The organism is Glycomyces algeriensis, assembly GCF_027622855.1.
Taxonomy (GTDB): domain Bacteria; phylum Actinomycetota; class Actinomycetes; order Mycobacteriales; family Micromonosporaceae; genus Glycomyces; species Glycomyces algeriensis.
Window position 1 is genome coordinate 390681 of record NZ_JAPZVR010000002.1, and the last position, 55500, is coordinate 446180.

At 70.5% G+C, this 55500-nt stretch carries 59 protein-coding genes and 1 pseudogene (1 of these 60 cut by a window edge); 18 read left to right on the forward strand and 42 right to left on the reverse strand.

All coding sequences use genetic code 11. The features are described 5' to 3' along the window. Positions 1–104: 104 nt before the first annotated feature. The 21 genes and pseudogenes from O2L52_RS05025 to O2L52_RS05125 form a co-directional block, all read right to left on the reverse strand. The gene (locus tag O2L52_RS05025; protein ID WP_270114235.1) at positions 105–902 is read right to left on the reverse strand and encodes a SigB/SigF/SigG family RNA polymerase sigma factor; all 798 of its coding nucleotides are present in this window, start codon (positions 900–902) and stop codon (positions 105–107) included. A 272-nt stretch (positions 903–1174) separates the two neighbouring features. Continuing rightward, positions 1175–2953 carry an acyl-CoA mutase large subunit family protein gene (locus O2L52_RS05030; protein ID WP_270114236.1) on the reverse strand — a complete coding sequence of 593 codons (1779 nt, stop codon included), beginning with the start codon at positions 2951–2953 and terminating at the stop codon, positions 1175–1177. Between the two features lie 296 nt (positions 2954–3249). After that, positions 3250–3651 (reverse strand): Rid family hydrolase, encoded by a 402-nt coding sequence (locus O2L52_RS05035; protein ID WP_270114237.1) that lies wholly within the window; start codon positions 3649–3651, stop codon positions 3250–3252. A 17-nt stretch (positions 3652–3668) separates the two neighbouring features. Continuing rightward, positions 3669–4400, reverse strand: coding sequence for a bifunctional 1-(5-phosphoribosyl)-5-((5-phosphoribosylamino)methylideneamino)imidazole-4-carboxamide isomerase/phosphoribosylanthranilate isomerase PriA (priA, locus tag O2L52_RS05040; protein ID WP_344469187.1), 732 nt, complete (start codon positions 4398–4400; stop codon positions 3669–3671). A gap of 7 nt (positions 4401–4407) precedes the next feature. Then, positions 4408–5028 (reverse strand): imidazole glycerol phosphate synthase subunit HisH, encoded by a 621-nt coding sequence (hisH, locus tag O2L52_RS05045; protein ID WP_270114239.1) that lies wholly within the window; start codon positions 5026–5028, stop codon positions 4408–4410. A gap of 9 nt (positions 5029–5037) precedes the next feature. Continuing rightward, positions 5038–5196 carry a hypothetical protein gene (locus tag O2L52_RS05050; RefSeq protein WP_270114240.1) on the reverse strand — a complete coding sequence of 53 codons (159 nt, stop codon included), beginning with the start codon at positions 5194–5196 and terminating at the stop codon, positions 5038–5040. Next, entirely contained in the window at positions 5193–5801 is a 609-nt protein-coding gene (gene hisB / locus O2L52_RS05055) for an imidazoleglycerol-phosphate dehydratase HisB (protein WP_270114241.1), read from the reverse strand. The genes O2L52_RS05050 and hisB overlap by 4 nt, the downstream gene beginning before the upstream one ends. Beyond that, a complete protein-coding gene (locus tag O2L52_RS05060) occupies positions 5798–6958 on the reverse strand; it encodes a histidinol-phosphate transaminase (RefSeq protein WP_270114242.1) in 1161 nt (386 codons plus the stop codon). The genes hisB and O2L52_RS05060 overlap by 4 nt, the downstream gene beginning before the upstream one ends. Next, positions 6955–8265: a histidinol dehydrogenase gene (gene hisD, locus O2L52_RS05065; protein WP_270114243.1), complete on the reverse strand. Its 1311-nt coding sequence runs from the start codon at positions 8263–8265 to the stop codon at positions 6955–6957. The genes O2L52_RS05060 and hisD overlap by 4 nt, the downstream gene beginning before the upstream one ends. 45 nt (positions 8266–8310) lie before the next feature. Beyond that, a complete protein-coding gene (locus tag O2L52_RS05070; RefSeq protein WP_270114244.1) occupies positions 8311–9084 on the reverse strand; it encodes a hypothetical protein in 774 nt (257 codons plus the stop codon). 73 nt (positions 9085–9157) lie between these two features. Continuing rightward, a complete protein-coding gene (locus tag O2L52_RS05075) occupies positions 9158–10258 on the reverse strand; it encodes a MinD/ParA family ATP-binding protein (RefSeq protein ID WP_270114245.1) in 1101 nt (366 codons plus the stop codon). 237 nt (positions 10259–10495) lie between these two features. Next, a complete protein-coding gene (locus tag O2L52_RS05080) occupies positions 10496–11446 on the reverse strand; it encodes an RluA family pseudouridine synthase (protein WP_270114246.1) in 951 nt (316 codons plus the stop codon). Then, positions 11443–12084: a signal peptidase II gene (lspA, locus tag O2L52_RS05085; protein ID WP_270114247.1), complete on the reverse strand. Its 642-nt coding sequence runs from the start codon at positions 12082–12084 to the stop codon at positions 11443–11445. Before lspA ends, O2L52_RS05080 begins: the two co-directional genes overlap by 4 nt. Next, positions 12057–12452, reverse strand: coding sequence for a TraR/DksA family transcriptional regulator (locus O2L52_RS05090; protein WP_344472596.1), 396 nt, complete (start codon positions 12450–12452; stop codon positions 12057–12059). The genes lspA and O2L52_RS05090 overlap by 28 nt, the downstream gene beginning before the upstream one ends. A 494-nt stretch (positions 12453–12946) precedes the next feature. After that, the gene (locus O2L52_RS05095) at positions 12947–13609 is read right to left on the reverse strand and encodes a hypothetical protein (RefSeq protein ID WP_270114249.1); all 663 of its coding nucleotides are present in this window, start codon (positions 13607–13609) and stop codon (positions 12947–12949) included. Positions 13610–13848: 239 nt separating this feature from the next. Next, positions 13849–14832, reverse strand: coding sequence for a DivIVA domain-containing protein (locus O2L52_RS05100; RefSeq protein ID WP_270114250.1), 984 nt, complete (start codon positions 14830–14832; stop codon positions 13849–13851). A gap of 82 nt (positions 14833–14914) precedes the next feature. Continuing rightward, positions 14915–15211 carry a YggT family protein gene (locus O2L52_RS05105; RefSeq protein ID WP_344472599.1) on the reverse strand — a complete coding sequence of 99 codons (297 nt, stop codon included), beginning with the start codon at positions 15209–15211 and terminating at the stop codon, positions 14915–14917. 19 nt (positions 15212–15230) lie between these two features. Continuing rightward, positions 15231–15872: a cell division protein SepF gene (locus O2L52_RS05110; RefSeq protein WP_270114252.1), complete on the reverse strand. Its 642-nt coding sequence runs from the start codon at positions 15870–15872 to the stop codon at positions 15231–15233. 140 nt (positions 15873–16012) lie between these two features. Beyond that, positions 16013–16720, reverse strand: coding sequence for a YggS family pyridoxal phosphate-dependent enzyme (locus tag O2L52_RS05115; RefSeq protein ID WP_270114253.1), 708 nt, complete (start codon positions 16718–16720; stop codon positions 16013–16015). Between the two features lie 304 nt (positions 16721–17024). Continuing rightward, positions 17025–17967: pseudogene (gene ftsZ, locus O2L52_RS05120) on the reverse strand (cell division protein FtsZ); the annotation flags it as partial. A 76-nt stretch (positions 17968–18043) separates the two neighbouring features. Further along, positions 18044–18724, reverse strand: a complete 681-nt coding sequence (locus O2L52_RS05125; RefSeq protein WP_270114255.1) for a cell division protein FtsQ/DivIB — start codon at positions 18722–18724, stop codon at positions 18044–18046. 151 nt (positions 18725–18875) lie between these two features. Between O2L52_RS05125 and O2L52_RS05130 the strand changes: the two genes are divergently transcribed. Beyond that, complete coding sequence (locus O2L52_RS05130; RefSeq protein WP_270114256.1) at positions 18876–19811, forward strand: siderophore-interacting protein; 936 nt, start codon at positions 18876–18878, stop codon at positions 19809–19811. A gap of 90 nt (positions 19812–19901) precedes the next feature. Here O2L52_RS05130 and murC read toward each other — a convergent pair whose 3' ends face one another. The 8 genes from murC to O2L52_RS05170 form a co-directional block, all read right to left on the reverse strand. Continuing rightward, positions 19902–21314, reverse strand: a complete 1413-nt coding sequence (gene murC / locus O2L52_RS05135) for a UDP-N-acetylmuramate--L-alanine ligase (protein WP_270114257.1) — start codon at positions 21312–21314, stop codon at positions 19902–19904. Further along, complete coding sequence (locus O2L52_RS05140; RefSeq protein WP_281846392.1) at positions 21311–22423, reverse strand: UDP-N-acetylglucosamine--N-acetylmuramyl-(pentapeptide) pyrophosphoryl-undecaprenol N-acetylglucosamine transferase; 1113 nt, start codon at positions 22421–22423, stop codon at positions 21311–21313. The genes murC and O2L52_RS05140 overlap by 4 nt, the downstream gene beginning before the upstream one ends. A 2-nt stretch (positions 22424–22425) precedes the next feature. Then, positions 22426–23718 (reverse strand): putative lipid II flippase FtsW, encoded by a 1293-nt coding sequence (gene ftsW / locus O2L52_RS05145; protein WP_270114259.1) that lies wholly within the window; start codon positions 23716–23718, stop codon positions 22426–22428. Next, positions 23715–25079 (reverse strand): UDP-N-acetylmuramoyl-L-alanine--D-glutamate ligase, encoded by a 1365-nt coding sequence (murD, locus tag O2L52_RS05150; RefSeq protein ID WP_270114260.1) that lies wholly within the window; start codon positions 25077–25079, stop codon positions 23715–23717. Before murD ends, ftsW begins: the two co-directional genes overlap by 4 nt. Positions 25080–25114: 35 nt before the next feature. Next, positions 25115–26248: a phospho-N-acetylmuramoyl-pentapeptide-transferase gene (gene mraY / locus O2L52_RS05155; protein WP_270114261.1), complete on the reverse strand. Its 1134-nt coding sequence runs from the start codon at positions 26246–26248 to the stop codon at positions 25115–25117. After that, entirely contained in the window at positions 26245–27615 is a 1371-nt protein-coding gene (locus O2L52_RS05160; RefSeq protein WP_344472350.1) for a UDP-N-acetylmuramoyl-tripeptide--D-alanyl-D-alanine ligase, read from the reverse strand. Before O2L52_RS05160 ends, mraY begins: the two co-directional genes overlap by 4 nt. A 45-nt stretch (positions 27616–27660) precedes the next feature. Further along, positions 27661–29163: a UDP-N-acetylmuramoyl-L-alanyl-D-glutamate--2,6-diaminopimelate ligase gene (locus tag O2L52_RS05165; RefSeq protein WP_270114262.1), complete on the reverse strand. Its 1503-nt coding sequence runs from the start codon at positions 29161–29163 to the stop codon at positions 27661–27663. Positions 29164–29228: 65 nt separating this feature from the next. Beyond that, positions 29229–29759 (reverse strand): MarR family winged helix-turn-helix transcriptional regulator, encoded by a 531-nt coding sequence (locus O2L52_RS05170; protein ID WP_270114263.1) that lies wholly within the window; start codon positions 29757–29759, stop codon positions 29229–29231. Positions 29760–30010: 251 nt separating this feature from the next. On the opposite strand from O2L52_RS05170, the gene O2L52_RS05175 reads away from it, so the two are divergent. Then, entirely contained in the window at positions 30011–31051 is a 1041-nt protein-coding gene (locus tag O2L52_RS05175) for a hypothetical protein (protein ID WP_270114264.1), read from the forward strand. Between the two features lie 89 nt (positions 31052–31140). Next, positions 31141–32352, forward strand: coding sequence for a L,D-transpeptidase (locus O2L52_RS05180; RefSeq protein ID WP_270114265.1), 1212 nt, complete (start codon positions 31141–31143; stop codon positions 32350–32352). Positions 32353–32401: 49 nt separating this feature from the next. Here O2L52_RS05180 and O2L52_RS05185 read toward each other — a convergent pair whose 3' ends face one another. Both O2L52_RS05185 and O2L52_RS05190 read right to left on the reverse strand, forming a co-directional pair. After that, a complete protein-coding gene (locus tag O2L52_RS05185; protein ID WP_270114266.1) occupies positions 32402–32746 on the reverse strand; it encodes a DUF3817 domain-containing protein in 345 nt (114 codons plus the stop codon). Further along, entirely contained in the window at positions 32743–33138 is a 396-nt protein-coding gene (locus O2L52_RS05190) for a hypothetical protein (protein WP_270114267.1), read from the reverse strand. The genes O2L52_RS05185 and O2L52_RS05190 overlap by 4 nt, the downstream gene beginning before the upstream one ends. A 66-nt stretch (positions 33139–33204) precedes the next feature. Between O2L52_RS05190 and O2L52_RS05195 the strand changes: the two genes are divergently transcribed. Then, positions 33205–34113, forward strand: coding sequence for an acyltransferase domain-containing protein (locus O2L52_RS05195; RefSeq protein ID WP_270114268.1), 909 nt, complete (start codon positions 33205–33207; stop codon positions 34111–34113). Positions 34114–34164: 51 nt separating this feature from the next. Here the strand turns inward: O2L52_RS05195 and O2L52_RS05200 are convergent, their stop codons facing one another. Continuing rightward, positions 34165–34659, reverse strand: a complete 495-nt coding sequence (locus O2L52_RS05200) for a cupin domain-containing protein (RefSeq protein WP_270114269.1) — start codon at positions 34657–34659, stop codon at positions 34165–34167. A 166-nt stretch (positions 34660–34825) separates the two neighbouring features. Here O2L52_RS05200 and O2L52_RS05205 point away from each other — a divergent pair, with 166 nt between their 5' ends. From O2L52_RS05205 to O2L52_RS05220, 4 genes are all read left to right on the forward strand, one after another. Next, a complete protein-coding gene (locus O2L52_RS05205) occupies positions 34826–35314 on the forward strand; it encodes an RrF2 family transcriptional regulator (protein ID WP_270114270.1) in 489 nt (162 codons plus the stop codon). Positions 35315–35323: 9 nt separating this feature from the next. Next, positions 35324–36217 (forward strand): TIGR01777 family oxidoreductase, encoded by an 894-nt coding sequence (locus O2L52_RS05210; RefSeq protein ID WP_270114271.1) that lies wholly within the window; start codon positions 35324–35326, stop codon positions 36215–36217. A gap of 314 nt (positions 36218–36531) precedes the next feature. Beyond that, positions 36532–36846 (forward strand): hypothetical protein, encoded by a 315-nt coding sequence (locus O2L52_RS05215; protein ID WP_270114272.1) that lies wholly within the window; start codon positions 36532–36534, stop codon positions 36844–36846. A gap of 6 nt (positions 36847–36852) precedes the next feature. Further along, a complete protein-coding gene (locus tag O2L52_RS05220) occupies positions 36853–37467 on the forward strand; it encodes a hypothetical protein (protein ID WP_270114273.1) in 615 nt (204 codons plus the stop codon). On the opposite strand, the gene O2L52_RS05225 is transcribed toward O2L52_RS05220, so the two are convergent. Continuing rightward, entirely contained in the window at positions 37415–38446 is a 1032-nt protein-coding gene (locus O2L52_RS05225) for an LLM class flavin-dependent oxidoreductase (protein ID WP_270114274.1), read from the reverse strand. The genes O2L52_RS05220 and O2L52_RS05225 overlap by 53 nt on opposite strands. 38 nt (positions 38447–38484) lie before the next feature. After that, a complete protein-coding gene (locus tag O2L52_RS05230; protein WP_344472608.1) occupies positions 38485–39846 on the reverse strand; it encodes a class II 3-deoxy-7-phosphoheptulonate synthase in 1362 nt (453 codons plus the stop codon). A 168-nt stretch (positions 39847–40014) separates the two neighbouring features. Between O2L52_RS05230 and O2L52_RS05235 the strand changes: the two genes are divergently transcribed. The 3 genes from O2L52_RS05235 to O2L52_RS05245 all read left to right on the forward strand — a co-directional run bounded on the left by O2L52_RS05235 (position 40015) and on the right by O2L52_RS05245 (position 42300). Next, positions 40015–40638, forward strand: a complete 624-nt coding sequence (locus tag O2L52_RS05235) for a cyclodeaminase/cyclohydrolase family protein (RefSeq protein WP_270114276.1) — start codon at positions 40015–40017, stop codon at positions 40636–40638. Then, positions 40635–41483 (forward strand): bifunctional 5,10-methylenetetrahydrofolate dehydrogenase/5,10-methenyltetrahydrofolate cyclohydrolase, encoded by an 849-nt coding sequence (locus O2L52_RS05240; protein WP_270114277.1) that lies wholly within the window; start codon positions 40635–40637, stop codon positions 41481–41483. Before O2L52_RS05235 ends, O2L52_RS05240 begins: the two co-directional genes overlap by 4 nt. A gap of 184 nt (positions 41484–41667) precedes the next feature. Next, positions 41668–42300: a hypothetical protein gene (locus O2L52_RS05245; protein WP_270114278.1), complete on the forward strand. Its 633-nt coding sequence runs from the start codon at positions 41668–41670 to the stop codon at positions 42298–42300. 1 nt (position 42301) lies between these two features. Here O2L52_RS05245 and O2L52_RS05250 read toward each other — a convergent pair whose 3' ends face one another. Further along, complete coding sequence (locus O2L52_RS05250; protein ID WP_270114279.1) at positions 42302–43063, reverse strand: hypothetical protein; 762 nt, start codon at positions 43061–43063, stop codon at positions 42302–42304. Positions 43064–43285: 222 nt separating this feature from the next. Between O2L52_RS05250 and O2L52_RS05255 the strand changes: the two genes are divergently transcribed. Both O2L52_RS05255 and O2L52_RS05260 read left to right on the forward strand, forming a co-directional pair. After that, positions 43286–43687 carry a hypothetical protein gene (locus O2L52_RS05255; RefSeq protein ID WP_270114280.1) on the forward strand — a complete coding sequence of 134 codons (402 nt, stop codon included), beginning with the start codon at positions 43286–43288 and terminating at the stop codon, positions 43685–43687. Between the two features lie 117 nt (positions 43688–43804). Then, positions 43805–44011 (forward strand): hypothetical protein, encoded by a 207-nt coding sequence (locus O2L52_RS05260; protein ID WP_270114281.1) that lies wholly within the window; start codon positions 43805–43807, stop codon positions 44009–44011. Positions 44012–44229: 218 nt separating this feature from the next. On the opposite strand, the gene O2L52_RS05265 is transcribed toward O2L52_RS05260, so the two are convergent. Continuing rightward, a complete protein-coding gene (locus O2L52_RS05265) occupies positions 44230–45255 on the reverse strand; it encodes a 6-phosphofructokinase (RefSeq protein WP_270114282.1) in 1026 nt (341 codons plus the stop codon). Positions 45256–45364: 109 nt separating this feature from the next. Further along, a complete protein-coding gene (locus tag O2L52_RS05270) occupies positions 45365–45919 on the reverse strand; it encodes a polyadenylate-specific 3'-exoribonuclease AS (protein WP_270114283.1) in 555 nt (184 codons plus the stop codon). Positions 45920–46249: 330 nt separating this feature from the next. Here O2L52_RS05270 and O2L52_RS05275 point away from each other — a divergent pair, with 330 nt between their 5' ends. Beyond that, positions 46250–46939: a Crp/Fnr family transcriptional regulator gene (locus tag O2L52_RS05275; RefSeq protein ID WP_030158415.1), complete on the forward strand. Its 690-nt coding sequence runs from the start codon at positions 46250–46252 to the stop codon at positions 46937–46939. Positions 46940–47032: 93 nt separating this feature from the next. Here the strand turns inward: O2L52_RS05275 and O2L52_RS05280 are convergent, their stop codons facing one another. Then, positions 47033–47710, reverse strand: a complete 678-nt coding sequence (locus O2L52_RS05280; RefSeq protein ID WP_270114284.1) for a lysophospholipid acyltransferase family protein — start codon at positions 47708–47710, stop codon at positions 47033–47035. Between the two features lie 217 nt (positions 47711–47927). On the opposite strand from O2L52_RS05280, the gene O2L52_RS05285 reads away from it, so the two are divergent. Together O2L52_RS05285 and O2L52_RS05290 are read left to right on the forward strand one after the other, a co-directional pair. After that, positions 47928–48698 carry an alpha/beta hydrolase gene (locus O2L52_RS05285; protein ID WP_270114285.1) on the forward strand — a complete coding sequence of 257 codons (771 nt, stop codon included), beginning with the start codon at positions 47928–47930 and terminating at the stop codon, positions 48696–48698. Continuing rightward, on the forward strand, positions 48691–49206 hold the full coding sequence (locus O2L52_RS05290) for a hypothetical protein (RefSeq protein WP_270114286.1): 516 nt from the start codon (positions 48691–48693) through the stop codon (positions 49204–49206). The genes O2L52_RS05285 and O2L52_RS05290 overlap by 8 nt, the downstream gene beginning before the upstream one ends. A gap of 379 nt (positions 49207–49585) precedes the next feature. On the opposite strand, the gene O2L52_RS05295 is transcribed toward O2L52_RS05290, so the two are convergent. After that, on the reverse strand, positions 49586–50218 hold the full coding sequence (locus O2L52_RS05295; RefSeq protein ID WP_270114287.1) for an alpha/beta fold hydrolase: 633 nt from the start codon (positions 50216–50218) through the stop codon (positions 49586–49588). Then, positions 50215–51564: a flavin-containing monooxygenase gene (locus O2L52_RS05300; protein WP_270114288.1), complete on the reverse strand. Its 1350-nt coding sequence runs from the start codon at positions 51562–51564 to the stop codon at positions 50215–50217. The genes O2L52_RS05295 and O2L52_RS05300 overlap by 4 nt, the downstream gene beginning before the upstream one ends. 155 nt (positions 51565–51719) lie before the next feature. Between O2L52_RS05300 and O2L52_RS05305 the strand changes: the two genes are divergently transcribed. Both O2L52_RS05305 and O2L52_RS05310 read left to right on the forward strand, forming a co-directional pair. After that, a complete protein-coding gene (locus tag O2L52_RS05305) occupies positions 51720–52844 on the forward strand; it encodes a cytochrome P450 (protein WP_270114289.1) in 1125 nt (374 codons plus the stop codon). 54 nt (positions 52845–52898) lie between these two features. Next, positions 52899–53390, forward strand: coding sequence for an NUDIX domain-containing protein (locus tag O2L52_RS05310; protein ID WP_270114290.1), 492 nt, complete (start codon positions 52899–52901; stop codon positions 53388–53390). Positions 53391–53655: 265 nt separating this feature from the next. Here O2L52_RS05310 and bioD read toward each other — a convergent pair whose 3' ends face one another. Both bioD and O2L52_RS05320 read right to left on the reverse strand, forming a co-directional pair. Next, positions 53656–54330: a dethiobiotin synthase gene (gene bioD, locus O2L52_RS05315; protein ID WP_270114291.1), complete on the reverse strand. Its 675-nt coding sequence runs from the start codon at positions 54328–54330 to the stop codon at positions 53656–53658. Positions 54331–54701: 371 nt separating this feature from the next. Then, a protein-coding gene (locus O2L52_RS05320) for an aminotransferase class I/II-fold pyridoxal phosphate-dependent enzyme (RefSeq protein WP_344472611.1) crosses the window boundary here: on the reverse strand, positions 54702–55500 show its 3' portion. 275 nt of this gene lie beyond the right edge of the window; 799 of the gene's 1074 nt are visible here — the last part of the coding sequence; the start codon falls outside the window, past its right edge — the gene reads right to left on this strand; its stop codon occupies positions 54702–54704.

The following is a 55500-nucleotide window of genomic DNA, read 5'->3' on the forward strand; positions in this document are numbered from 1 at the left end:
GCCGGGCACCGCATGGTCCCGAGGTGCAATCGCCCACAAGACGGGAAGCGGCGGGCCTCTCGGCCCGCCGCTCCGGCGTGGTGCTCCAATTGTGGGACGGCGCCTTAACGGGCGGCCTGGTCCAGTCCGTCGCGCAGATCCTCCAGCGTGCGGTGGAGGAGCCGGGAGACGTGCATCTGCGAGATGCCCACCTCTTCGGCGATCTGCGTCTGCGTCATGTCGCCGTAGTACCGCAACGCCAGGATCTTGCGCTCCCGCTGCGGGAGCTCCTGGATGAGCGGCACCAGCGACTCGTGGTTCTCCACGAGTTCGAGCGCGGCGTCCTCCTCGCCGACCGACTCGGCGAGCGTCGCGCGCTCCCCGTCGGCGTACGGCGGCTCGTCGAGCGAGACCGCCCGGTAGGCCTGCCGTGCCTCGTAGCCTTCCTGCACCTCGGCGACGGTGATGTCGAGATGCTCGGCCACTTCCTCGTCCGTCGGCGGCCGGCCGAGCCGCTGCGAGAGCTCGCCGCCGGCCTGGTTGAGCGAGATCCGCAGCTCCTGCAGCCGGCGCGGAACGCGCATCGGCCAGCTGGTGTCGCGGAAGTGCCGTCGCACCTCGCCCATCACCGTGGGCACCGCATAAGAGAGGAAGTCCGCCCCCTGGTCGGGGTCGAAGCGGTCCACGGCGTGGATGAGGCCCACGGAAGCGACCTGAACGAGGTCGTCCTTCGCGATGCCCTTGCCCGAGAACCGCTGCGCGATGTGCTCCGCCAGGGGTAGGTGGCCGGTGACCAGTTGATCCCGCACGTCTTGCCGACGCGGGTCGTCCTCGTCAAGGGAGGCCAGCTCCCGAAACAGCGGCGCCAGGTGCCCGTACTCGTCGGAACCCTTGCGCTTGCCTTCTGATCGTTTGTCCGCCATGCGATCGCCCTCCAGTCCTTATGGACATCGGTTGAAGCATGTTGCCCGTTCAGGGGGCCTGTCGCTTCTCATTGTAAGTCTCAGTGCGAGCCTGGGGCAAGAATAAAAGAGGTAAATTTCGGATTATAAGGCTCTTAAGGGACTTTAGGGACACTCATCCCATATTTCATTGTTACTGCGCGGTTGGGTACCCTGCCGCCAACAACCCGAAACCACCTCATGTGCCGATCGTCACCGGAAGCAGCAACACGGCCGGTCCGGCACCGGAACGGTCAGAGACCGGTGGTCTCGCGGTACTCGCCCCACTCCACCCGCAGCACCCCGCAGATCTCCCCCAGGGTCGCCTCCGCGCGGGCCGCCGCCAGGATCGGCTCGATGAGGTTCGCCGTGCCCTTCGCGGCCGCCTGGATCTCGGCCAGCGCGCGATCGACGGCGGCGTTGTCGCGTCCGGCGCGGCGGCGCGCGAGCACGGCGTTCTGCTCCCGTTCGACGTCGCCGGAGATGCGGAGGATCTCCAGGTCGGGGGTGACGGTGTCGTGGAGCTCGGTGACGCCGACGATGTGCTTGGTGCCGTCCTCGAGCTGCTGCTGGTAGGTGAAGGCGGCCTCGGCGATCTCGGCGTTGAACCAGCCGTCCTCGATGCCCTGCAGGATGCCGGAGGTGACGGGGCCGATCTCGTGGCGCGGGGCGCCCTCACTGGAGGCGTCGGAATTCATGGCGTCCAAGGCGGCCGTGGCCGGGTCCGCGCCGCGCCCGGCGGAGTCGGCCATGGGCGCAGTGCCGCCGAGGGCGAGGATCTGCAGGAAGATCTTCTCGGCTTCGGCTTCGATCTTGTCGGTGAGGGCCTCGACGTACCAGGAGCCGCCGAGCGGGTCGGCGACGTTGAGGACGCCGGTCTCGTCGCGAAGCACGGACTGGGTGCGCAGGGCGATCTCGGCGGACTGGTCGGTGGGGAGGGCGAGGGTCTCGTCTAGGGCGTTGGTGTGCAGGGAGTTCGTGCCGCCCATGATGGCCGCGAGGGCTTCGACGGCGGTGCGCACGACGTTGTTGTAGGGCTGCTGGGCGGTGAGGGAGACGCCGGCGGTCTGGGTGTGGAAGCGGAGCCACTGGGCGCGGTCGGTCTTGGCGCCGTACACGTCGCGGAGCCAGCGGGCCCAGATGCGGCGGGCGGCGCGGAACTTGGCGATCTCCTCGAAGAAGTCGATGTGCGCGTCGAAGAAGAAGGAGAGGCCGGGGGCGAAGCGGTCGACGTCGAGGCCGCGCGAGAGGCCGAGTTCCACATAGGAGAATCCGTCGGCGAGGGTGAACGCGAGTTCCTGCGCGGCAGTGGATCCGGCCTCGCGGATGTGGTACCCGGAGACCGAGAGCGGCTTGTAGCGCGGGATGTTCTCGGCGCAGTAGGCCATGAGGTCGCCGATGAGGCGCAGGTGCGGCTCGGGCGGGAACAGCCACTCCTTCTGGGCGATGTACTCCTTGTGGATGTCCGTCTGGAGCGTGCCGTCCAGTGTGGAGATGTCGACGCCCTGGCGCTCGGCGGCGGCGAGGTACATGCAGAAGATCGGGATCGCGGGCCCGGAGATGGTCATCGAGGTGGTGACGCCGCCGAGGTCGATGCCGGCGAAGAGGCGGTCCATGTCGGCGGTGGAGTCGATCGCGACGCCGCAGTGGCCGACCTCGCCGAGGGAGGCGGACTCGTCGGAGTCGCGGCCCATCAGGGTGGGCATGTCGAACGCGACGGAGAGGCCCCCGCCGCCCGCTTTGAGGAGCATCTTGTAGCGGGCGTTGGTCTGCTCGGCGTTGCCGAAACCGGCGAACTGGCGGATCGTCCAGGGGCGGCCGCGGTAGCCGGTGGGGTAGAGCCCGCGGGTGAAGGGGAACTCGCCGGGCCAGCCGATGCGTTCCATGCGGGGGTCGGCCACGCCTTCGGGCGGGCCGTAGACCGGTTCGGTCTCGAGCCCCGAGAGGGTCGTGAAGTCGGCCTCCCGTCGGGCGGCGGCCGCATAGCGCTTGGCCCAGCGCGCCCGGCCTTCGTCGATCTGGTCAGCGTCCACGGTGACACCCCATTTTCGGTCGTTCCTGCCGCGCCGGTCCCGCCGTCGCCGCCGGCTCGTGGCCTGCGAACGCCGATGCGACCGCTTCGGCGAGCCCCGGTCAGGCTCAAGGCCCATACTACTGAACGATCGTTCAGGCGCACAGGAGCGCGGCCCTCGGATCATCGCATGCGGACCGGGAGTGCCAGTGCAAATCGGGGACCCCGGGTTCCCCCGGTTTCGGCAAGGCTTTGGACCTTCCACGGGCGCTGCCCATGGCCCCGGAAGGGTGCGCCGCAAAGCGAAGCGCGGTCGCGTCAGTCGATGTCGCGCCAGGCGCGGAAGCCCTCGAGTTCCACGGCGACGATCTGGCCGGGGTGGAAGAGGCCGCTCACGATCACGACGGTGGCCGTGGGGCGGACGACGCCGAAGAACTCGCCGTGGACCCGGCCCACCGGGTCGGCGTGGACCGGGTCGGTGACGTACAGGCGGGAGCGCACCACGTCCGAGACGCCCGCACCGGCGTGGACCATCGCGTCCAGGGCCGTGCGGAAGGCCTCGCGGGCCTGCCCGGCGGCGTCGCCCTTCAGATGCGGACGCGCCTCGACGTCGGCAGTGCAGGCGCTGGTGAGGACCAAGGGCCCCACCGCGACCGCCCGCGAATAACCGTAGAGCTGCGCCCACGGCCCGGTCTCCGGTACACGTTCGACCAATGCCATGCGCGCCTCCCCTGTGGTTACAGTCCCTTCAACAGGTTCAACGCCTCAGCGACCGTGAAGTTACGCTCATACAGCGCCGTTCCGACAATGGCACCCTCGACGCCGATACCGGTCAGGCCGGCCAGCGCGCGCAGGTCGTCGAGCGAGGAGACGCCGCCCGAGGCGATCACGGGCTTGTCCGTGGCCTCGCAGACCGAGCGCAGCAGGTCCAGGTTCGGGCCCGAGAGCATCCCGTCGCTGTTCACGTCGGTGACGACGTACCGCTCGCACCCGGCGCGCTCGAGCCGCTCCAGGGTCTCGAAGAGCTCGCCGCCCTCGCGGGTCCAGCCGCGCGCCGCGAGGCGCCCGCCCTTGACGTCCAGGCCGATCGCGACCCGGTCGCCGTACTCGCCGCAGATGCGGTCGCACCACTCCGGGTTCTCCAGCGCGGCGGTGCCGATGTTGACGCGGCGGGCCCCGGAGTCCAAGGCGCGCTTCAGGGTCTCGTCGTCGCGGATGCCGCCGGAGATCTCCACCTGCATGTCCACTTTCGACACGACCTCGGCGAGCAGCCCGTGGTTCGTGCCGCGCCCGAAGGCCGCGTCGAGGTCGACCAGGTGCAGCCACTCGGAACCCTGGCGCTGCCACTCGAGGGCGGCCTCGATCGGGTCGCCGTACGCCTTGCCGGAGCCGGCGACGCCCTGCACGAGCTGGACGGCCTTGCCGCCGGTCACGTCAACGGCCGGAAGAAGCTGAAGTTCGGTCATCATTTGCCTTTCAGGAAGCCAGGTCCTTGATCCAGTTGGACAGCAGCGCGTACCCGGCGTCGCCGGACTTCTCGGGGTGGAACTGGGTGGCCGCCACCGAACCGCGCTCCACGGCGGCCACGAACGGCTCGTCGTGGGTGCAGATCGCGGCCAGCGCGCCCGGGGGCACGGCCTTGGCGGCGTAGGAGTGCACGAAGTAGAAGCGCTCCGCGGGGTCGATCCCCGCGAAGAGGCGCATGCCTGCGGCGGCTTCGACGGTGTTCCAGCCCATGTGCGGGATGCGCTGGGCCGCAAGGAGTTCGACGCGGCCTTCGAAGACGCCGACCCCGCGGGTCCGGACGCCGTGCTCGACGCCCTCCTCGAAGAGCACCTGCTCGCCGACGCAGACGCCGAGCACCGGCGCTCCGGCGGCGGCGCGCTCGCGGATCACCGCGTCGACGCCGTGCTTGAGGATGCCTTCCATGCAGGCCGCGTAGGCGCCCACGCCGGGCACGAAGAGCCCGTCGGCGCGGCGGGCCTTGTCGAGGTCGCTGGTGAGCTCGACGTCGGCCCCGGCGCGCTCCAGGGCGCGGAACGCCGAGCGGAGGTTGCCCGAGCCGTAGTCGAACAGGGCCACACTGGGTTTCGCCATGGGACTCCCCTAGCCGTAGATCAGGTAGACGCCGCCGAGGAACGCGGCCACGGCGACGACCGCGACGACGATCGCGGCGGCGTACTTCTCGTTCTTGCGCAGGCTCACCGAGCCGCCGAGGAGGATGCCGGCGACCGCCATGAGCAGGATCGGCCCGGCGTAGCTCACAGGACGCCCTTGGTGGAGGGGATGTCGGTGCCGTCGATGCGGGTGGCGTACTTCATGGCCCGCGCGAGGGCCTTGAACTGGGCCTCGATCACGTGGTGCGCGTCGGGCTTCTGGCCGGGGTTGGCGGCGCGGAGCACGGTGACGTGCAGGCAGATCCGGGCGTGGTACGCGAAGGACTCGAGGATGTGGCGGGTCATCGAGGTCGGGTAGTCCGTGCTGATCATCGGGGCGATGTCCATCGGCTCCTCGTGGACCATGTACGGGCGGCCCGAGAGGTCCACGACGGCGCGCGCGAGCACCTCGTCGAGCGGCACGGAGGCGTCGGCGAAGCGCACGACGCCGGCCTTGTCGCCCAGGGCCTCGGCGAAGGCCTGGCCGAGCGCGATGGCGGTGTCCTCCATCGTGTGGTGGGCGTCGATGTGGAGGTCGCCCTTGACGGCGATCTTGATGTCGAACCCGCCGTGCTTGCCCAGCTGGTGGAGCATGTGGTCGTAGAAGCCGACGCCGGTGGAGATGTCGACGGTCTTCTCGGTGCCGTCGAGGTCGACGTAGACGTCGACGCTGGTCTCACCGGTGGTGCGGACGATGTGCGCGGTGCGGCTCACGGTTGTTGCTCCTGCAGGTCGAACATATCGGGTCGCTGCTCCAGCGCCTGGTCGAAGGCGTCGAGCAGCGCGGTGGTCTCGTCCTCGGTCCCGGCGGTGATCCGCAGGCGGCCGGGGAGGCCGACGTCGCGGATGAGCACGCCCCGGTCGAGGATGGCGCGCCAGACGGCGGCGGCGTCGCGCAGGCCGCCGACGAGCACGAAGTTCGCGTCGGAGTCGGCGACGGGGAGCCCCTTCGCGCGCAGGTTCTTGACGATGCGGTCGCGCTGGTGCTTGAGCTCGTCCACCTCGGCCTGGAGCTGGGCGGCGCACGCGAGCGCGCCGCGCGCGGCGGCCTGCGTGATGCTCGAGAGGTGGTACGGCAGGCGCACCAGCAGCAGCTTCTCGACGAGCTCGGGGTCGGCGGCGAGGTAGCCGACGCGGGCCCCGGCGAACGCGAACGCCTTGCTCAGCGTGCGGGTGACGACGAGGCGCTTGCGCCCGGCCAGGCGGCCCAGCGCGGTCGAGCGCGGGTCGCGGGCGAACTCGGCGTAGGCCTCGTCGATGACCACGATGCCGCGGGCGGCCCCGTAGGCGGCGTCGATGACCTCGGGTTCGAGCGCGGTCCCGGTCGGGTTGTTCGGCGACACGAGGAACACCAGGTCCGGGTCGTGCGCGGCGATCGCGTCGCGCACGTACTCGGGGCTGAGCGTGTAGCCGTCCTCGCGTCCGGCGTCGATGAAGGCGGTGCCGGTGCCGCGGGCGAGCAGCGGGTGCATCGAGTAGGACGGCATGAAGCCGAGCACGGTGCGGCCCGGCCCGCCGAAGGCCTGGAGCAGCTGCTGCAGGATCTCGTTGGAGCCGTTGGCGGCCCACACGTGGTCGGCCGTGAGATCGTGCCCGAGGTAAGCGGCGAGGTCGGTGCGCAGCGCCACGGCGTCCCGGTCGGGGTAGCGGTTGAGGCCGCGCAGCTCCCGCCCGATGAACTCGGCGACCACGGCCGCCACCTCGTCGGGGATCGCGAACGCGTTCTCGTTGGTGTTCAGCTGCACCGGCACGTCGAGCTGCGGCGCACCGTACGGCGACTGCCCGCGCAGGTCCTCGCGGAGCAGGTTCTCGATCTCGCTCGCCCGCCCGTCGCCCGCCACCGCCCGAACCGGAGTGAAATCGGTACTCATCGGGCCTCGAATCTCGCGGACACGGCCTCGCCGTGCGAGGGCAGGTCCTCGGAGTTCGCGAAGGCCACCACGTCGTCGGCGACGACCTCGAGGGCCTCGCGCGTGTAGTCGATGAGGTGGACCGCGCGCAGGAACGTGTGCACGCTCAGCCCGGCCGAGTGGCGGGCGCAGCCGCCGGTCGGCAGCACGTGGTTCGAGCCGGCGCAGTAGTCGCCGAGGGAGACCGGCGAGTAGGCGCCGACGAAGATCGCCCCGGCGTTGCGGATGCGCAGGGCCACCTCGCGGGCGTCCGCGGTCTGGACCTCCAGGTGCTCGGCGGCGTAGGCGTCGGCCACGGCCACCGCCTCGTCGATGTCGGCGACGAGGATCGTCCCGGACTGCTCCCCCGCGAGGGCGGTCTGGATGCGCCCGGCGTGGCGGGTGTCGGGCACGCGCCGCGCGAGCTCGTCGTCCACCGCGTCGGCCAGGTCGGCCGAGTCGGTGATGAGGACCGAGGCGGCCGCCGGGTCGTGCTCGGCCTGGCTGATGAGGTCCACGGCCACGTGGACCGGATCGGCGGTGGCGTCCGCGATCACGGCGATCTCGGTGGTCCCGGCCTCGGCGTCGATGCCCACGAGGCCGCGCACGGCCCGCTTGGCGGCGGTGACGTAGATGTTCCCCGGGCCCGTGATCATGTCGACCGGCGCGCACTCGTCGGTGCCGTAGGCGAACATGCCGATGGCGGCCGGTCCGCCCACGCTGTACACCTCGTCGAGGCCGAGCATCCCGGCGACGGCGAGGATGCCCGGGTCGGGCAGGCCGCCGTTGTTCTTCTGGGCGGGGGACGCGAGCGCGATCGAGCCGACCCCGGCGATCTGGGCCGGGACGGCGTTCATGATCACGGAGGAGGCGAGCACAGCGAGGCCGCCGGGCGCGTACAGGCCCACGCGGCCCACCGGCAGGTACCGCTCGGTGACGGTGCCGCCGGGCGCGACCTCGGTGACGACCTCGGGGAGGCGCTGGGCCTCGTGCGCGGTGCGCACCCGGTCGATCGAGGTCTGGTAGGCGCGGCGCAGCTCGGGGTCGAGCTCCTCGACGGCGGTCTTGATCGCGCTGTCGGGGACGCGCAGGTGCTCAAGGCGCACATGGTCGAAGCGCTCGACGATCTCCACGACCGCGCTGGTGCCGCGATGCCTGATGTCGTCGATCAGCGGCTGGACCGAGCGCAGGGCCTCGTTGACGTCGAACGCCGCGCGCGGCATCAGCTCGCGCAGGGCGCGGGCCGAGTAGCCGGGTACTTCTCCTGAAAGGTCGATGCGTCTGAGCACGGTCCAAGCGTAGTTGCCCGGCTTTCCAGGTCAAAAGGCATACCGCTATTCGGGAGCGTCCGTTCGAAGACTGGGCCGACGTGACCAGCCCGCGCAGACGGTGTAAGTGAAGGTCGCGGCGAGGGCCATGACCGCCAGGGCCCCGAGCTGGAGCGAGTCCAGGGCCGTTGTGAGGTTGCCGACCTTCAGCGCCGCCCACGCCGCGGCGGGGTCGAGCTCGACGAACAGGACCGACGGCGGGCGCCACACGTGGGCGCCCACGGGGGCGCGCTCGACCGAGTCCCAGAACTGCTGCCACTCCTTCGCGCCGATCTTCCACGCCACCACCTGGCAGCCGATCGAGCCGATGACCAGGCCGAGCAGCAGCAGCGGGCCGCGCCGCTCGCGCATCGCGGCCCACGCGAAGGCCGCCGCGAGGATGCCCAGGACCAGGCCGATCCCGGCGAACGCCAGGTCGCCTTCGACGTAACCGCTCGGGTAGGTCTCGATCGAGGCCCAGCCGCCCTCGAGCACCTCGAACTCCACGCGCGGGGTGGCCACCTGCCACAGCATCGCGGCCGGGACGCCGAGCGCGGTGAGGACGACCGCGAGGAACCCGGCGGCGAGCAGGTCGCGGCCGATCGTCCGCTCCGACCGGGGGGACCTGCCGTAGACGTGCCCACCGTCGTCACGAGAAGCACTGCCGTCACGAGCGGCACTGCCGTCGCGGGAGGCACTGCCCTGGGAGTCGGCCGGTTCCGCCGGGGCGACGGCCGCCCCTTCCCTGCCCGCACTGTCGTCCGGACGGAGGTTCACGGTGCGCTCGGCGTCGTCAGTCACGCCTGGAATCCTGCCACAGCGGTGCCCGCGCCCGGCAGGGATGTACGGGAGCGAACGGTGCGGAACGCGTCGGTTACAAACCGTCGACAATGGTCGCGGCGGCCTCGAACCACGCCGCGCGCGTCTCCGGCCGCAGTGCCGAGAACTCGATCTTCGCGCCCGGCTCGAGCGACGGGTCGTACGGCACCACCGCGCAGGCGCGGGTGCGCTGCGAGAAGTGCCGCTGGAGGTCGTTCAGGAGCGGCCCGGGGTTCGGGGTCGGCATGGACAGCAGCGTGACCGCGTTCTTGACGAGGTTCCCGTAGCCGCCCTCCTCGAGGTGGTCGAGCATCCAGTCCGCCGAGAACGCCGCGTCCTCGCGGGGCACCGTGGTGACCACGAGCCGGTCCACCGAGGAGACCACGGTGCGCCAGTTCGGGGACTCCACGTTGTTGCCCGTGTCGATGCAGACGATGCCGTGCGTGCGCGTGAGGATGTCGAGCACCCGCAGGACCGTGGTCGGGTCGAGGCGGCGCTGCAGCTTCGGGTCCTCGTCGCCGGCGAGGACGTCGAAGGAGCCGTCGGAGGAGTGGCGCAGGAACTCGTCGAGGTGCTCGGGCAGGTGCACCCCGGCGGCCTCGACCTGGTCGAGGTGCTCCACGAGGTGGCGGATCGTGCGGCCGTGCCGCGCGGACCCGGCCCGCAGGCCCAGCGTGCCGCGCAGTTCGTTGTCGTCCCAGGCGATCACGCCGCCGTTGCGGGCCGTGCCCATGGCCGCGGCCGAGAGCACGGTGGCGGTCGTCTTGTGCACGCCGCCTTTGGGGTTGATGAACGCGATGACCCGGCTGCGGCCCAGGTCGCGGCGCAGGCGCTGCAGCGCGACGGGGCTCGGCTCGGTGTGCTGCTGGCGGCGCGGCTGCGGCGGCAGGCCCTGCTGGGGCGGGCGCACCTGCCCCGCGAGCTGCGCGGCGCTCGGCGGCGTCTGCGTCGCCACGGGAGGACGGCGGCCCGCCGTGGGCACCGAGTAGTGCGCCTGGCCGGGCGGCGGACCGACCGGCGGCGAGGGCGGGTAGGCCTCGCGCGGCGGGGGCGTCGGGGTCTGCTGCGCGCCACCGGCGCGTCCGCGACGTCCCAGGAGCTTCTGCCAGCGGGAACCGTCTGACCGGTCGTTGTTCCAAGCTTCGGGCGTGTTCACTCACAACCTCCTCTCGGGCGGACCAATCCGCGGCTCGCAGCTGCGCTGCGGCCGACTGAAGCGTCGCCACCCCGACCGGAAACCATTACCACCCGCGACTATTAGATCACGACGATCCCTCAAGGCCCGTTGCGAATCGCGGACCCACAGGCCCGGGGGTGAGGCGTGCGTTACGCCCGGAGCGACGATGCGGCGAGCGTTGCCACAGGGTCTTGCAGGACCCAGTCTAGTGGCTCCCTAAGAGTCCTCTCGCAACCGCGCCAGTGCCAATTCGAGGTCGGCGGGGTAATCACTCGTGAAGGTGACCGTCGCACCGCGTGTCGGGTGCGCGAACTCCAGGCGGTAGGCGTGCAGCCACTGCCTGGTCAGGCCCAGCCGCTCGGCCATCTTCGGGTCCGCGCCGTACGTCGCGTCGCCCACCAGCGGGTGCCCCAGGGCCGAGAAGTGCACCCGGATCTGGTGCGTTCGACCGGTCTCCAGCCCGACGTCCATGAGGGACGCCCCGGGGAAGACCTCGATCGTGTCGTAGTGCGTGACGCTCGGCTTGCCGTCGGCGACGACAGCCCACTTGTAGTCGTGGCGCGGGTGCCGCCCGATCGGGGCGTCCACGGTCCCCGACAGCGGGTCCGGGTGCCCCTGGGCCACCGCGCGGTACCGCTTCGAGACCCGGCGCTCCTTGAAGGCGCGCTTGAGCTCGGAGTAGGCGGCCTCGCTCTTGGCGACCACCATCAGGCCCGACGTGCCCACGTCCAGGCGGTGCACGATCCCCTGGCGCTCATCGGGTCCGTGACTGGAGATCCGGTACCCGGCGGCGGCGAGGCCGCCGGTCACCGTGGGGCCGGACCAGCCCGGGCTCGGATGCGCCGCGACGCCCACGGGCTTCATGACCACCACGATGTCGTCGTCGTCGAACACGATCTCGAGCCCCTCGACGGGCTCGTCGCGCCGCACCAGCAGGTCCTCCGGCGGCGGCGGGAGCACCACCTCCAGCCAGGCACCGGCGGTCACGCGCTCGGACTTGGTCTGGCAGGGCGCGCCGTCCACCGTGACGTCGCCGGCGGCGCACAGCTCCGCGGCCACGGTCCGGGACAGGCCCAGCAGGCGCGAGACGACCTGGTCGACCCGCTGGCCCTCGAGGCCCTCGGGGACCGGCATGGCGCGGGTCTGGCGCGCGGCCACGTCGTTCATGCCGTCTCCTTCTGCTTGTCGCCCTTGCTCGGCGACGGCTTGCGGGACTCCGGCGAGAAGCCGTGCCCGGTCAGCTCCAGCAGCACGATGAGCACCACGCCGCAGCACAGCGCGGCGTCGGCGATGTTGAAGATCGGGAACGCCTGCGCGTCCGGCTTGAACACGCTGATGAAGTCCACGACGTGCCCGTGCGCGAAGCCCGGCTCCCGGAAGTACCGGTCGAACAGGTTGCCCGCGGCGCCGCCCAGGACCAGGCCGATCGCGATCGCCCACACCGGGTACACGATCCGGGTCGAGAGCACGATCAGGAACACCACCACCGCCGAGGCGATGATGGTGAAGATCCACGTGTAGTCCGTGCCGAGGCTGAACGCCGCCCCCGAGTTCCAGGTGAGGTCCAGGTACACGAGACCGCCCAGGATCCGCACCGGATCGGTCGGCTCCAGGTTCGCCTCGGCCAGGTTCTTGGTCCACTGGTCGAGACCGACCGCGAACACCGCTATCAGCAGTGCCGCTATCGTCAGCCCGACCCTCCGGCGGGGCTGCTTCTCAGGGGTGGTGGTCTCGTCGGGACCCGAACCTGCTTCGGTCTCGGGCTGCGTGTCCTCGCTCAGCGTCGCTCCTCCAGCTGTTTGCAACTGACGCAGAGGGTAGCCGACGGGAACGCGGCCAACCGCGCCGCCGGGATGGGGTTGCCGCACTTCTCACAGAAGCCGTAGCCGCCCTCGTCGAGGCGCTCGAGCGCGTGGCTGACCTGGCGGATGCGCTCGGAGAGCGAACCGGCCACCGCCACCTCGTGCTCGTGCTCGACGGTCTTCGAACCGGAGTCGATCTGGTCGTCGCCGGCCGTGTCGCTCAACCGCTCGCGCTGGGCGAGGGTGATCGAGTCGGTGTAGCGCTGCTGCTCGTCCACGAGCTCGTCGAGCCGCTCCTTCAGGGCGGCGCGCAGCTCGGCCTGCTCGCTCTCGGTGCGCAACTGCTGGGCCTCGGTCTCCTCCTCGCCAATGCCCGCGTCGACGGCGGGCGCGGGCGGCGCCTGCTTCGCGGCCTTCTTGGCGGCGGTCTTCTTCGCGGCGCTCGCCGTCGGCGCCTTGGCGGCGGCCTTCTTCACCACCGCCTTCTTGACCGCGGCCTTCTTGACCGCCTTCTTCGCGGCCTGCTTCTGGGTCTTCTTCGCTGGACTCATGACGCGCCTCTGGAGGGGTATGTCGGCTCGGGTTCCTGTGGCGTCAGAGCACGGCGGGGCCGCAGCGGCGGCCCGCATCGGGTGTTCGGCATGGCGGCTCCCGAAGTCGCGTACTCGTGACGGCCTCGTCGAAACGAGGACAATGCGCGTCAGGCCCCGCCGAGGCGGGGGCCTGCCGCGCAATAAGCACACAGGATACGCAAGTCCTGCAAGTAGGTCAATTACTTCGGGAACTTGGGTCCGGACTGCGCGTTACCGAGAGCGCGACCGCCGGGAGGCCGTCAAGAGCAATCCCTTGCCGGGACGCGGCGCCGTTACCGGCTCCCCGCAGTGGGCACGAGGAGCAGCCGCGAGACCGGCTCGCACATCGCGCACGGGGTGAAGCCCAGTTCGAGCGCCTCCGCGACGGCCAGCGGCTCGTGGTCGCGGCCGGTCAGGTGCGCGCACGCCGAGTGGTGGAAGCGGGGGCGGCCGTCGACGACGGCGACCTCGGTGTCCAGGCGCATGAGGGCCGCCGACTCGACGCTCGTCATGCGCTGCTCGGTCGGCTCGTCGACCGTGGATTCGGGGGCTCGGTGGCGGTTGACGACGTCGGCGCGGCTCTGCCGCGGCGGCACGTCCTCGAACCGGATCTCCGGATCGCGGTCCACCGCGTAGTCCATGGGCTCGAAGACCTTGCCTTCGAGGAGCGGCATCTCCGTGGTCGGGGTGTCGTCCAGTCCGATCCGGCGGAACTGCTGGGTGTCGTCGTCGTCGGGCCGCCTCGGCGAACGCTGCGGGCCGCGGGACGACCCGGCCCGGCGCTCGGTCATGCGGGGGCGCTTGGCGCCCCGGCCGCGGATCCCGACGTACAGGGCCGCGCCAGCGGCCAGGCTCGCCGCGATGGACGAGACCAGCAAATGGTTGTTCCCGGTGATCATGCCAGTGACCAGCAAGACCGCCCCGGTGACGAGGATCAGCAGGCTGCTGACGATCACGTCGATTCCTCCCCTGCGCAAGGTAGCGGGGCCCTCGCGCGGTCCTTCGCGGCCCCTGCGGGGACCGCGGCATCGTTGAAGCATGGTGCGGCGGTGAGGGCGGCGGCGCTAACCGCGCCCTCACCCGCTCAACCATGATTAACGAGGCGATCCCCGTTCAGGTTATGGCCTGGCGAGGCCATTCTGCGGCGCTCGCTAGGCCCGCCGGAGGAGGGTGTGCCGGGAGGGGAACGGGTGGGTCACCCGCGCCCGCCCTGCATCACGAACGCGGACCGGGCGCCGGTGCGCTCGCTCGGGGGCGTCTGCTGCGGGGCCTCTTCGAAGCCCTCGTCCTCGGTGCGGCCCTGCTGGCCGTTGAGGTCGCGCAGCTGGCTCTCGAGGTAGAGCTTCAGTCGAGTGCGGTACTCGCGCTCGAAGGTCTTCAGCTCCTCGATGTTCTTCAGCAGCGACGAACGGGAGTCCTCCAGCTGGCCGATGACCTTCTGGCGCTCCTGCTCGGCTTCCATCTCCATGCGCTCGGCCTTGTCGCGGGCCTGGCCCACCAGGTCCTCGGCCGCGGCGCGCGACTCGGTGACCAGGGACTCGGACTCGCGCTGAGCGTCGTGGAGGAGGGCCTTGGACTCGCGCTGAGCCTCGGCCATCATGGTCTTCGACTCGCGCTGCGCCTGCGTGACCATCGTCTGCGCTTCGCGCTGCGCCTCGGTGACCATCGACTGGGCCTCGCGCTGCGCCTCGCCGAGCACGGTGTCGGCCTCCCGGCGGGAGTCCTCCAGGTGCTCGTCCGCGGTGCGCTGGGCGACCATGAGGAGGCGTAGCGCCTCCTGCTCGCCGCCGCCGGCGGGGGCGGAGGCCTGCTGCTCCGGACCGCGCTGGGCGAGCTCCTGCTGGAGCTGCTGCGACTGCTGCTGCGCGGCGACCATCTGCTGGTGCATCTCGTGCAGCTCGCCGTCGAGCTCCTGGAGCTGCTGCTCCATGGCGTGCTTCTCCCGCTGCACTCGGTCGAGTGCGGCGGCCATCTCGGCGTGGTCGGCTGCTCCGGGGGGAGCACCGGCGCGGAGGCTGTCGAGCTGTGCCCGAAGTTCGCCGTTCTCATCGCTGAGGCGTGCGAGCTCTCGCTCCACCTCATCGAGGAAACCGTCGACCTCGTCCTCGTCGTATCCGCGCTTCCCGAGCATGGGTTTCTTGAACGTGACGTTGTGAACGTCGGCTGGGGTCAGCGGCATTCGAAACTCCTTCTCAGCTGTTCGCCTGGCGCACAAGGCCGCCCAACACGATAACCGTGCTGCGCACCCCCGCCCGGCGCCGCTAGAGGATGAGGTTCCTGATGACTACGTCCATCAGGATCCACACGCCCAAGAGCAGCGCCAGGAACGCCAGATCAATCGATACACTACCAAGCCTGAGAGGCGGAATCACCTTCCTCAACCCCTTCAGGGGAGGGTCGGTCACGCTGTAGACCGTCTCCAGGAGCGCCGCGGACTTCGGACCGGGCTCCCAGCGGCGGGCGAACTGCACCACCACGCTGCACACCAGACGGGCCAGGAGGAAGAGGTAGAACGCGAAGAGCGCCAGATAGATCAGCTGCAGTGCCAGGTTCACGATTCGCAGTGTATCCCTCGGATCAGGGCTGGTTGAAGAACCCGCCCTCGGCGATCTTGGCCTTGTCCTCCGCCGTCACCTGAACATGAGGGGGCGAGAGCAAGAACACGCGGTTGGTCACCCGCTCGAACGAACCGCGGGTCCCGAAGATGAGTCCCGCCGCGAAGTCGACCAAGCGCTTCGCGTCGGCCTCCTCCATCTCCGACAGGTTCATGATCACCGGGGTGCCGTCGCGGTAGCGCTCGCCGATGGTCCGCGCCTCGTTGTACGTCGTCGGGTGCAGCGTCGTGATCCGGTAGTTCGCGTGCTCCTCCTCGGCCGGGACCGGCCGCACCGTGGCGGGCTCGGCCAGCGCGAGGTTGTCGCGCGTCAAGGTCTCACGGACTCCGGTGTCGCGGATGCCGGTGTCGCGGTGGCTCGAGTCGCGGGAGAGCGGTGTCACCGAACCGGATCCGCGGTTGAGCTGGCGGACGGGACGGTCCTCGGACGCGGTCCGGCCGACCCGGCCGGTGGTGCGCTGCGCGCCCCGCACCCGCTGGGGTGCCGCCGTCTGCTGCTGCTCCTCGGCGAACTCGTCGTTTTCCTCGTAGCCGTTGCCGTAGCCGCGATCGTCCTCGTCCTCGATGAGGCCGAGCCAGATGCCTGCCTTCCGCATCGCGCCCATCGATCGTGCTCCCTCCTCGGGCCGCCCCTGTTGAGTCAGGTACGCGGTCTCATCCTAGCGCCGACTCCTTACACGGAGGTGATTTTGCCCGACTAGTCAACCGTCCTCGTGCGGCTATTTGTCCTCTGCTGCCCCACACCTTACGCCATCGGTTCACGTTCGCCGAGCACGTTTCTGCCCAGTCTGACCATTGTGGCCCCCGCGAGGACCGCGGCCCGGTAGTCGCCGCTCATGCCGGCGGAGACCTCGGTGGCGCCGGGGTCGACGCGTTGCGCGGTCGCTGAGCATTCGGTAAGCAGCGCAAAGGCTTTGGCGGGGTCCCAGCCGAGCGGGGCGACGGCCATGACGCCTTTGAGGGTGAGTGCCGGTGCGGCGGTGACCGCTTCGGCGAGTGCTTCGAGGCCTGTGACGGGCACGCCGCCGCGGGCGGTGTCGCCGTCGAGGCTCACCTGGATGAGCGCGTTCAGGTTGCGGCCGTGGGCGAGCGCGGCGTTGCCGAGGGCGTTCGCGAGGGGGGCGCGGTCGACCGAATGCACCCAATCGGCGTACGCGGCGACGGAGCGGGCCTTGTTGCGCTGGAGCTGTCCCACGAAGTGCCACACCGGTTCCAGGCCGGCGGCCGCGAGTTCGGCGGCCTTGGGGGCGGCCTCCTGGTCGCGGTTCTCGCCGAGGTCGGCCTGGCCGAGTTCGACGAGCGCGGCGGCGTCGGCGGCGGGGAAGGTCTTGGTGACGGCGATGAGGCGGACCGAGTCGGCGGGGCGGCCGGCGTCGGCGCATGCGGCGGCGATGGCCTCGCGCGTCCGGTCGAGGTTGTCCCGCAACTGGATTCGGCGCGATCGGGTGGTCAAGAGCGAGGTCCTAGCGGGTCGGGAGGGGGCTTCGGTGAGCGCGGGGGTTCGCGGGGTTCGCCGGGCGCAGCGGTCGGGCCGCACCAGGGCCGACGGGCCGCCGAGACTGCTTGGGTCCCGACGGTCCGTCGCCGCTAGAAGCCGTCTTTCAGGAAGGCCGGGACGTCGACGTCGTCGAACAGGACCTTGCCGTTGCTCGACTCGCGCTCCGGTTCGGGCTTGGCCTCGCGCACCGGCTCGGGCTTCTGCTCGGGCAGGGCCGTGATCCGGCTCGGTTGGGCCAGTTCGAATTCGGCTTCGTCCTCGACGTCGAACCCGGCGGCGATCACGGTCACCCGGGCCTCTTCGCCGAGGGCGTCGTCGATGACCGCGCCGAAGATGATGTTGGCGTCGGTGTGGGCGCAGTCGGAGACGAGCTCGGCCGCGTCGTTGATCTCGAACAGGCCGAGGTCCGAGCCGCCGGCGATGGAGAGGAGGACGCCGCGGGCGCCTTCCATGCTCTGCTCCAGCAGCGGGGATTCGATGGCGGCGCGGGCCGCTTCGACGGCGCGGTTCTCGCCGCGTGCCGAACCTATGCCCATGAGCGCCGACCCCGCTCCGCTCATGACGCTCTTGACGTCCGCGAAGTCGAGGTTGATGAGGCCGGGCGTGGTGATGAGGTCGGTTATGCCCTGCACACCGGAGAGCAGCACCTGGTCGGCGAGGCGGAAGGCGTCCATCATGGAGATGGAGCGGTCGCCGAGGTGCAGCAGCCGGTCGTTCGGGATCACGATGAGGGTGTCGCACTCATTGCGCAGATCGTCTATTCCCGAGACCGCCTGGGTCTGGCGGCGCTTGCCCTCGAAGGCGAACGGCCGGGTGACCACGCCGATCGTGAGCGCGCCGAGCTTGCGGGCGATGTTGGCGATGACGGGAGCGCCACCGGTGCCGGTGCCGCCGCCCTCGCCGCAGGTCACGAACACCATGTCCGCTCCCTTGAGGACTTCCTCGATCTCGTCGCGGTGATCCTCGCAGGCCTTGGCCCCCACTTCGGGGTTGGCGCCCGCGCCGAGACCGCGGGTCAGTTCGCGGCCCACGTCGAGCTTGACGTCGGCGTCGCTCATCAAGAGCGCCTGCGCATCGGTGTTGATGGCGATGAACTCGACGCCCTTGAGGCCCGCCTCGATCATCCGGTTGACAGCATTGACGCCGCCGCCTCCGACTCCAACGACTTTGATCACGGCGAGGTAGTTGTGCGGTGGTGTCATCGCTGCTGCCTTCCTTCCCCTTCGGCCCTGGGTACGGCAAACGGGATGTGCGCGCACACCCGCTCCCCCCTTAACGCTAACTCACAGTGGGGGCATCTGGTGCGCTGACATCGACATGTTCGTACCCGCCGGCCAACAATCGATCGGCGACCTCGGCTTTCTGCTCGCTTTCGGAACCGTCGCCCCACCGGAGCGTCCGTCCATCTTCGAGATACAGGGTGACGCTCGCGGGCGACGGCGACGCCACGTGTTCGACCTCGTCGGCAAGGGCGCGCGGGAGTGCCTGCAGCACTATGAGGGTCTCGATGGTCGCCAGGTCGTCGGGCCCGGGGTCGGCGAGCTCGACCCTCCAAATAGATCCGGGCGCGGATGCGGTCTCGTCGAATACCACACCTTCCGAATCGACCATGAGAAAAGTCTCTTCATCCACCGGAACGGCCATATATGCCTCGCGTTCGGTGACGGCGACGCTCACCGCGTCGGGCCACGCGCGGGTGACCTCGACGGATTTGACGGGGGCGAGCGCCGCGACGGCGTTCGCGATCGCGTCGAGGTCGGCGCCGAGCACGGAGCCACCCACCGCGTCCCGGCCGAGCGCGGCGACCTCGTCGGGGGTGAGCACCGAGGTGCCGGTGACCTCGATCCGCTCGACCGCGAACAGCGGTGTGGTCCAGACGATCACGAAAGCCAGCGCCAGCACGCCGAGGACGCCGGTCGCGATCCACCGCAACCTGCGGTTGGGAAGCTTGCGGCGCACTACGTGGACGAGCCGCCAGGGCCCGGGTTCGGGCGTGTTCTCTGGGCCGCGCATGGGTCGATGATTCCACGTCCCGGCCCTTCGGCGGTGGCGGCTCGCCCGGCCCCTCGGATAAGGTAAGGCAAACCTTATCTACGAGGAGGAGTGCCGCGTGGCGACGCAGACCGAGGAACCGACCGTGTCCGGTGCCGTTGAGACCAGGGCCGTCCGGTCGTACGAGCTGTTCCCTGTGACGGTGCGGGCGCTGCAGCGGTTGAGCCCCACCTTCATGCGGGTGACCTTCGCCGGCCCGACGCTCGCGCACTTCGCCGACAACGGCTACGACCAGCGCTTCAAACTCATCTTCCCGGCGTCGGCGTGCGGCTTCGAGAAGATGCCCACGAGTGAGCGGTGGTACTCCGAGCTGCGGGCCCTCCCCGAGGAGGAGCAGTGCGGCGTGCGCACCTACACCGTGCGCGCGGTGCGGCAGGCGGCCGGCGAGGTCGACGTCGACATGGTGGTGCACGAGGCGCACACCGAGGCCGAGTGCGGCCCGGCGCTGCGCTGGCTCCGGGATGCGGCGGTGGGCGACGAGATCCTGCTGCTCGGCCCTGACGCGCGCTGGGACGGCCCGCACGGCGGCCTGGACTTCCACGCCCCCGACGGCGCGGAGCTCCTCATCGCCGGCGACGAGACGGCGGCCCCGGCGATCGCGGCGATCCTGGAGGACCTCCCGGTCACCGCGCGCGGCAAGGCTTTCATCGAGGTCCCCGAGGCGGCCGACGCCCTCGCCGTCGACGCCCCCGAGGACGTGGAGGTCGTGTGGCTGGCCCGCGACGGCGCGGTCTGGGGCGACAAGCTGATCCCGGCCGTGACCGAGGCGGCGCGCCGCATGGACTTCGCCAAGACCGAGCAGTTCGACGAGAACGAGGACGAGATGATCTGGGAGGCGCCGCAGGAGGTCGCACAGTGCGACGCCTACGTGTGGATCGCCGCCGAGACCGGTGTCGTGAAGACGCTCCGGTTCACGATCCGCAAGGAGCTGGGCCTGCCCAAGGAGTGCGGGGCGTTCATGGGCTACTGGCGCAACGGCGCCGCTTGGGACTAGCCCTCGGGCAGCACGGAGGGGCCGCACCCGTTCGGGTGCGGCCCTTCGTGTCGTCGGTAGGGCGGTCGTGCCGCTGACGCGGCCTCTCCGCTAGCGCAGGAGGTCCTCCGGCATGAGCTGGACCGGCGGGGCGCCCATGGTGACCACCACGTCGCCCTCGCCCGCGAGGGCCTTCACGGCGGCGGGGACGTCGTCCCATTCGGCGACGAAGGCCTTGTCCGCGTCGGGGAGGTCCACGGCGTCCAGGAGCGCCTGGCCGCCTTCGCCTTCGGGGATCGTCTCGCCGGGGCCGAAGATCTCCATCACGACCGCCTTGTCCGCCAAGGAGAGCGCTTCGGCGATGTCGGCGCGCATCTCGACGGTGCGGTAGACGCGGTAGGGCATGAAGACCACGATGAGGCGGCCGGGGGCGGCGACCTCTTTGAGGGTCTTGATGGCCTCGGTCATCGCGGTCGGGTGGTAGGCGTACTCGTCGAACACCGAGTAGCCGTCGATCTCGCCGCGCTTCTCGAAGCGGCGCTTGACGCCGCCGAACGCGGCGATGCCCTCGGCGACCGCCTCGGGCTCGAGGCCGATGTACAGGCCCACGGCGATCGCGGCGGCCGAGTTGAGCGCGATGTGCTTGCCGGGCATCGGCAGGTGGAAGCGGCCGAGCAGCTGGTTGTGGGCGAGCACGGTGTAGTCGACGCCGTCCTTGCCCGACTCGACCTCGCCGAGCTGGATGTCGGCGCCGTCGGAGAAGCCGTACGTGGCCACGGTGCGGCCTTCGGCGCGGAACTTCCTGGCGAGCGCGGCGGTGCCGGGGTTGTCGGCGCAGAGGACGAGCAGGCCGTCCTTGTCCGTGTTGCGGCCGAAGCGCTCGAAGGCCTCGGTGAGGGACTCCATGTCGCCGTAGGTGTTCAGGTGGTCGACGTCGATGTTGGTGATGATGCCGATCTCGGGGCGGAACCGCAGGAACGAGCGGTCCGACTCGTCGGCCTCGGCCACGAAGTACTCGCCGTTCCCGTGCGCGCCGGTGTGGGCGCCGATGTTCTCGCCGCCGTTCACATAGGACGGTGCGAGTCCGGCGTGCTCGAGCATCTGCGTGATGATCGCGGTGGTGGTGGTCTTGCCGTGCGTGCCGGTGACGACGATCGAGCGGCGGCCGGTCATGGCGGCGGCGATCGCTTCGGAGCGGTGCAGGACCGGGATGCCGCGCCGGCGGGCCTCGACCACTTCGAGGTGCTGGTCGTTGATCGCGGTCGAGCGGACCACCGTGTCGATGCCGTCGAGGTTCGACACCACGTGCTCGCGGTGGAGCGTGACGCCGAGGCGTTCAAGCTCGGGCAGGGTCGGCCAGTCCTTGGTCTCGGAGCCGGTGACCGCGAGGCCGCGGGTCGCGTACAGCCGGGTGAGGCCGTTCATGCCCACGCCGCCGACGCCGATGAACAGCGTGCGGCCCAGGTCCTCGGCGGTGATCCCCTCGTCGATGGGGCTCGTCAGGTCGTTGGGATCGTCGCTCATGCCTGCTCCAGCACTTTCAGTGTGTAGTTGCGCAGCGCCTCGTCGCCGGTGCGGCTGCCGAACGCGGCCGAGGCCCGGGACATCGCAGCGACCCGGTGCGGGTCGGTGATGACCGGGATGAGGTTCGCCTCGATCCAGGAGGGGTTGAGCGCTTCGTCGTCGCAGAACATCGCGCCGCCGGCGTCCACCACGGGACCGGCGTTGCGGTACTGCTCCTTGTTGCCCCAGGGCATCGGGACGAAGACGGTGGGCACGCCGAGGGCGGAGACCTCGGCGACGGTCATGGAGCCGCCGCGGGCGAGCACCATGTCGGCGGCGGCGTAGCCGAGGTCCATGCGGTCGAGGTACGGCAGCGTCCGGTACGGGACGGGCAGGCCCTCGGGGATGTGGATCGGCTCCTCGCGGCGGGCGCCGGTGATGTGCAGGACCTGCACCCCGCGGTGCGTGAGCGCTCGGGCCGCACCGGAGACCGCGTTGTTGATCGAGGCCGCGCCCTGCGAGCCGCCGTACACGAACAGGACGGGGCGGCGCGGGTCGAGCCCGAAGTACTGGCAGGCCTGGGCGCGCATCGCGTGCCGGTCGAGGTGGCTGATCTCCGGCCGCAGCGGCACGCCGGTGATGGTGCCGTCGGCGAGGATCGGCGAGGCCTGCGGCAGGTGCGGGAAGCCGAGCGCGAGGTTGTCGCTGAACTTGAGCGCCATCTTGTTGGCGACCCCGGGCGGGTCGTTGAACTCGAAGATGACCATGGGGGTCTTGCGCCGCCACGCGGCCAGGTAGGCGGGCACGGCGACATAGCCGCCGAAGCCGACCACGACGTCGGCCTGGACCTCGTCCATGACGTCGCGGGTGGCCTTCATGGCCTTGAGCATCCGCGGCGCGGTGAGCAGCAGGTCGAGGTTGATCTTCCGCGGCAGCTGGTGGGCCGGGACGTTGCGCAGGTCGTAGCCGGCCTTGGGGATGAGGTCGTTCTCCAGGCCCTTCTCGGTGCCGAGGCAGGTGACGCGGACGTGCGGGTCGTGCCGGCGCAGGCAGTCGGCGTAGGCCAGGAGCGGGTAGATGTGGCCGCCGGTGCCGCCGCCGGCGAGGACGACCGATCGAAGCTGAGGCAACGTCATGTCTTTCTGGTCGTAGTTTTCTGGGTGGACTCCGAATCGGATTCGGAGCGGGGTGCGGGCGGCAGGGGGGCCCACAGCAAGCGTACGAGACGTGAGGGGTTGCGGGCCCGCAGCGCAGTGGCGGCGTCGGGTTCGGCACGCGCGAACCCGGCCAGCATGCCGACGGCCGCGAGGATGACGACGAGCGCCGTCCCGCCGTCGGAGATGAACGGCAGCGGCACCCCGGTCATGGGGATGAGGCCGAGCACGCCGCCGATGTTGATGAAGGCCTGGCCCGCGATCCAGATCGTGACGCCCGCGGCGACGAGCGCCCGGAACGGGTCGTCCGAGCGGCGCGCGATGCGGAAGCCCGTGTAGACGAGCACCGCGAACAGCGCCAGGATCACCAGGCAGCCCACGACCCCCAGCTCCTCGGCGATGAGCGCGAAGATGAAGTCGTTGTGGCCGTTGGGGAGCCAGTCCCACTTCTGGCGGCTCTCGCCGAGGCCGAGGCCGAACCAGCCGCCGTCCGCGATCGCGTAGTAGCCCTGGATGGCCTGGTAGCCCCAGGTGTCCGCGAAGTCCTCGGGCCGCGAGAACGAGATGATGCGCTGCATCCGGTAGCCCTCGAACGCGATGAGGACCGCCGAACCGAGCAGGCCGATGGCCACGAGCACGCCCAGGATGCGCAGCGGCACCCCCGAGGCCCACAGGAGGCCCAGGAACATCGCCAGGATGATGAGCATCGTGCCGAGGTCGGCGTAGCCGATGATGATGAGCAGCAGCCCGGCGATCGGGAACATCGGGATCGCGAGTTCGCGCCACGACGCGATGCGCGGGCCCAGGCGCACCAGCGAGTCCGCGGCCCACAGGAGCAGCGCGAACTTGGCGATCTCGGCGGGCTGGAACTGGAAGGGCCCCAGGTCGATCCACAGCTGGTCGGTGGCGATGCCGCCCGTGGCGTCACCGCCCGCGGCCTCCTGCTGCTTCTGCCGGATCGACATGACGACCAGGACGAGGCCGAGCAGGATCGCGACCACCAGGAGCGGCCGGGACACCGCCCGGTAGGTGCGCGAGGGCAGGCGCTGGGCGATCCAGAAGCAGACGAGGCCGACCACGGCCCACACCACCTGCTGGAGGATCACCGCGAACGGGTCGCCGGTGGCCTCGTAGGACTCGACCATGGTGGCCGAGAAGACCATCACGAGGCCGATGGTGAGCAGGAGCGCCGAGGAGGAGAGCAGCAGGTAGTACGAGGCGAGCGGCCGGTCGAGCAGGCCGCGCAGCAACTCGGTGAACCCGCTCCTCACTCGGCCTCACCCTCGATCAGGGCGCGCGCAGCGGCGGCGAACGCGTCGCCGCGGTGCGCATAGGAGGTGAACATGTCGTAGGAGGCCCCCGCCGGGGAGAGGAGCACGGTGTCCCCCGGTTCGGCCAGTGCCGCAGCGTGCGCGGCGACTTCGGTCATCACCGCATCGTCCCGGCCGTCGAGCACGACCACCGGGAGGCCCGGGGCGTGTCGCGCGAGCGCCTCCGCCACGAGCGCGCGGTCCTGTCCGATGAGGACGGCGCCGCGCATCTTCGGGGCGTACTGGGCGATGAGGCCCTCGACGTCGACGCCTTTGAGCTGCCCGCCCGCGACCCACACGATGGAGTCGTAGGAGGCGAGCGCGGCGGCGGCGGCGTGCGGGTTGGTGGCCTTGGAGTCGTCGACCCAGGTGACGCCGGCGTGCTCGACGAGCGTGACGTTGCGGTGCGGCTCGGGCACGTACTTGCGCAGGGCGTCGCCGATGTCGGCGTGGGAGACGCCGGCCAGGCGGGCGAGCGCGGCCGCGGCGAGGGCATTGGCCACGTTGTGCCAGCCCGCCGGGTGGACGTCGTCGACCGAGCAGATCTGCACCGGCTCAGGGCCGGTGTAGTCGACCAGGAAGCCCAGGGCCACACCGAACTGACCGCGCTCGGGGTGGTTGAGGGTGAACCCGGTGACCTCGGCGTCGGTGTGCTTGGCGAGGGCCACCACGGACGGGTCGTCGAGGTTGGCGACCGCCCGGCCGCCGCGCCAGACGGCGGCCTTGGCCTCGGCGTAGGCGTCGAAGCTCCCGTGCCAGTCGAGGTGGTCGGGGGCGAGGTTGAGCACGGCCCCGGCGGTCGGGGCGAGCTCGGACGACCAGTGGAGCTGGTGGCTGGAGAGCTCGACGGCGAGCACGTCGAAGGGGCCGTTGGCGGTGTGCACGAGCGGGACGCCGATGTTGCCGACCGCGGCGGTGCGCAGACCGGCTTGTTCGAGCATCGCGGCGAGCATCGTCGTCGTGGTGGTCTTGCCGTTGGTGCCGGTCACGGCGAGCCAGCTCGCCGCGCCGGGTTCGCGCAGGCGCCAGGCGAGCTCGGGTTCGGAGAACGCCTCGATCCCTGCATCGCTCGCGGCCTTGGCGATCGGGTGGTGCGGCGGGAAGCCCGGCGAGAGCACCACCTGCTCGACGCCGTTGAGCAGCGCGGGGTCGAAGTCGGCCGCGACCACGCAGGTCGCGCCGCGGGCGGCGAGCGCCCGCATCCGCTCGGAGTCCTCGCGGTCGTACACGGTGACCGCGGCACCGCGGGAGAGGAGGACGTCGGCGCACGCGGCTCCGGCGACGCGGGCCCCCGCGACGAGCACGTTGTCGGCGATCCGCATCCTCGGCGATTCTTGCGAGTCGTCCATCGCCATGGCTAACCCGCGATCCGCAGGAAGTCGGCGAAGAAGAAGCCGAGGGCGAGCGCGGTGCAGATGCCGGCGATGATCCAGAAGCGGACCACGATGGTGACCTCGGACCAGCGGTTCTCGCCGAGTTCGAAGTGGTGCTGGATCGGCGACATCCTGAAGACCCGCCTGCCGGTGAGCTTGAAGCTCGTCACCTGGATCATGACGCTGGCGGTGGTGATGACGAACAACGCGCCGAGGATCGGCAGGAGCAGGATCGTCTTGGAGGCGAAGGCGAGTCCGGCGATGAGCGCGCCGAGGCTGAGCGAGCCGGAGTCGCCCATGAAGATCTGGGCGGGCGAGGTGTTCCACCACAGGAAGCCGAACATGGCACCGGCGGCGGCGCCGGCGATGAGGGCGATCTCGAGGGGGTCGCGCACGTCGTAGCAGAGGTTGTCGGCGGGCTGGGCGCCGCCGCACCAGTGGCGGTACTCCCAGAAGCCGATGATGACGAAGGCGACGAACGCCATCATGGAGGCGCCGGTGGCGAGGCCGTCGAGGCCGTCGGTGAGGTTGACGCCGTTGGCGGTGGCGTTGACCAGGAGCACGATCAGGATGACCATGCCGATCTTCGTCAGCGGGATCTCGCCGATGTCGCGGGTGAAGGAGAGGTACGGGGTCGCGACGGTCTCGGAGATCTCCCGGGAGTCGATGGAGCCGGTGTAGTAGACGGCAAGGATGCCGAAGATCGTGGCGGCGATGGTGAGGCCGAAGACCTTCGCGCGGCCGGAGATGCCGCCGGAGTGCTTGCGGCGGATCTTGAGCCAGTCGTCGATGAAGCCGACGAAGCCGCAGGTGACGAAAAGTCCGATGAGGACGATGCCGGTGGCGGTGAAACCGGTGGGGCGGTTGAAGGTGACGCCGTCGATGTTCTCGGGGAGGGCCATGAGCACGAGGTGGCCGGCGACGTACGCGAGGACCGTGGTGAAGATGAAGACGACGCCGCCCATGGTGGGGGTGCCGGCCTTGGCGAGGTGGGTCTGGGGGCCGTCGGAGCGGATGGGCTGCCCCGCCTTCAAGCGGCGGAAGAGCTTCGCCGCGAGCGGCGTAAGCGCCATGGTGAGCGCGAACGCCACGAAAGCGGCGACGATTACGGCTCTCACTGGTCTGTGTCCTCCTTGGCGCGCAAGTGGTCGGCGACGTCCCAGGTCCGGTATCGGGAGCCTTTCACCAGGACGGCGTCGCCGGGGCGCAGCCGGCTTTGCAGCAGCGCGATGGCTGCGGCTTGATCGGGTACGTGGGTAGCGGTGACGCCGTCGGCACCGTCGACGATGGGCTCGGTGCCTGCACCGATGGCGATGACCTCGTCGATGCCGGCGTCGCGGGCCTGCTCGCCGAGGCGGCGGTGGCAGGTCTCGCTCTGCTCTTCGAGGTCGGCCATGAGTCCGAGGACCGCGATGCGGCGGCCCTCGGTGGGGAGCTGCCCGAGGGTGCGGACGGCCGCGCCCATCGAGGCGGGATTGGCGTTGTAGGAGTCGTCGATGACGGTCGTGCCGTCCGGGCGGGTGAAGACGTCCATGCGGCGTTCGGAGAGCCGGCCGGCGCGGGAGAGGCCCTCGGCGATCTTCTCGGTGGTCTGGCCGAGCTTCCAGAGGACGCCGGCGGCTGCCAGCGCGTTGTAGATGTGGTGGTCGCCCCACAGTCCGAGTTGGACGCGGGCTTCGCCGTCGGGGGTGACCAGGGTGAAGGCGTGTCGGCCGTCGCGCGGGTCGACGTCGGCGGCGGTGATCTCGGCGGGTTCGCGGATGCCGAACCGCCATGCGGTCGCCGCGGTGGCCGCCTCCATGTCGGCGACGCGGGGGTCGTCGGCGTTGAGGAATACGTTGTCGTCGGCGCCGAGGAACTGCGGCAGTTCGCTCTTGGCCTTCGCGGTGGTCTCGATGGAGCCGAAGCCGTCGAGGTGGGAGATGCCGACGTTGAGGACCGCGCCGATGGTGGGCGGGGCGATCTCGCACAGCTGGGTGATGTGCCCGAGGCCGCGTGCGGCGAGTTCGAGCACGAGGTACTCGGTGTCGGGCTCGACGCGGCAGACCGTGTACGGGTGCCCGAGCTCGTTGTTGAAGTTGCCTTCGGTGGCCACGGTGGGGCCGAGGTCGGCGCAGAGCTGGCCGATCAGGTCCTTGGTGGAGGTCTTGCCGTTGGAGCCGGTGACGCCGATGATCTGCGCTTTCGAAGCGGCGGCGACGTGCTTGGCGAGCTTGGTGAGCGCATCGATGCCGTTTTCGACGTAGACCGCCGGGGTGTCGATCGGGCGGGTGGCGATGGTCGCGAGCGCGCCCTGGGCGGCGGCCTTCGCGGCGAAGTCGTGGCCGTCGACCTTGTCGCCGGGGATCGCCAGGAACAGTCCGCCGGGCCCGGCCTTGCGGGAGTCGAACTCGACGCCGCCGGTGACGACCGCTTCAGGATCGGCGGTCTCGCTGAGCTTGCCGTCCATGACGGCGGCGACCTGGGCGAGGCTCATGGGGATCACGCGGCGGTCTCCTCCTGTTGTGAGTGCGTGCGGTGTTCGGGACTATCACGCTTCAACGTCGTGCGCAGGTTTCACCCCGGCGGCATCGCGTAGTGCGCGCGCCAGGAGTTCCCGGTCGTCGCCGGCGACGGGGCCCGCGGCGGTCTCGGTGACGGTCTCGTGGCCCTTGCCGAGGAGGGCGATGGTGTCACCGGGCGCGGCCAGTGCGGCGGCCTCGTGGACGGCGGTTTCCCGCCCCGGGATATTACGGCAGGGCACGCCTTGGACGGCGGCGGCCACCTCGTCGCGGATGCGGGCCGGGTCCTCGGTGCGGGGGTTGTCGTCGGTGACGATGACCAGGTCGGCGGCGCGTGCGGCGGCCGCGCCCATGAGGGGGCGCTTGGAGCGGTCGCGGTCGCCGCCTGCGCCGAGGATGGCGATGACCTTGCCGGGGGTGGAGTCGCGGAGCGCTTCGAGGACGGCGGTGATGGCCTCGGGCTTGTGGGCGTAGTCGACGACGCCGCGCACGGGGCCGTCGCCGGAGACGAGTTCCATGCGGCCGGGCACGCCGGTGCAGGAGGCGACGCCGGCGAGGGCGACGTCGGTGCCGATGCAGACGGTTTCGAGGAGGGCCACGGCGAGCACGGCGTTGGCGACGTTGTGCCGGCCGGGCATGTTGACGCGGCCGGTGCCCGAGCCCTTCGGTCCCGAGTACTCGAAGGTCTGGGTGAACCCGTCGCCGGCGATGTCGTGGGCGTAGTGGTCGGCGGTCGGGTCCTGCAAGGAGAAGGTGCGGTTGATGCCGTCGGCGAGCGTCGCCACGCGGGGGTCGTCGGCGTTGAGGATCTCGTGCTCGGCGCGGCCGTCGAAGAGCTTCGCCTTCGCGGCGAAGTAGTCGTCGAGGTCGGCGTGGAAGTCGAGGTGGTCGGTGCCGAACATGGTGAATCCGACGGCCTTGAAGCGGCAGCCGGCGACGCGCCCGAGCGCGAGGGCGTGGCTGGAGACCTCCATGACCGCGTTCTCGACGCCGCGTTCGACCGCGATCGCGAGCAGCGCCTGGAGTTCGGGGGCCTCGGGGGTGGTCCGCTCGGTCTTGATGCGCTCCCCGGCGATCCGGGTCTCGACCGTGCCGATGATGGCGGTGGTCCGCTTCGCGTACGCGAGGCCGGCCTCCACGAGGTACGCGGTGGAGGTCTTCCCGTTCGTGCCGGTGATGCCGATGAGGTTGACGTGCTCGGACGGGTTGCCCCAGACGCGGGCGGCGATCTCGCCGGTGAGCGTGCGCGGGTCGGCGGCGACGAGGACCGGGAGCGTTCCGGCGGCGAGTGCGGCGCCGCGCTCGTCGGTGAGGACGGCCACCGCGCCGCGCTCGGCGGCCTGGGCGCAGAACTCGGCGCCGTGGCGGTTGGTGCCGGGCAGGGCCGCGAAGAGGTCGCCGGGCTCCACGGCGTCGGCGGCGAGACTCACACCGGTGAGGTCGAAGTCCAGTTCCCGGGCTTCGGGGAGGAGGTCGGCCAGGCCGTCGATTCGGTAGGGGACGGTCGTCTCAGGACGCGGAAAGCTCGGCACGGCCTGACCCTACACCGGCACGCACCGTCTGCGAGCCTTACACCGGCGGGGCGCACCGAAAGCGGTTACGACAGCTCAGGCGCGTGCTCCGGGCCCCGGTGGTCCGGGTGGCCGATGGGGTTGCGGTCGTGGTCGTCGAGGTTGTCCGACCAGGTGCCGAGGAGCTTGTCGAGCTCGGCGGCCTGGTCGCAGTTGAGCGAGTCGAGGAAGAGCTCGCGCACCAGCGAGAGGATGCAGGGCGCGGCGCGCTCGAGGCGCTCGGCGCCCGCGTCGGTCAGGTGCACCCAGATGCCGCGGTTGTCGCGCCCGCACTTGCGGCGCTCGACCAGGCCCATCTCGGAGAGCTTGTTGATCTGGTAGGTGACGGCGCTCTTGGCGGTGACGATGCGGTCGGCGAGCTCGCTCATGCGCATCGCGCGCTCGTCGCTGTCGGCGAGGCGCACCATGATCTCGTACTGGGTGTGAGTGATGCCGTGCTGCTCCTGGAGCCGCCGGTCGATGTGGTGCTCGAGGCGGTGGGTGACGTGGAGGAACCGGGTCCACACGGCGTTCACGTCAGGGGCGAGCCAGCGGCTCTCGAAGTCTCCCGCGCTCATGGGCGGCCCTCCTTCCTCGGTTTCGGCGCCAGCCCGCGCGGCTGGTTCGAATTCGAACAATCCTATCAGGCGGTACGAAGATGAACGGCTCATGAGTTAGCCACGCCATAGCCGTGTCGGAAACCCGGTAGTTCCGCGACTACCAGTGGTTATGCGTAAAGACCCGCTGCATTCGAGGAATCCTCCCGTTCTAGGCTGTACGCCGACCATCCAGTCCAATCGGCTCCGAGCAACCGAAGGACCCTCAAGCCTTGAACGCCGGCACATCCTCCCCCGCGCGCGCACGCGCCCCGCGATCCCTCCTCAGCGACGCCAAGCGCGTGCTCTCGCTCCCCATCGTGGCGCTCGCCGGCGTGGTCTTCCTGGTCGCGCCCGCCTCGCAGTCCTCCGCGCAGGAAGAGGAGGGCGCCTCGGACGCGCTCAGCAACGCCATCGCGGCCTACCTCGACGCGCAGGACGAACTCAACGCGCTCAAGCAGCAGCAGGAGGACCTTGAGCAGGAGCTCGAGGACTCCGAGGCCGAGTCGATCGAGCTCCAGGCCGAACTGGACGAGTACGCGTACACCGCGTCCATGACCTCCGAGGTCCAGTCCACCGCCGCGCTCATGGCCTCGGGCGACCCGCAGAACGCCGTCGCCGCCATGGAGCTGCTGCAGTTCCTCGGCGAGTCCCGCGCCGACCGGTTCAACGAGCTGGTCACCCGCCTCCAGGAGATCGAGGCCACCCGCGAGACGCTCGCCGACAACATCGAGGAGCAGGAGGAGACCGCCGAGGAGATGGAGGCGGCCCGCGACGAGGCCGCCCTGGAACTCGCGGCCTCCGGCGGCGACGACGCCGTCGGGCCCTCCGCCTCGGACGCGCCCCCCGCCGAACCCGCCCCCCGCAACTCCGACGGGACGCTGCCCGGCGAGGGCTGCTCCGAGGACGACCCGACCACGGACGGCTGTCTGAGCCCGCGCACCCTCCACGCCCTGTCCCAGGCCCAGATCGTCGGGTTCACCCGCTACGTGGCCTGCTACCGGCCGTCCTCCTTCGGCGAGCACGGCAAGGGCCGGGCCTGCGACTTCTCCTCCGAGCCCGACGGCTTCCGCGGCGACGCCCAGGGCGAGGACTACGAGTACGGCCAGAACCTCGCGGCCTGGTTCGTCGAGAACGCCGACGCGCTCGGCGTGCAGTACGTCATCTGGTACCGCCAGATCTGGATGCCGAGCAGCGGCTGGAAGTCCTACTCCGGCGCCTATGGCGACCCCAACACCGACCACACGAACCACGTGCATCTCAGCATTCGCTGAACGGCGCATTCGGTTGTCTTGACCTGGGGCCGAATAGGTCACAGGTGCGAAGTAGACGACCTGTCGCCGCCCCTGTGTACCGTGGTTCCATGAGTTTCGGACCGTCCTCCCTCTCCCGCCGCGGCGCACTCGCGGCCGGAGGCCTCGCCGTCGTGGGTATCGCGGCGGCCTGCACGAAGGAATCGGGCACCATCGGCGAGGGCGACGACGCGTCCTCTGAAGCGCCGCAGAGTGCCGCGAAGGTACAGATCACACCCGCCGACGGCGCCGCCGACGCGACCGCCGCGACCGAGGTCTCCTGGACCGTCGAAGCCGGCGAGTTCAAGGAGTTCACGCTCACCGACGCCGCGGGCGCGGCGGTCGAAGGGGCCATGCACCCCGACGGGACCACCTGGGTCCCCGCCAGCCCGCTCTCCTGGGAGACGAGCTACACCGCCACCGTCACCGCCGACGACGCGGCGGGCCTCACCGCCACCGCGACCTCGACGTTCACCACGATCCCCTCCCCCGGCGACCGGGTCGGCATCGAGAACTACCTGCCCGGCCAGGACTCCACGGTCGGCATGGGCGCGATCCTCGCGTTCCGCTTCACCGACCACGAGGTCCCCGAGGACCTGCGGGCCTCGGTCGAGCGGCGCCTCTTCGTCACCTCCGAACCGGCGCAGGAGGGCTCCTGGCACTGGATCACCGGGCGGGCCCTGGAGTACCGGCCGAAGGAGTTCTGGCAGCCCAACACCGCCGTCTCGGTGCGGCTCGCCATCGGCGGCCTCGACATCGGCGAGGGCCGCTACGGCGAGTTCGACGCCGAGACCGCCTTCAACATCGACGCCGAGGCGCGGTACCTCGAGGCGGACAACAACACCAAGCAGATGCGGGCCTTCCGCGACGGCTCGATCGTGCAGACCATCCCGATCTCCCTCGGCTCCGACACGCCCATCGAAGGCCACGACGCGCGCTCGTACTCCGGCACCATGACCATCATGAGCCGCGAGGAGGAGTCGACCTTCGTCTCCGAGGTGTACGACTACGAGACCCCGGTCAAATGGGCGATGCGCCTGACCTTCTCGGGCCAGTTCATCCACGGCGCGCCCTGGGCGACCGACCGGCTCGGCGTCTCGAACGGCTCCCACGGCTGCCTCAACGTCTCGGACGAGATGGGCGAGTGGCTCTACAACTTCGTGCGCTGGGGCGACCCGGTGATCGTGACGAACACCGGCCGCGACGTGCCGCAGGGCGACGGCTTCACCGCCTGGACCCTCGACTGGGACTCGTTCAAGGCGGGTTCCGCACTGCAGGCGTGAGCAAGGGAAAAGCCCGGCGAGCCGATGCTCGCCGGGCTTTTCCGCAGCTTCAGACCGGTTCCTCGGTGCGAACCTTCGGGTCGGCGGCCTGCGGGTGCTCCTCGAGGATGCGGCGGTGCGCCCAGCGCTCGACGAAGAACGAGGCGATCGGCACGGTCCCACCGAGCATGAGGCCCACCGTCTGCGGCCAGAACTTCCAGCCCGCCTGCTGGGCGAGGTGGAAGGCCAGCACCAGGTAGACCATGTAGCAGAGGCCGTGGATCGGGCTGATGACCGAGACCATCGTGTCGTTGTGCGCCAGGTACTTGAGCGGCATCGCCACGAACATGAGCAGGATCAGGAACGTGCCCACGATCCAGGCGACGATCCGGAAGCGTTTCAGAGCGGCGTTCATGCGGGGCTCCCCTGAGCTCTCTGGTCCAGTGACGGTTCGGTGTCGGCGTGCCGGGCCCGCGGCTCATCGCGAGCCGCTGCACCGCGCTCATTATCGTCGCGGCGGGCCGCGACGATGGCGGCCTCGAACGGCGAGGTCATCGGCGGCGGCTCTGGCTTCCCGCGCCGCGCCGCCGCGGGGTCGTCCTTGCGCAGTTCGAGGCGCATCTGCCGGATCCACAATGCGAGCGTGAAGAGCGCGAACAGCGGCCATTCGAAGGCGTATCCCCAGCTGATGGCGTTGCCGCCCTGCGCGCGGGAGAGCTGCCACCAGCCGAGCAGCCCGAAGGCGACCGTCAACACCACCGCGAAGCAGTGGAGGACGATCCAGGGAGGCGTCAGCAACCGTCGCACAGAGCCCAGACTAGGGTGACCGACCCGATGTTGCCGCCGGGGGTCCGGGCGTGGTGACATAGGCCGGTGACTCAGGACCTGCCGCTCCCCGGCGCCGTGAAGGCGTACCCCGAACCCGACGCCGCCGCCGTCCGCGAACTCCTCATCGACTGGTGCGGCGCCGAGACCGAGGACGCCGACGATGCCGCGAAGGCGCTCGGCGCGCTCGACCCCGACGCCCGCGAGACCGCCGACCGGCTCTACCAGTCGATCGTCGCCGACATGGGCGGGCGCAAATGGCTGACCTGGCCGAAGGCTTCGCAGGAGCACCCGCTGCTCGGCGCGTACCCGCTGCTCGCGGCGATCCCGGACATGCTCGCCTACCACCGCGAGCACCGCGTCGACGAGGACCTCTCGCGCCGGCTCCTGCTCGACATCGGCGAGAAGCTGCGGCTCAACCGCCGGATCTACGGCCGGGCCGGACTCGACGTCGCGCACTGGTTCACCGGGCACCTGCGCGGGTCGCTGTTCCAGCTCGGGCGGCTCCAGTTCTGCGTCGAAGGCGACGACGCGAACCCGTTCCTGGGCGTGCACATCCGCGGTGAAGGCGGCCCGCTCACGCTCGACGCCGTGAGCGACTCCGTCGAATGGGCGCTGGAGTTCTTCCCCGCGGTCTTCCCCGAGCGGTTCGACGGGCCCGAGGACCTCGTGTTCAAGTGCGAGTCCTGGCTGCTCGACCCGCAGCTGCGCGACTGGCTGCCCGAGCGGTCGAACATCACCGGCTTCGCCGCGCTCTTCGACATCGAAGCGGCCGTCGGCGCCGAGGGCAACCGGACCGACCTATGGCGGTTCGTGTTCGCGCGCACCGAGGACACACCGGTGGCGGAACTGCCGCAGGACAACACCCTCCAGCGCTCGGTGCTCGCCGGGATCGAGGCCGGCGTGCCGTGGCGCGGACGCCTCGGCCGCCTCAACCTCGCCAGGCTCGGCCTCTGAGACCCGAACCGCAACGGCCGCAACACGAGTGTGTTGCGGCCGTTTTTGTGCTTACTCCCCCGAACGGGCCTGCTGCCAGGCCTCGCTCGCCACGTAGTGGTTGTCGTACTGCTCGCCGGAGGCCGGGATCTCCTTCGGGTCGGCCTCGCCGGCGACGACCCGCTCGAGCAGCCGGTAGTAGTCGAACCGGTCGGCGGCCGGGGTGAACACGGCGAGGACGTCGGCATCGTGCCCGGCGGCGGCGCCGAACGCGTGCGGCAGGCCCGGCGGGATCGTGACGAAGTCCCCGGCCTCCAGGACGATGACCTCATCGCCGGTGAGGACCTGCAGCCTGCCCGAGATGACGAACAGCGACTCGCTGGTGCCGGTGTGGAAGTGCGAGGGCGCGCCGTCGCCGCCGTTGGGGAAGGTCGAGCGGTGGACCGAGAGGGCCCCGCCGGTCTGCGAGGAGTCGGCGAGGAGGGTCATGACCGACTGCTGGGCGTGGGCGAGGCGCTCGGCGGTGGCGGCGCGGGCGATGACGGGTGCGGGAACGGTGGTGCTCATGGGGTTCTCCTCTGGTGGTCGTTCCGGCCCTCGCCGGAACTCATATCTAGATATTACATGTCTAGATAAGGAGATGCAACCGAGGGATCCCATGCCGAGCGTCACGCCCAGAGCGGGAACAAGCGAACGGCACACCTCGTAAACCCGGACAGCTAAGATCGAGATTATGAAGATCAGTGAAGGCGTCGAATGGGCCGCGCACTGCTGCCTGCTCCTGGACTGGATGGGCGTCGACGCGCCCGTCTCGACCGCCCGGCTCGCCGCCGGGTACGGCCTGCCGCCCGCCTACCTCAACAAGCAGCTCCAACCGCTCGTCAAGGCCGGCATCCTCACCTCCACCGCGGGCAAGAAGGGCGGCTTCCGCCTTGCCAAGAGCCTCAAGGACATCACGCTCATGGACGTCCTGACCGCGATCGAGGGCCCCGCCGAGGCGTTCCAATGCGCCGAGATCCGCCAGAACGGCGTCTGGGGCGAGGAGCCCGCCTCGGCCTTCCGCGCGCCCTGCGCGATCGACACCGCCATGCGCGGTGCCGAACTCGAGTGGCGGCGCGCGCTCGCCGCGCAGTCCCTCGCGGCGATTCAGCAGAACGCCGAACTGCAGGCCCCGAGACTCCGCACCCAGGTTCAAGACTGGTACCGCGAGCCGAGGCCATAGGCTGTCGGTATGCGGATCGTCATCGCCGGGTCGAGCGGCTATCTCGGCAAGCCCCTGATGGAAGCCCTTGAAGGCCTGGGCGAAGGCCACGACCTCGTGCGGCTGGTGCGCCACCGCCCCGACGAGGAGAACGAGATCGTCTGGGACCCTTACAAAGGGCCCCTGGACCCGCAGATCCTCGACGGCGTGGACGCGGTCGTCAACCTGTGCGGCGTGAACGTCGGCGGCAAGCGCTGGAACGCCGCGTACAAGAAGCGCATCGAGACCAGCCGGGTCGTCCCGACCATGGTCCTCGCCGAGGCGGTGGCGGCCGCGAAGGTCCCGGTGATGGTGAACGCATCGGCGGCCGGCTGGTACGGCGACCGCGCCGACATCGAAGTGGACGAATCGACCCCCGCGGCGGCCGACTTCCTCGGACGGCTCTGCCTGAAGTGGGAGTCGGCGACCGAGGCGGCCGAGAAGTCGGGCGCACGGGTCGTCAAGCTGCGGACCGGCCACGTGCTCGGCCCGGCGAGCGTCCTCCTCGACCGGTTCGTACCGGCATGGAAGTGCTTCCTGGGCGGCCGCTTCGGCAGCGGACGCCAGTACATGCCCTGGATCTCCTTGCGCGACTGGGTCGGCGCGGCGGTCACCGCCATCGAGGACGAATCCATCCGCGGCCCGGTCAACATGGTCGGCCCGACCCCGATCACCAACCGCGAGTTCACCAAAGCCCTCGGCGCGGCGGTCCACCGCCCGACCCCGTGGATCATCCCCGGCTGGGCGGTCAAGATCGTCGCCGGAGAGGCCGCGATCGAACTCCTCCGCGGCGCCAAGATCAAGCCGGGTGTCCTGCAGGCCAACGGATACGAGTACCAGGACCAAACGCTCTTCGAGGCGCTGAGGTACGCCCTCAACGACTGACGAGTTCGCATAAGCGCAGCACACGAGACCGGTCCCGGATGTGGGGCCGGTCTCGAGTCCTTTTCGAACGGCACGCGATCCGCTAAGTTGAACATGTTCAACCTGAACACGTTCAACTAATCCACTCTCGAAGGATCGCCCATGCTGGTTCAACCTGTGCCCCCTCCCAAGTGGCCGAAAGTCATCAGCACCGTGCGGATCCTCACCGGGGTTCAGGTTGCGCTGGTCATGATCACCGGGAACTGCTCATTCGGGGTTCCGCTCTTCGGCGCGATCGCCTGGGCCACTGAGCGATTCAATGGCATGAGAATGCATTGGGATTCGCGGTCCCCTGGGCCTGGGGCGTCGGCTTCGCGGCGATCTTCACCTACGCGTACTTCACCAACCGCTGGGCCGGCCGGGCAGACCGCCGGGCCCGGACCACGATCATCATCGGAACGGCGGTGCTGGTCGGCCTCACCGTTTTGACCCTTCCGATGATGGGGTGGGAAGGTGGGGTTGCATGGGTCCTCATCGCCGCCACGCCTTCACTCATCATCCAGACGATCGTCCTGCGGTGCGTCCACGGCAGGGAAGGGCGGCGCTGGTTCGAGCGCGAGGGTGCCGAGCCGGTGGACCCTGAGCCCTAGACTTTGGTGACCGCCCACTTGAAGGACCCGCCCATGTACACGCCGCCTGCCACGCCGCCCGCCACTCCCCTGCCCCCGGAACTGCTGCACCGCAAGCCTGGGACGGTCACCGCTGCGCAGGTCATGCTCTGGCTGCAGTTCTCGTTCCTGATCTGCTGCGGGGCGGGCGGCGGGCTGACCGCGCTGTTCTATTCCGAGGCGCTGAACTTCAGCGACTTCGAGTTCGAGGAGGACCTCTCGCAGGGCTTCGAGAACCTCGCCGCGCTAGTCACCATCGTCATCGCGGCGACCATCGCGCTCGTGATCCTCTTCGGCGTGCTCGCGGTCAAGATCGGCGCGGGCCGCCGCTGGGCGCAGATTTTGACGATCGCGGTCATGCTGCTGGCCTTCGTGTCCGGCTTCATCGGGATCTACACCGGGTTCGAGGCGAGCAGCGAAGTGGGCGCGCCCGCCGACGGGACGCGGCTGATCTGGACCCTCCTCAGTCTCGCGATGCCGCTGGTGACGCTCATCTGCCTGTTCACGGGCTCGGCGAACCAATGGTTCCGCCAGCGCGGGCGCGAGCCGCTCAAAGGGCTGCCGCCGCAGAGCCCTCCGGCAGTGCCGTACCGGTCGTACTGAGTGCTTCGCCGAGCGCGGCGATGTTGTCGCCGACCGCTTCGGGGTCGCCGATGCCTTCGACCAGGAGGAGTTGGCGGCGGACGCCGGTCTTCTCGGCGGAGGCGGCGAGCCGTTCGGCGACGTGGTCGGCGGGTCCGACGGCGTGGCGTTCGATCATCCAGTCGACGTAGGCGGCGTGGTCGCGTTGGCCGCGTTTCGGTTTGAGGCTCACGTACTGGCCGACGCCCCTGGTGAGGAGTTCCGTGAGCGAGGTCCGCAGGCGGTCGACGGCGTCGTGCCCGTCGGCGATGTGGGCGAGGTGCGTGGAGACGTGCTCGGCGGAGTCGGGGTCGAAGCCGGCGGTTTCGGCTTCTTGCCGCCAGGCGTTGAGGAGGGCGACGTGGTCGTCGTCGGGGGCGTGCATGCCGAGGAGGAGCGGGTGGCCGTGGCGTCCGGCGAGGCGGGCGGTGGCTTCGCCGGTGGCCGCGATCCAGACCGGGCGTCCGGCGCCGGGGGGCATGACGCGGACGGGGAGGACGTCGAAGAACTCGCCGGCGTGGGCGACTTCGGCGGCGCCGGAGAGCCAGCGTGTGAGGAGCGCGAGGCTTTCTTCGAAGCCGCGTTCGTACCGGTCGAGGCTGGAGTCGAAGACGTCGAGGTCGATCCAGGGGCCGCCGCGGCCGACGCCGAGTCGGAAGCGGCCGGGGGCGAGGGCGTCGAGGGTGGCGGCCTCTTCGCCGAGGGCGACGGGGTTGCGGTTGGAGAGGACGGCGACGGCGGTGCCGATCTGGAGGCGTTCGGTGGCGGCGAGGAGGTGGGCGGCCATGAGCGTCGCGGAGGGGCTCGCGCCGTATTCGATGAAGTGGTGCTCGGCGGTCCATACGCCGTCGAGCCCGGCCGTCTCCGCTTGCCGCGCATAGGAGACGACTCGGCGAAGTGCCGCCGCCGGCGCGATGCCGGGGAACACTCCGCCGAGGAGGAAGAGATCGTAAGCGCTCATGCGCTCACTCTATGGGCCGTCCCTTTTGAAGGACAGCCTCAATGGCGCAGCATCTCCGCGACGAGGAACGCGAGCTCGAGCGACTGCTGGGTGTTGAGCCGCGGGTCGCAGGCGGTCTCGTAGCGGTCGGAGAGCTGGTCGTCGCGGATCTCCTGGGCGCCGCCGACGCATTCGGTGACGTCCTCGCCGGTGAGTTCGATGTGGATGCCGCCGGGGTGGGTGCCGGTCTGGCGGTGCACTTCGAAGAAGCCGAGGACCTCGTCGACGACCTGGTCGAACGCGCGGGTCTTGTAGCCCGAGGCGGATTCGTAGGTGTTGCCGTGCATGGGGTCGCACTGCCAGACGACCTTGCAGCCGGCGGCCTGGACCTTCTCCACGATGGGGGGCAGGACGGTGCGGACGTTCTTGTGGCCCATGCGGGTGATGATGACGAGCTTCCCGGGGATGTTGTCCGGGTTGAGCTTCTGGCACATCTCGACGACGCCTTCGGGCGTGGCGCTCGGGCCGATCTTACAGCCGACCGGGTTCGCGACGCGGGAGAGGAAGTCGATGTGGGCGCCGCCGAGCTGGCGGGTGCGCTCGCCGTTCCACAGCATGTGTCCGGAGAGGGCGTAGGCCTTGCCGTTGAAGATGCGGGTGAGCGCCCGGTCGTACTCGATGGCGAGCATCTCGTGGGAGGCGAAGACCTCGGCGGTGTGGAGGTTCTCGTCCTCGACGCCGCAGGCGGCCATGAAGCGCACGGCGCGGTCGATCTCGCGGCCGATGGCCTCGTAGCGCTCGCCGGCCGGGGAGGTGCGGACGAAGTCCTTGTTCCAGTCGTGCACGGCCATGAGGTCGGCGAGGCCGCCGCGCAGGTAGGCGCGGAGCATGTTCATGGTGGCGGCGGAGTTGGCGTAGGCGCGGATCATGCGCTGCGGGTCGCAGACGCGGGCCTCTTCGGTCGCCTCGAGCGAGTTGAACATGTCGCCGCGGTAGACGGGCAGGCCGAGCGAGTCGAGTGCGGCCGAGCGCGGCTTGGAGTACTGGCCGGCGACGCGGCCGACCTTGACCACGGGCAGCGAGGCTCCGTAGGTGAGCACGACCGCCATCTGCAGTAGCGTGCGCATGTTCGCGAGCACGTGGTGCTCGGTGTTGTCGATGAAGGTCTCGGCGCAGTCGCCGCCCTGCATGAGGAAGGCGCGGCCTTCGCAGACCTCGGCGAGGAGCTCGCGGAGGTGGTCGACCTCGTAGGGGGCGACGATCGGCGGGACGCCGGCGAGGACCCCGGCGACGTCTTCGACCTCGGCGTAGTCGTTCCAGGGGGGAACCTGCTCGCGGGGCAGGTTCCGCCAGGCGTCGAGCTGATAGCGCTCGGCTTCCTCCGCGTCGGCGACGACGGGGACGAGGCCAGGGTTTCGCAGATCATGCCATTGGCGGTTCACGCGGTAATGGTACGTGGCGGCGGTGCGGGGTCGGCACGCTGATTTGCGTGTCTCAATGGGTGAACCCCCACAGTCGCGGACGGGCGGCGCGACACACCGGGACCCGCGCAGACATCCCACCTTTGGTGGCGCGTCTAGGCTGGCCGGGTGCGCGAGACGACTATTGATGACTGGCTGACCGACCTCGCTTCGGAGCTTCCGGCGCCCGGCGGCGGCGCGGCGGCGGGGATGAGCGCGGCCATGGCCGCCGCCCTGGTGTCCATGGTGTGCAACCTGACGATCGGCAAGCCGAAGTTCGCCGAACACGAGGCGGTGATGCGGGAGGCCCTGGCCGACGCGGAGCGGTTGCGCGGAGCAGCGCTGCAGCTCGCGGAGGACGACGCGGAGGCGTTCTCGGGCGTCGTCGCGGCCTACAAGCTGCCGAAGTCCTCTGATGAGGAGAAGGCGGCGCGGACCGCGGCGATCCAGGCGGGCCTGGTCGAGGCCGCGGCGGTGCCGCTCGCGGTCGCGAAGGTGTCGGCCGAGGTGATCAAGCTGTCGGGGCGGGTCCTGGAGGGGTCCAACCCGAACGTCCTCTCGGACGTGGCCGTGGCGGCTTCGGCGGCGAAGTCGGCGCTGGAGTCGGCGGCACTGAACGTCGACATCAACGTGGTGGCGATCAAGGACCCCGCCGAGCGGGAGCGGCTCGCGAGCACGCTCAACGAGGCGCTCCAGGCGAAGGTGCAGGCTGAGGCGATCATGCAGATCGTGGCGAAGAGGATTCGGGCATGAGTGACATCGACGGGCGCGCGGTCGCGTCGGACATCCGCGCGGCGGTCGCCGCCGACGCGGCGCGGCTGCGCGAAGAGGGCATCGTGCCGACCCTGGCGGTCGTGGTGCCGACGGACGACGAGGGCACGGCCTGGTACGTGCGCTCGATCCGCAAGGCCGCGGAGAAGGAGGGCATCGACTGCAGGGTCGAGCACCTCAAGGACCCCGGCAAGGACGAGATCACCGCGAAGCTCCAGGAGCTGTCCGCGGATCCGTCCGTCCACGGGATCATCTGCCAGACGCCGCTGCCGGAGGGCGTGACCCTCTCGGAGGTCGGGTGGCACATCAGCCCGTACAAGGACGTTGACGGCGCGAACTCGGAGAGCCTGGGCCGCCTGGCCGCCGGGTTGCGGACCTTCGCGCCGGCGACGGCCGCGGCGGTGCTGGAGCTGCTCAAGCGCGAGGACCTGGTCCTGGAGGGCGCCAAGGCGGTCGTCGTCGGACGCTCCACTGTGGTGGGCAAGCCGGCGGCGCTGCTGCTGCTGAACGAGTCGGCGACGGTGACCGTGTGCCACTCGCGCACGAAGGACCTCGCCGCCGTCTGCCGCGAGGCGGACATCCTCGTCGCGGCCGTGGGCCGCGCCGGGATGATCAACGCCGACTTCGTGAAGCCGGGCGCCACCGTCATCGACGTGGGCACCAACCCGACCGAGGACGGCGGACTGGTCGGCGACGTCGACTACGACGCGGTCGCCCCGGTCGCCGCCAGGCTCACGCCGGTCCCCCGCGGCGTCGGCCCGGTGACGACCGCACTCCTGCTGCGCCACACGGTGGTGGCGGCGGAGCTGACGAAGACCCACGGCTAGGCGACACGACACGCAGAAGGCCGACCGCCCGGCGGTCGGCCTTTTCGCCGTCCCTTGTGCTGTCGGATACCTGACAACCCATGGTCGTGACCGCCGGTGTTCTTGGCAATTGCCCGGAAACGCCTATACTCGCCCGGTCACTCGATGTACCGGAACTGCGACAGGCTCTCGCTAAGCTCCGACCATGAGCGACCACCCCGCGAAGAACATCTGGGCCGCCATCAGCGCGCTGGCCGCAGTGGCCACCATCGTCCTCACCATCGTGATGTGGCGCCACGGCCAGAACGACCCCGCCTCCGGCGAGAGCGAGTCCGCGAGCGCCGACCAAGTCGGCGAATCCAGCCCGACGAGCGCCGACACCGAAGCGGCGCAAGGAAGCGGCGCGTGGGAGGAGACCGACTCCTACACCATCTCGCTGCCGACGACCTTCCAAGGGCACGACTGCAGGGATCTGCATATCGACCTGGACGAGCAGGGCGAGAGCGAACTGCTCGACGGCGACAGCGAACCCGCCGAAGGGGCGGACCTCATCTGGTACTCGTGCGGCGGATCGCAGCCCGGCCACTTCTACAGCGTCCCCGAGGCATCCGGGTTGACGCCGTCGGGCGAAAGCCTCGAACCCGATGTCTGCAACTCCGCGACCAGCGGCGACTCGTACCTTTCCCTGTCAGTCGACCCCGGTGACCCGCCGACCGAGCTCGGGTGCCTGATCACGACCTCGGGAGCACTCGCCGGGGTGTCACCGACCGGGCTCGATCGGGTCGGCGAAGGGGTAGTGGCGGACTTGCAGGTGATCCTCTGGCAGCGGGCCGGGTGACTCACCGGGCCGGCAGGCGGTCGAAGCAGTCGGCCAGGGCCGGAAGGAAATCCATGAAGCGGGCCCGCTGCTGGTGGGTGTCGGCGCCGGTGCCGTCGCTCTTCCAGGCCACGAGCCAGCCCTCCTTCGCCGCCCACGACCAGCGGAACAGGTCCAGGCCCGCGGCCTCCGCGGCGGCGGCCACGGTCGCTGCCAGAGCCGGGTCGTCGGTGTGGAGCTGCCGGGGCACCGGCCGGAAGAACCGGTCCAGGGCGTCGGCGGTGAACCGCCCGATGCGACCGCGCTGGCGCGGCTGCGGGCGCGGCAGGTCCGGGAGCGCCACAGACTTGTAGCGCGCCCGGCGCGGATGCCAGTTCCCGGCCATCGAGGCGTCACCGTCGAGGAGCCGGTGCTGCACCACGTCGGGTCCGGCGCCCTGCAGCCTGACGGCGTTGCACCGCAACTGGTAGATCGAGCCCGCGGCGGTCGCGTCCAGCGCGCTGAACCCGAAGGCGTGCCGGCCGCCCCACACGCCGTGCGTCCACCCGCGCACGTGCGCGACCGGGAACCCAAGGCGCCCAAGGTGGTTCAGCACTGCCGCGGTCTCGCCGCCGAGATCCTCGGACTGGAGTTCGGCGCGGAACGCGAGCCGGTACTTGCGGGCGAACTGCTGCCAGCCCGCGAGCGCGGCCCGGGCCTCGCGTTCGGCCGCCGGGTCGAGCCCGGACTCGGTCTCGAGCACCGCCCCCGCCCGTTCGGCACCGCTCTGGCCGACCTGACCCACCACAGGTTCCTCCCACTGTCGATTCACGAGCACTGTATGGCGGCGCGGCAAGACCGTCCTCCCCCAATTCGTGCCGCGATGCGGCCGGCTCCGGCACACCGCCCAACCACCCGCGGAACAGGTGCCGTGGCCTCGGAAAATAACTCCAAGTGGCGGATACCCGACAGACATGCACGACCGCCGGACGTAGCGTTAAGGCTTCCCACGCAGAGGAGGTTGCGTATGACACGTCGTCTCGCATTCGTGGCGACCGTCGCCGCCATGATCGTCTCGGTCTCGAGTCCGGCGATGGCGTTCCAGCACGACAGGGTGCAGAACCCGGTGGTGCACTGGGCACTCGACATCGCGATCCTCGCCATCGTGGTCGCTCCGATATGGACGGCGCTGCTCTGGGGCAAGGGGCGCAGCAAGTGGCTGCTGGCAGGCTTGATCGCCTTCGTGCAGCTGCCGGTCGCGGTCCTCGGCTTCTCACCGAGCGCCTCGGCACTGTTCGCCGGCAGCGGGCTGTTCCTCGGCCTCGCGCTCACGACCGCCGCGATCTGGTACACCCGCAGAGTGACCCGCCAGGAGCGGGCCGCCGCCGAAGCGCTCGTCCAGAAGGAACTGCCTGGCGAGGCCGCCTGAGCCGAGGGCGAAACCGGTGAGCCGGTCGCCGTCGCGCAGCAGCCGGAACACCGGGCAGCCCTGGAACGGACCGTGGAACCCGCCGGTCGCGGGGTCGCGGTAGGCGTGCCATGCGCAGTGCGCCTCGCCGACCCATCCCCAGGCGCGGTGCGTCTCGGCCCCGCCGAAGCGGTACACGCCGACGCTGAGGGTCCGGTCGCCGACCGGGCGCCGGTAGAAGTCGGCGTCGAGGCCCGGCACGGGCATCGTCTCGAAGTCGATGTCAGGCAGGGTCTTGTGATACGTGAAATCGGCGAGATGCGGGATCTCGCCGATTTCCTCTAGAGAAGCCACGGGCACACCTGGTCTAACGACCGGGCGTGCCCGTGGTTGCGCAATTCTGACAGTCCATCCGGGCCCAAGGGGCGCCCTGAGTGGAAATCCGACAAGGCTTCGTGAGGAGCTAGTACGTGTGCGGAGCACAGCGGAGCGTACTTGCGACGAGCGAAACGCAGCTCAGATCTTCTCTCAGGGGGTCCGCCGGAACCACAGCGGACCTTTACTTAAACGCCGAAGAAGACCTCGGCGTCGGCGTACCGCTCGACCGGGACGGTCTTGAGCACGTCGGTGCCTTCGTTGATCGGGATGCGCACGACGTTGGTGCCCTGGAGCGCCATCATCTTGCCGAAGTCGCCCTCGTTCACGGCTGCGGCGGCCTCGAGGCCCAGGCGGGTCGCGAGCACGCGGTCGAACGCGGTCGGGGTGCCGCCGCGCTGCAGGTGGCCGAGGATGATCGCGCGGGTCTCGATCTCCGCGCGCTCCTTGATCTCCTTGGCGACCCAGTCGCCGACGCCGCCGAGCTTGACGTGGCCGAACGCGTCGACCTCGCCGTCCTTGAGGACCATGCCCTCCTGGGCGTGCGCGCCCTCGGAGACGGCGACGATGGTGGCCTTGCCGGCCTCCTTGCGCTCCTTGACGAAGTTCGCGACCTTCTCGATGTCGAACGCGACCTCGGGGATGAGGGTGACGTTCGCGCCGCCGGCGATGCCCGCGTGCAGCGTCATCCAGCCCGCGTGGCGGCCCATGATCTCGACGACGATGCAGCGGTCGTGCGAGTCCGCGGTCGTCCACAGGCGGTCGATGGCCTCGGTCGCGATGTTCACCGCGGTGTCGAAGCCGAAGGTGTAGTCGGTGCCCGAGAGGTCGTTGTCGATCGTCTTCGGGACGCCCACGCAGTTGACGCCGTCGGCGGTCAGCTTCGTGGCGACACCCAGGGTGTCCTCGCCGCCGATCGCGATGAGCGCGTCCACGCCCAGCGCGGCCATGTTCTTCTTGATGGCCTCGACGCCGCCCTCGATCTTGTAAGGGTTGGTACGCGAGGAGTGGAGGATCGTGCCGCCCTGGTCGAGGATGTTCTCGACCGAGTCCCAGTCCAGGGGCTGGGTGATGCCTTCGATCGGACCCCGCCAGCCGTAGCGGAAGCCCACGAACTCGTGGCCGAATTCCTTGCTGCCCTTACGGACCGCGGCACGGATGACCGCGTTGAGACCGGGGCAGTCACCGCCGCCGGTGAGCACGCCAATGCGCATGTGTCTTACTCCCTGGAGTGAGGACTGGTAACTGGGCGGCCCCATTGCCGAAACACGCCCAGCCTATATCGGGACCCGGGGTCGGCGACCAGGGGTTCGGCAGGTCGGCCTAGCGGTGGGAATCGACCGGGCCGTACGCGGCGCGCTCGGCGCGGTACGCCTCGAGGGCCTTCCAGCGGGCGAGGTTGAGCCTGGCGTCGGTCAGCGCGTCGTGCATGTCGGCGTCGGGCGTGGTCGGCAGCTCGGGCCGGCCGAAGTCCTCCCAGCGCTGCCGCAGGTCCTTCGTCATGCGCGGGAGCGCCCGCGGGAGCTCGGGCATCGTGCCCCACAGCTGCGCGAACACGACGTGGTCGTAGGCGCCGATCCAGGCCCACAGCTCGACGCGCTCGCCCGGGTGCGAGCCGGTCTTCTTGCGCACCGGCGAGACGAGGAAGTCGTAGAGCTCGTCGCGTATCGTGGCGCGGCTCTTCCAGAGCGGGCTCGCGGGGGGCGGGAGCTTGTCCAGGACGTTGCGGCGCACCCAGTCGATGGCGCGTGAGGGGTCGAACTCGGTCGACACGGCGTAGTACTCGCGTCCCTGCTCGTCGACGACGGCGATCGAGACCAGTTCGATCGTGCGACCGTCCTCGATGAACTCGCAGTCGTAGAAGTATCGGTACGCCACGCATCGGCCTTTCGTATGAGCTCGAGCGGTCTTTTTCGGCCGTTCTTCTGACCCCACCCGTATGTCGCCGGACTGGCGTCGACGCTACGCCATACGATCAGGCAGCCGGAATCTGACCTCGCGATCCGCACGCGGGCGCCGCGATACCGGACAATCGAGGCGAAAGCACGTAGACTTGATCGTACACTCGGTCGAGCGACAAGTGCGCCGTCCGGACACATGGCCCAACGGAGCGTGAAGTTTCCGACACTGGGCCCTGTACAACGACGGAAAAGACAGCGATCATCGGAGGGAACCCGCGGACCCGGGACCCACCGAAGGGGGAGAACTATGGGTGTCAGCCCATCTGAAGACCCGCTTGCAGGCGTCGCCATGTTCGCCGGCCTCGACCCGCAGGCACGGCGGCAGATCGCGGGGGTGGCGGTACAGCGCCACTACCGGCGTGGGCACCTCCTGTTCTTCGAAGGCGAGCCGGGCGAATCACTCATCATGATCAGGTCGGGAGCCGTGAGCGTCTTCCGCACCGCCGCGACCGGCGAGCGCGCGATGCTCCACGTCGCCCGCGCCCCCGAAGTGCTCGGTGAAGTCTCCCTGCTGGACGGATCGCCCCGGTCGGCCAGCGCGGAGGCACTCGAGGACACGTCGGCGCTGGCGCTGGCGCGGTCGTCGTTCCTGGAACTGGTGCATGGCAACCCGAAGATGCTGGACGCGGTCCTGCGGTCGATGGGCATGATCGTGCGGCGACTGACCGAGCAGTCCTCCGACCACGTGTTTCTGGACCTGCCTGGGCGGGTGGCGAAGACGCTGGTGCGGCTCGCCGAGCAGCACTCGTCGCCGATGACGACCATTGAGCTGAACCAGACGCAGCTGGCCGAGATGGCCGGCGGTTCACGCCAGAGCGTGAACCAGGCGATCGGGATCTTCGCGAACCGCGGCTGGCTGCGCACCGAGGGCCGCAAGATCGTCGTGGTCGACCTCCCGGCGCTGCGGCGGCGGGCGGGCTTCGGTGGAGCCGAATAGAGAGCACAGCGGCGGCGGAGCCGAATATGCGGCACCATGGCGCAGGAAGCGCCCCGTCTGAGCCCAGCCGGAACCGCCTACCGGGCCCGGCGGCTACGGCTTGCCCTTCTCCTTGAACTTCGCGGCGTACTCGTCGACGTAATCCTGGCCTGACAGCGCCCTGAGGGCGTCCATGACCTCGTCGGTGACGGCGCGTTCGATGAAGCGGTCGCCTACGAGCTCGCGGTAGCGGTTGAAGTCGAGCGAGGGCCCGAACTTGATCTTGACGCGGCCGATGCGGGGGATGCGCTTCCCGATCGGCTGCAGCTCACCGGTGTTGAGCATGGCGACGGGGACGACCGGGGAGCCGGTCTGGAGGGCGAGGCGGGCCACGCCGGTCTTGCCGCGGTAGAGGCGGCCGTCGGGCGAGCGGGTGCCCTCGGGGTAGATGCCGAAGAGGCGGCCTTCGGAGAGGACGCGCTTGCCGGTGTCGAGCGAGGCGCTGGCGGCGTCGCCGCCGGCCCGGTCGACGGGGATGGCGCCGACGGCCTTCATGAAGGTGCGGACGAACCAGCCTTTGAAGCCCGTACCGGTGAAGTACTCCTCTTTCGCGATGAACGTGACCCGGCGCTTGACGACCAGGGGCATGAAGAAGGAGTCGGTGACGGCGAGGTGGTTCGAGGCCAGGATCACCGGGCCGTCCTCGGGCACGTGTTCGAGCCCGTCGACCTGGGGCCGGTACACGGCCCACAGCAGCGAGCCCAGCGTCGCCTTCAGCACCCAGTAGATCACGCGTTCAAGCGTATCGGTACCGGTCAATAGGTCTGACGTCGATCGTTCCCGGGCGCGCGGATCGGCGCGGCGGGGGTTCCCGCGCGGTGGCGGCGGTCGGCGGACCCGTGCGAGAATGGGCAAGCGGCGCGAAACGGGACCGCCCGGCCGCCGTGCGACCGCGGGCCGTGCGCCCGGCGGTTCCCGCGCCCCGTCATTCAGCTACCCGGGAGGCGACGTGACGAACGATTCCGAGGAGTTCACGTTCGACCTCGGTGTTGACGCCAAGGCCACGATGGTGCTGTGCCACGGCTTCACCTCCGATCCGGCGAGCATGCGCCCATGGGGCGACTACCTGCGGGAACACGGCTTCAATGTCGTCGCTCCGCTGCTGCCCGGCCACGGCGAGACGTGGCAGGTGCTGGCGAAGGCGACCTGGCAGCAGTGGTACGCGCGGCTCGAGGAGGCGCTGGACGAGGCGCTGGCCCTGGGCCGGCCGGTGTTCGCGGGCGGCCTGTCGATGGGCGGGTCGCTCTGCCTGCGGCTGGCCGAGCAGCGCGGCGGCGACCTTGCGGGCCTGGTGCTGGTGAACCCGGCGATCTTCGACGACAAGCCGCAGGGGTTCCTGGCGCCGGTGCTGCGGTACGTGATGCCGAGCGTGGCTTCGATCGGCTCCGACGTGAACAAGCCGGACGTGCGGGAGAAGACCACGTCGCGGACGCCGGTGGCGGCGTACGCGTCGCTGCGGCGGTTGTGGCAGGTGACGCGGCCGGAGCTGGCGCGGGTCACGGTGCCGCTGCGGATCTTCACGAGCGCGGAGGACCACGTGGTGAGCCCCCGCAACACCGCGGTGATCCGGGCGGGCGTGCGTTCCAAGGACGTCGAGTCGACGGTGCTGCCGCGGAGCTTCCATGTGGCGACGCTCGACTACGACGCCGAGACGATCTTCTCCGGGAGTGTCGAGTTCATGAACCGGCAGCTGGTCAAGACCCGAGGTGTCCATGACTGACCGCAGTGAGCAGGAAGGCAACGGCGAGCCCGACAGCGGCGAGCAGGGCGGCGCGCCCGAGGAGCTGCGACCGGAGGACGTCGACCGGCGCTTCAACGAGCTCATCAAGGGCTTGGGGGACACCGGCAGCGGGATCCTGAAGGAGCACGACGCCGAGGGGCGTCAGGCCGAGGCCGAGCCGACGCCGCCCCGGGCGTCGTCCTCCTCGGACGACGAGCCGACGCTGCTGGACCTGTGGGACGTCGAGCTGCCGGACGATGACGACGAGGACGACTACGACCCGCCGGAGCCGCCTCCGGTGCCGTGGCCGAGCCTGCCGGCGGTCGGCGGACTGCTGCTCATCATCGGCGGCATCGCGCTGCTGGTGAATCCGGGCATGGCGCCGCTGGGGACGAACCCCGGACGGCTCGTCGGGTTCGTGGGGTTCCTGATCGGCGTGTGGCTGCTCATCAGCCGCCTGCGCCCGGACAAGGAACCGGACGACACCGACGACGGCGCGGTCGTTTAAGGCACGGCACCTCAGACACGGCACTTCAGGCGCAGTCGTCAGCGATACGGCGCCATTCGGGGCGAAGCCTTCGGGCTCAGCCCCGGACCTCTGCCCCGAACGGGTGAATCCTCCCCAGCGGCAGGCCTGCCTCGGTCCGCCTTCAGCTCGGCTTCAGGTTCGCCTCGTTAGTGTCGAAACCGGGGGCCCTTCCCGGAGTCGACACGGACACTCGGCGTGCGCCGAAACGGCGGGCATCCCGCGTCCGCGACGGACGGCCCAGCGGCCGGCTTCAGCTTCGCTTCAGGTCGCTTCAGCTTGGCTTCAGGTTCGCCTCGCTACCTTGGAAAACCGGGGAACCAAACCCAGCCCGCAGCAGTGCTTTCGGCGTGCGCCGGGGTCAGCCCTTCTGTGCGTCGAGCCAGGACAGGACCGTGTCGAGGAGCCCTTCCGCGGCGGGGCCCTTGAAGATGTCGTTGGGGGCGCCCGCGAAGGTCAGCGGGGTGATGCCGTACTCGTCGGCGACCGCCTGGGCCTCCTTCGACTGCGTCTCGGACTCGCTCACCACCAGCAGCACCGGCGGTTCGCCCACCGGCTTCGGGAGCTGCTTCGGGACGCGCTGGGGCGACACGAGCACCAGGCCCGCCGCCGGGTAGCGCCCGGCCGCGAGCGCGGCCCAGGCCGCGCCCTCGCCGTGTCCCATGAGGACGGTCTGGCGGGGCACGGTCACCGCGGCCTGCACGACATCGTGGGCGCGGGCCTCCGGGCCGCCTTCGGCGGTGGGCGTGCCGCCCTGGCCGCGCACGCTCACAGCCGCCGCGTACCGGCCCGAGGAGGCGATCCGCTTGAGCCACAAGGCGTTGAAGGCCGCCGCACCGGCCGGGTCGCCGGTGCAGCAGAGGACCGGGTTCGTCTCGGGGTTGTCCTTGATCTCGATGTCGAACAGGTCGGCGGGCTCGAAGACGGCGATCTCGCGCCGGACCGGAACCGGCTCGGGGGTGCGGGCGCGCCGGACCCAGGCGGTGAGGCTCATTTGGCGGGCTCCTGTTCGAGGGTGTCGATGATGCGCCCCAGGCTGGCCAAGTACTCCTCGGCATCGACCACGAGGCGGCGGCGCGGGTCGACGTGCTCCACCGCGTGCTGGCTCGATTCGGCGTTGACCTGGTGCTTGAAGCTCTCGGCGCGTTCGGGGTCGCTCTTGCGGACCTGGAGCCAGCGCGCGATCGCGTGGGTCTGCCAGTGGACGATCGGGAGCACGCCGACGCCGGGTTCGACGAGCCCGGCGACGGCCAGAGTCTGGGCCTTGGGCGAGAACATGCGAGCGAACAGCCGCGGTGCGGGTTCGTCGCGCGTCCCGCCGAGGAGTTCCGGTGCGACGCAGGCGATCTTGGGCTGGTAGCCGGTGGCGAGGACGACGAGGTCGGGACGGGTCTCGGTGCCGTCGGCGAACGCGACGTCGAACCCGTCGAAGCGGGCGACCTCGCCGCGGCGCTTGATGGAGCCGTCGCCCACGTGCTCGAGGTAGCGGCCGTTGCGCACGGGCTCCTCGTCCCCCGGGCCGTAGTCCGGGGTCTCGACGCCCATGCGCTCGGCGAGCCGGCTGGGGCCCTTGAGGACGCGGTCGGTGAGGAAGCGGCGCAGGAACTTCGGCCGGGAGTTGAGGCGGGCGAGCGCGTAGTCGGCGGGTTCGCCGCCGAGGTACTTGGGCAGGTGCCAGGTGCCGCGGCGCACGGAGTGGACGCAGCTGGCGGCGTTCACGGCGGCTTCGCAGGCGATGTCGACGCCGGAGTTGCCGCCGCCGATGACGAGGACGTGCTTGCCGCGCAGGCGGGACGGGTCCTTGAGCTGCGAGGAGTGGAGGACGGTGCCGCGGAAGTCGTCCAGGCCCGGGTAGGACGGGAGGTTCGGGGCCCAGTGGTGGCCGGTCGCGATGATGACCGCGCCGTAGCGCAGGCGCCGGGCGGCGCTGCCGGCGGCGGGCTTGACGACGACTTCGAAGCGGGCGCCTTCGACCGGTTCGAGGTGGGAGATCTCGGAGCCGTACCAGATGTGCTCGGAGAGCCCGAAGTGCTTGGCGTACGAGGTCAGGTACTCGAGCATCTGGGTCGCGGAGGGGTAGTCCGGCCAGTCGTCGGGCATCGGGAAGTCGGGGATCTCGGTCTGGGACCGGGAGGTGACGAGGTGGGTGTTGGGGTAGAGGGCGCTGTGCTGGTTCTGGGGGTTCCACAGGCCGCCGAGCACGGTGTCGCGCTCGTAGCAGTCGACTTCGAAGCCGTTCTCGCGGAGGTTCTTGACCGCGATGAGGCCGGACGCTCCGGCGCCGATCACGCAGACGGCCTCGCCGCGGTCGTAGGCGGCCTGGGAGGAGTACTCCTGCAAGGGACGGTCTCCTTCGATGGGCATTCAGTCAGGTGCCGGACGGCGTTCCCGCGGGTGGGACCGCCGGGGGGCGGGTCGCGATGCGGGGCGCCGAAAGACTGAGAGCAGATTACCGTGAACGGGACTCGTACTTTCGGGGGAGGTAGGCTGCGCGCGTGCTCTTCGAGCTGTGGAAACATCCCCGACCCGATGCCCCGGTGCTCCGCCGAGACGGGCAGGTGGTGGTGTCCTCGCACCGTCTCGCCAAGCAGGTGCTGGCCGACCGCGAGCGGTTCTCGGCCGCGAACGCGCTCGACGCGGTCACGCCGATCCCCGCGGGCGCGCTGCGGGAGCTGACGCGCCACCGGTTCCGGCTTCCCGCGACGTTGGCCAACAACGACTCCGACTCGCACGAGCAGATCCGGGCGGCGTTCGGGGCGGTCTTCGCGCCCGCGAACGTGGAGGCGCTGCGCCCATGGCTGCAGGGGCTCGCGCGCCGGACGGCCGCCGGGGTCGCGTGGCGGTTGCGGGCGGGCGAGGCGGTGGACGTGGACGCCGCGGTGTCCTCGGAGATCCCGCTGGCTGCGCTGGCGCGGCTGCTGGGCCTGGAAGTCGAAGCGGCCGTTGCGGTCAAGCGATTCAGCCGGGCCGCGCTGGAGCTGTTCTGGGGCGATCCGTCTCCGGAACGGCAGCGCGAGCTGGCCGCCGTGGTGGGGCCTTTCCATGCGTTGCTGCGGAGTTGGACCGCGGGCTCGACGGGTGCGACGAGGCTGCTGCTCGAGGAGCACGGCGAGGACGCGGCGACCGCGGCGCTGTTCTTCCTGCTCGTGGCGGGCCAGGAGACGACGTCGCAGTTCTTGACGCTGCTGCTGCACCGGCTGGTCGAGGAGCCCGCATTGCTTGAGTCGGAGCCCGCGGCGATCGTCGAGGAGGGCCTGCGGCTGCTGCCGCCGATCACGTCGTGGCGGCGGGTCGTGAAGCGGGACACGGACATCGGCGGTTTCGAGGTGCGGGCGGGCGAGTCGGTGCTGGTGTGGCTGGGGGCCGCCGGCGTGGACGAGGGCGTGGCCGAGTGTCCGATGCGGATGGTGCCGGGCCAGCGGGGCTCACGGCGGCACTTGGCGTTCGGGGCGGGCGCGCACCGGTGTTTGGGGAGCCAGTTGTCGCGTCTGGAGGCCGAGGTGGTCGTGGCGGAGCTGGCGCCGCTGCTCCCCCGCTGCCGGGTGGTGGCCGCTCCGGTGAGCGAGCCGAACTTGTCGTTCCGGATGCCGAGCCCGCTCGTGGTGCGGCTCGCCGCTTGAACTCCGGCACTAAATGCGTTGCATTGCGATGCAGGCGCTTGCCAGGCTGTCCGGATGCCTGAATTCCTGGAGTTCCGCCAACGCGGCACCGCTTACGTCCTTCGCGATCTGCCCGAGCGGCCCGGAGTCGAGGTCCTCGTGATGCTCCACCGGGACCAGCCGGAGGCCGGGGTGCAGGTCCCCGGGGGCGGGGCGCGGCCGGGCGAGACCCCCGGCGAGACGGCGATGCGCGAAGCGGTCGAGGAGACCGGCGTCCGGGGCGTCGTGTTCGGCGCGGTGCTCGGCAGCAAGCTGATGGCGGTGCCGGAGTGGCGCGCGTTCGACTACCAGGTGACCACGTACTCGTGGATGAGCACGGAGGACCGGCGGGACTCGTGGGACCACACGGTGGTCGACACCGGCGACGAGGACGACGGGCTGCGGATGCGCTGCGAGTTCCGGCCGGTCGAGGCGTCCGGCATCGACTGGGGCCTGGACTGGCTGCTCGGTCTCGCGCTCCCGAGGTTCCGGGCGGCCCGCGCGGTCGGGCGCGGTGTGCCCGCGTAGCCGCGAGGCGCGGGTGGCCCGTCCGGCTGGGGGGGGGGGGGGGGGGGGGGGGGGGGGGGGGGCGGCGGGGGGGGGGGGGGGCGGGGGGGGGGGGGGGGGGGGGGGGCCCGTCCGGCGGGCGCCATGCGGGCGCGGGGGGTCGCGGCGCCCGCATCGCGCTGATTCGGCACCTATTGGGCCGGTTCGATGCCAATGTACTGGGCCGCGTCAACCCTCGTGGGAGCGAGCGTCAACGCTGTGACGAGCCAGTGGGCGGGGCGTCACGCTAGCCGGTGATGCCGAAGCGGCCCAGGTCCCCTTCGAGGTCGAACCACTCGGAGGAGCTGAGGCGGAAGGCCTCCGGGTCGAGGGCGGCGGCGTTCGCGGGAATCCAGCCGATGCGCCGGCCCGGGAGGTCCTTGAGGTTCTCGTACTCGGCCAGGCCGGGCTCGAGCGGCCACGATCCGATGAGGACGGACGCGTCGATGCCGCGCCGCGACAGCGCTTCCAGCGTCAGGGCCGTGTGGTTGAGGGTCCCGAGCCCTGCGCGGGCGACGACGACGGCCGGGCAGCCGAGCTCCACGGCGAGGTCGCGGGCGGTCCAGCCGCCCGCGCCGAGCTGGACGAGCAGACCACCGGCGCCTTCGAGCAGGACCACCTCGGAGTGCAGGTCGAGGATCGTCTCGGCGACCTCGTGGAGGTCGAGCAGCGGCAGGCCGCTGCGGCGCGCGGCGGCGAAGGGCGCCAGCGGGTCCGGGTAGGCGGCGAGAGCGCGGGCCGGCGCGCCGGAGAGGCGGGCGACCTCGGCGGCGTCGTCGTCGTCACCGGTCTGGGCGAGCTTGACGACCTCGACGCTGCGGCCCTGCCGCATGAGGAAGGCGGCCAGCGCGGCGGTGGCGACGGTCTTGCCGACCCCGGTATCGGTGCCGGTCACGAGGACCGGTCCTTCGAAGGCGATCATCCGGATAACGTAACGGCCCGCCGGGCAAGCCGCCCGTCGGCCGGTGCTTTAGCCATGACCTGCGGGAACGCTCGGGTGTCGGACCCGCGTGGGAGAGTCGTCTCATTTCTTCGGTCGGTCGGAGGTGGATGCGGGTGGGAAGGGGCATGCCCTACGCCCGGCGCGGTCGCAAGGCCACGAGCGCGGGCGTCGACGCCAACACCACCGCAAGACGCGGCCGCGAAGGCCGACGGGTGCACCGGCGCAGGCACCGCCCCGCCAGCGGCCCAGCGGCCCAGCGGCCCAGCAGCCCAGCAGCCCAGCAGCCCAGCAGCCCAGCAGCCCAGCGGCCCAGCGGCCCAGCGGCCCAGCGGCCCAGCGGCGACCGACGCCTACCTCGCCGCTCGCACCACGGCAAGCGCCCGCTCGAAGTCGGCCTCGTCTATCCCGGTGTTGATCGTGATCCGCAGGCGCGAACGGTGGTCCGGTGTGGACGGTGGACGGAAGCAGCCGACCGCGACCCCTTCGGCGGCGCACCGCTCGGCCCAGCCGGTGGCCGCCCTCGCGTCGCCCGCAGGCGGTGAGAGCACTCCCGCGGCCGGGACCGGCACCTCGAGCAGCTCCGCCGCGCGGGCCGCGCGGCGGGCGAGTTCGGTTCTGGCGCTGTCGGATTCGCGGGCGATCGCGAGCGCCGCACCGGCTCCGGCGATGACCGCGGGGGGCGGCGCGGTGTCGAAGATGAACGTGCGGCCCGTGTCGTGCAGGTGGCGGCGGAGCGCGGCCGGACCCGCGATCACGCCGCCCGCCGCGCCGAGGGCCTTCGAGAGCGTGGCGGTGATGACGATCCCCGGGTCGCCCGCGAGCCCGGCCGCGGCGACCCCGCCCGCGCCGTGCGGTCCGACCGTGCCGATCCCGTGGGCCTCGTCGACCAGCAGCAGCGCGCCGTACGCACTCGTCAGGGCGTGGAGTTCGCGGAGCGGTGCCGCGTCGCCGAGGACCGAGTACACCGACTCGACCGCGACCAGCGTGGGCCGCAGTTCCCGGAGCTGCCGCTCGAGGTCGTCGAGGTCGTTGTGCGCGAAGGTGTCCGAACGGCCGCCCGCGAGGCGGGCCGCGTCATGGAGTGACGCGTGGGCGTGGGCGTCGAGCAGGACCGGGCCGGCCAGCGCGGCCGTGGCGCCGAGGTTCGCC

Bases quoted from the DNA above. Each gene is read 5' to 3' on its own strand.
- O2L52_RS05025 (WP_270114235.1), bottom strand. From the start codon at position 902: ATGGCGGACAAACGATCAGAAGGCAAGCGCAAGGGTTCCGACGAGTAC.
- O2L52_RS05035 (WP_270114237.1), bottom strand. From the start codon at position 3,651: ATGGCATTGGTCGAACGTGTACCGGAGACCGGGCCGTGGGCGCAGCTC.
- priA (WP_344469187.1), bottom strand. From the start codon at position 4,400: ATGATGACCGAACTTCAGCTTCTTCCGGCCGTTGACGTGACCGGCGGC.
- hisH (WP_270114239.1), bottom strand. From the start codon at position 5,028: ATGGCGAAACCCAGTGTGGCCCTGTTCGACTACGGCTCGGGCAACCTC.
- O2L52_RS05060 (WP_270114242.1), bottom strand. From the start codon at position 6,958: ATGAGTACCGATTTCACTCCGGTTCGGGCGGTGGCGGGCGACGGGCGG.
- O2L52_RS05080 (WP_270114246.1), bottom strand. From the start codon at position 11,446: ATGAACGACGTGGCCGCGCGCCAGACCCGCGCCATGCCGGTCCCCGAG.
- O2L52_RS05100 (WP_270114250.1), bottom strand. From the start codon at position 14,832: ATGCCGCTGACCCCAGCCGACGTTCACAACGTCACGTTCAAGAAACCC.
- O2L52_RS05110 (WP_270114252.1), bottom strand. From the start codon at position 15,872: ATGGGCGCGATGCGGAAGGCAGGCATCTGGCTCGGCCTCATCGAGGAC.
- murC (WP_270114257.1), bottom strand. From the start codon at position 21,314: ATGAGCGACGATCCCAACGACCTGACGAGCCCCATCGACGAGGGGATC.
- murD (WP_270114260.1), bottom strand. From the start codon at position 25,079: ATGCGGATCGCCGACAACGTGCTCGTCGCGGGGGCCCGCGTCGCCGGA.
- O2L52_RS05170 (WP_270114263.1), bottom strand. From the start codon at position 29,759: ATGAGCGCGGGAGACTTCGAGAGCCGCTGGCTCGCCCCTGACGTGAAC.
- O2L52_RS05180 (WP_270114265.1), top strand. From the start codon at position 31,141: ATGAGTTTCGGACCGTCCTCCCTCTCCCGCCGCGGCGCACTCGCGGCC.
- O2L52_RS05185 (WP_270114266.1), bottom strand. From the start codon at position 32,746: ATGAACGCCGCTCTGAAACGCTTCCGGATCGTCGCCTGGATCGTGGGC.
- O2L52_RS05200 (WP_270114269.1), bottom strand. From the start codon at position 34,659: ATGAGCACCACCGTTCCCGCACCCGTCATCGCCCGCGCCGCCACCGCC.
- O2L52_RS05205 (WP_270114270.1), top strand. From the start codon at position 34,826: ATGAAGATCAGTGAAGGCGTCGAATGGGCCGCGCACTGCTGCCTGCTC.
- O2L52_RS05210 (WP_270114271.1), top strand. From the start codon at position 35,324: ATGCGGATCGTCATCGCCGGGTCGAGCGGCTATCTCGGCAAGCCCCTG.
- O2L52_RS05225 (WP_270114274.1), bottom strand. From the start codon at position 38,446: ATGAGCGCTTACGATCTCTTCCTCCTCGGCGGAGTGTTCCCCGGCATC.
- O2L52_RS05240 (WP_270114277.1), top strand. From the start codon at position 40,635: ATGAGTGACATCGACGGGCGCGCGGTCGCGTCGGACATCCGCGCGGCG.
- O2L52_RS05245 (WP_270114278.1), top strand. From the start codon at position 41,668: ATGAGCGACCACCCCGCGAAGAACATCTGGGCCGCCATCAGCGCGCTG.
- O2L52_RS05255 (WP_270114280.1), top strand. From the start codon at position 43,286: ATGACACGTCGTCTCGCATTCGTGGCGACCGTCGCCGCCATGATCGTC.
- O2L52_RS05265 (WP_270114282.1), bottom strand. From the start codon at position 45,255: ATGCGCATTGGCGTGCTCACCGGCGGCGGTGACTGCCCCGGTCTCAAC.
- O2L52_RS05275 (WP_030158415.1), top strand. From the start codon at position 46,250: ATGGGTGTCAGCCCATCTGAAGACCCGCTTGCAGGCGTCGCCATGTTC.
- O2L52_RS05290 (WP_270114286.1), top strand. From the start codon at position 48,691: ATGACTGACCGCAGTGAGCAGGAAGGCAACGGCGAGCCCGACAGCGGC.
- O2L52_RS05295 (WP_270114287.1), bottom strand. From the start codon at position 50,218: ATGAGCCTCACCGCCTGGGTCCGGCGCGCCCGCACCCCCGAGCCGGTT.
- O2L52_RS05310 (WP_270114290.1), top strand. From the start codon at position 52,899: ATGCCTGAATTCCTGGAGTTCCGCCAACGCGGCACCGCTTACGTCCTT.
- bioD (WP_270114291.1), bottom strand. From the start codon at position 54,330: ATGATCGCCTTCGAAGGACCGGTCCTCGTGACCGGCACCGATACCGGG.